Below are 57,671 nucleotides of genomic sequence, written 5' to 3'. Positions count from 1 at the left end.
TCGAGGAATACTTCGGCAGCGCGGAGCAGTTCCTGATTGGCCTTGAGGTCTTTTTCGGCCACAAGGTCCAGCCATTTGCGGGACATTGCCAGCGCGAGGAAGGTGGTGTCCACATCGGGAACGTAATCGTCGAAACCGAGTTCCTTTTTGGCTTTCCAGTCGCGGGGCTTGAGATTGCAGAGCGGATTACCGTTGCCGTCCTTGGGCAGGCAGGTGATGGCCGGGTGCCTGATGCCGGAAGAGGGTGCTTCCAGCCATTCCATGCTGGTCACTATGAGGAAATGAAGGATGGATTCCAGCATTTCGCGCAGCTTTTCCTGCTCGGCATGGGGCAGCTCTTCCAGAATATAGAGGTTGTAAATCTGCTCCCAGAAAATATCGTCATAAAATCCGGTGCGGTGGGTGATCCAAGACACACGCATGGAAAGCGGTTCGGCAATGCCTTTCCACGGGCGGCGGAAAATTTTCAGGGCCAGCGGGTTGGCGTGCAGGAAACAGCGCATCAGTCCGAAAAGCAGGTTGATGTTCTGGAATTCGTAGGAACCCAGCCCGGTCATGATGTTCATGAAATTCTCACCGTCGCAGATGGAATCGCCGGGCATGAGCACCTGTGCGGATACTGGAAAAAACGGGTCCTTGGGCTTCTTGTCCCAGATCCGGATGATGTCGGAAAGCACAGCATCCAGCACTTCGTTTACTTCTTTTTCCCGAATCTGCGGAGGCTTGGTGTCCGCTTTTTCGCGGATACGCCACTGCGGATCCTGAACCCGGTCCAGAAGTCCGGCCAGCGGAGCAAAGGTGGTTTCAATCCATTCCTTATCCTGCCAGTTTTCGTAAGTGGCCTGCATGGCCGCTTCCATCATCTGCTGGTAAGGGCCGATCTGGCTTTGAAAAATTGCCGGGTGCGAGCACCAGCGCAGGATGAAATGTTTGAATAGAGGATTGCCGAAAAGTTTTTTGTAAAGTTTGCGCAGGTTTTCACCCGGAACAGTGGGATTTCTGCATTCTAAAATCGGGGTATCACAAATGTCATAAATTGTAGCGTTTCTCAATTGAACTCCAGTTTAATTCTGCTAGGCGGCGAAGCCGAAATAAAAGGTTTTGGGATTCTTAAACCCTTTTGCAAAAGGGTTTAAGCCGCCGGAGGCGAAATCTTTGTATCAAAAGCGCGTAGCGCATCAAATTCAAGTTAAAATTCCCTATCAAAGTGAGGCGTGCCTTGCAATCCATTCGCCCTGCATGTAGTGTCCCTTTTAAGCCTTGAAAGGGTTGTGATGATTCGATGATGATATGATAAAGTGCAGCTATGCCAGATAGTTGTGGTGATCAGATAGATAAGTTGATCAATAAATGATCAAGACGGGGAAGAACGGTAGACCATGGAAAGATTTATAGCCGACCTGCATATCCACTCCAGATTTTCACGTGCCACCAGCAAAGCCTTGGACCCGCGACTTTTGGCCGCCTGGGCGAGGGTTAAGGGCATTGATGTTATCGGTACGGGGGATTTTACCCATCCCGAATGGCTGGCCGAAATCGAAGATCAATTGGTGGAGGACGGCTCCGGCCTGCTTCACCTGCGCGAGCCGCAGGGGCTGGAGGAATCCATCGACTGGGTGGACGGACCGTTCGCCGGACAGACCCGCTTCATGCTCCAGACCGAAATCAGCTCCATTTATAAGAAATTCGGCAAAACCCGCAAAGTTCACAACCTCGTCTACATGCCCGATATTGAGTCGGTTAAGAAATTTAACGCCAAGCTCGATACCATTGGCAACCTCAATTCAGACGGCCGTCCCATTCTGGGGCTGGACAGCAAAGACCTGCTGGAAATCGTCCTTGAAACCAACGACAAAGCCTTTCTCATTCCCGCACACATCTGGACCCCGTGGTTCTCTCTCTTCGGAGCCAAGTCCGGCTTTGATTCCGTGGAAGAATGTTACGGCGATCTGGCTTCTGAAATTTTCGCCATGGAAACCGGACTTTCGTCCGATCCGGAAATGAATTCCTATATTTCAGCTCTTGATAAATACCGCATGGTCTCCAACTCCGATGCCCATTCCGGTGAAAATCTGGGCCGTGAGGCTAATGTTTTCAGCGGGGCCATGTCCTATGAAGGTATTTACCGTGCCTTGAGGGGCGAAGGACTGGGCCATAAATTCATGGGTACCATTGAGTTCTTCCCGGAAGAGGGCAAGTACCATATGGACGGGCACCGCAAATGCGGCATCATGCTTGATCCCCATGAATCCAAGATGCGCGGTGGAATCTGTCCGGTCTGCGGCAAGCCGTTGACCATGGGCGTTTATTCGCGGGTCATGGAACTGGCGGACCGTGATGAGCCGCAGCAGCCCAAGGGGCAGCCCGGTTTTGATTCACTGGTGCCGCTGAAGGAACTTATTTCAGAGGTGGTGGGCACCGGACCCAAAACCAAGAAGGTGCTCGGCGTCTATGCCCCGCTGATCAAGGAATTCGGTTCGGAATTTACCATTTTGCAGCAGGTCCCGGTTGAGGATTTGAAGCGTCACAACGTTCATCTTGCCGAAGGCATCCGGCGCATGCGTGAGGGGCAGGTTATCCGTAATCCCGGTTTTGACGGGCAGTACGGAACCATTTCCGTTTTCAGTGCGCAGGAACGCGATGAGATCGTCAACGGCGTGAAGCTGATGGTGGTCCGCAAGCCCAAAGGCGACCTTGATGATGCCAGGCCGGAAGCCGAAGTGGTTAAAGCTTCCGCCGAGCCGCAGGAAGAGGAGCCCGCTGTGGTCCGTTTCAACGAGGCCCAGAAAAAGGCCATCGAAGCGGGGCCGGAACCGGTGCTGGTCATTGCCGGACCGGGAACGGGCAAGACCCAGACGCTTATGGGACGCATTAAATTTCTGCTGGAGCGTGGAACCCGCGCCCGGCGTATTCTTTCCCTGACCTTTACCCGCAAGGCCGCCGAGGAAATGAACGAGCGCATGCGCAACATGCTCGGCGAGGATGAAGTGCTGCCCCGTGCGGACACTTTGCACGCTCTGGCCCTTGAGTACTGGGCTTCGGCCTTTGATCACGATCCCATTATTTTGAATGAGGAAACAGCGCGCCGCGTCTTTGCCAGAGCCAATCCGGAACTTACCGGTCCCAAGCTTAAGTTCGCATGGGAATCCATCAACCTCTGCCGCGAGACCATGGAGCCGCTTAGCGAAGGTCCGGCGGAAATTCTGGGTAATTACACCCGTCAGAAAGATCAGTACAACCTTGTGGATTACACCGACCTGCTGGAATTCTGGCTTTCGGAGCTTAAATCCGACAAGTATGTGCGGACTTTTACCCACGTGCTGGTGGATGAGGTGCAGGACTTGTCGCCTCTGCAGCTGGCAATTGTACACCGTCTTGCGGGCGAGGACGGGGAGGGACTTTTCGCCATCGGCGACCCGGACCAGTCCATTTACGGATTTCGTGGTGCTGCCGGGGATGTGGCTAACCGTTTCCGCGCTTTCTGGGAAAATCTGATCCGGATTACCCTTGAAGATAACTACCGTTCGGCGCAGGGTATTCTGGATGCTTCGGCATCAGTGCTTGAAGATCCGCCGCAGCTGAAGGCCCATAGAAATTTTGATGCTGAGATTCAACTTTTTTCCGCTCCTGACAGTACTCGTGAAGCTTCGTGGATCGGTGAGCGCATCAAGCAGCTCATCGGGGCCACCAGTCATTCTCTTGTGGATGCAGGGGAGGTCGGTTCACTCAGTCCCGGAGATATCGCGGTGCTGGTCCGTTTTAAAGCGTTGATCGGCCCCATCGAATCCATGCTCAAGCGGCAGGGCATTCCGTGCAGCGTGCCGGAGACCGAGAGCTTCTGGCATGATCCGCGGGTGGAGGTGCTTCTGGCCGCTGCCCGGCGTATGCTGGGTTTTGCCGAGAAAGCTGATGAGGAAGTGCCGGAAGTACCGGAGAAAATCATTGCCCGTGGTCCGCTGGGGCTTTCCGCTTACCTGACCGACATGCCGCCTTTTGACCAGCTTTTCTGGGAAAGCAAGCCTTTTCGGGATATGGTCAAGGGATATAAGGAGCACGGCGGCTGGTCCGGCCTGCTGAACTGGATTCACATGCAGAATGATCTCGATCAGGTACGCAGCAAGGCTGAGAAAGTGCGTATCATGTCCATGCATGCGGCTAAAGGGCTGGAGTTCGAGGCTGTTTTTCTGGCCGGGCTGGATGACGGCATTGTGCCTTTTGCCGGACCGGATATTCTGACCGGGAAGATTTCCGGGGACGGTCCGCTGGTGCAGGAAGATACCGAGGAAGAACGCAGACTGCTCTATGTAGGCATGACCCGCGCCCGCAGGAGTCTTTACATGTCCCACGCGGGCAAAAGGCCGCTTTACGGGCGGACGCTGATGCTGCCTGTCTCCAGATTTTTGAAGAATCTGCCTGATGTGGTGAAGAAGTCGGCGATGGTTGCACGAAAGGTTCAGAAGGAGAAGAAAATCAGCCTGCTGGATATGTAGCTGTTTCTTTTCGTTCTGTGCGGATTGAGCAAGAGTGGGTTTTGGTTTTAATTACAACAGAAAAACCTTGTAAACCACCTTCTCATAAACCATTGACATTCTTCTTGCAGCCATGGCGCTTATTCCTGCCCCACGGAGTCTGCAGAAGATGTGCAACGGGTTGAAGTGGTGTTGGAAAAAATTCCTGACCCGTTTCATTTTTTTTCTCCCGACTTGATTGAATATGCTTTATTTTTAGCAATACTTATGCCGTGAATAAAAAGAGCTTGCGGTTCGGTATGTTGAGTGAATGAGTGAGGTATAGATTATAGATTTAGTTTATGCAGAGCGGCAAAAATGTCCATTTTTTTGAATAATATTGAATTCCCTTTTCAATTGGCAGCACCTTCATGGGTCATACCCGGAACCGTGGCTGAGAACTGCCGTTTTCTTGCGGGCAAAGTTGACGAGATCGCGTTACTGTTCTTTGAGACCGAGCCCTGTCTTGGATATACCGATGCTGATCTGCCTCATGAGTTGGCGGAGAGCGGACTTTCTTTCCACATCCACCATCCCCTTGATCTGCCGTGGGATGAAGGGGGCGCGCGGGTGGCGGAAATTGTGCTGGGCTTGAGTGAAAAGGCGGCGCATTTGAATCCGCTTGCCCACGTTGTGCATCCGCCGCAGGCCGGACCGCAGGCTGCGCGCAGGATCAGGGAGTTTGCAGCAGGTATTTCCGAAGGCGGCATAAAGCCCGGGAGTGTGCTTTTTGAGAATATCAAAGAGAACTCGCTGATCGGCCTGACCGGGCTGATTGCTGATAACGGCATGAAAATATGCCTTGATCTGGGGCACATACTGGCTTACGCACAGGATGACCTTCTGCGTGAACCGGAAATGTCCGGTCTTGTTTCCATGCTGCATCTCAATGCGCCCGGTAAAAACGGAAAACATCTGGGGCTTGAACATCTTGATAGCAACGGTCTGGAAAGCTTAGGTATTCTGCTTGATTTACTTAGTGCAGGCGGAACGGTGACTGTAGAGGTCTTTGAAGAAGAATCCTTTTTTAACTCACTGCAATTATTGAGTGATTATTGTACTTCAAGAAATGTAAAGTAATACCTTGTGAAATTTTTCTTGTGGTTGCAGTACTTGTTGAAAATAGAGTACGTAAAGATAGTTTTCCCGTTCTTGTGTATTCATGTACTTAGGAGAAACCTTGATTACATTTGTGCTGGGGGGCAATAAGTCGGGAAAATCAGACTACGCCCTCGACCTGTTTGCAGAATATTCCGGCCGGAAATGTTTTATCGCCACCGGGAAGGCCCGTGATATGGCTTTTCGGGAGCAGATCATGACCCACCGGAAAGAACGCGATCCGTCCATTCCGGTTTTAGAAGCCGGTCCGGACTTGCAACAGGTGCTGCTTAAGGCTAGAGAAGGGTACGACCACCTGCTGGTGGACAGTCTGGATTTCTGGTTGTTTTCCTGTTCCGAATCTTCGGACGGAGAGCAGCAGATCGGGGAGGTTGTCCGGCTTTTATCTGAATGGAAAGGGCCGGATGTTGTTTTGGTGTCTTGTGAGGTGGGCTTGGGTCCGCTGGCAATGACACGTGAAGTCCGCAGTTTTGTTCGCAGGCTCGGATCACTCAACCGTACAATGGCCGCAATCGCAGATGAAGTATATCTTGTGGCCGCAGGGTTGCCCCTTACCCTGAAGAAGTAACTATGGCTTATTTTAAACAGCTTGAAGATCAGCTTCAGGATTTGCTTGCCCTTTGCAAAAAGGACGAACGCTGGCTGGTAGTGGTTAATGCCGACCCGGATTCCCTTGCTTCGGCAATGGCTTTTAAACGCATTATCGGCCGCAGGGTTGCCGAGGTGGGCATTGCCCATATCAATGAGGTTAAACGCCTTGATAACCTCGCCATGATGCACTACCTGCGCATTCCGGCCCAGCGGATGATTCCCACTCTTGTGGCTCAGTATGACAGGTTTGCTATCCTCGATTCCCAGCCGCACCATCATCCGGATTTCGAGGGCCTTAAATTTTCCGTGATAATCGACCATCATCCCTTGCCGGCTGAGCCGTACCCCCATGCGGAGTACGTGGATATCCGTCCCAAGTATGCAGCCAACTGCACCATGATGACCGAGTATCTTTACAACCTGAAAATCCGCCCGGCCAAACTGCTGGCCACCGCGCTGCTTTACGGTATTAAAACCGATACCCAGAGTTTTGAGCGTCCCTTTATTGACGATGATGTCAAGGCTTTCAGATACTTGACAAAATATGCGGACATGGACCTCATTAAGCGTATTACCCGTAGCGAAATACATCCCGACTGGCTGCGTTATTTTTCCCGCGCTTTTTACAATCTGCGGCGTATCGGGCCCGGTCTTTTTTCCCATATCGGCAAGGTGGAAAATCCGGATACACTGGTTATCCTCGCCGACTTCCTCATGCGCGTCCATGGTGTTTCATGGGACGTTGTTTCCGGTATTTATGAAGATACCCTTGTGGTTATCTTCCGGGGTGACGGCATGCGCAAGGATATGGGCAAATACGCGTCCAAGCTTTTTAATGACATCGGTTCCGCAGGCGGGCACAAGGCTGCTGCACGGGCTGAGGTCAAGCTGGAAGCACTTGAAGACGCCGATCCTGAATCCTTTGTGCTCAAGAAATTGACCAAGGGTAAAAAGACGGTCAAGCGCATCTGATCCCTTTCCCAATCATACAATTGCAGGGTTTGAACCCGAAGGCATAGCATGGCACTCAGAGATAGATTGAATTTTGACGGCGATCCCCTGTACCTTATTGACGGTTCAGCCTTTTTTTACCGCGGCTTCCACGCCTACCCGGACCTCAAACGTTCTGACGGTACGCCCACCAACGCCCTGTTTTTTGTGCTGCGGACCCTGCTCAAGATCATTAAGGAAGAAAAGCCCAGGTATTTGGTTTTCATGCTTGATGGGAAAGGTAAGAACTTTCGCCACGAGCTTTACGATCAATACAAAGCCCAGCGTCCGCCCATGCCCGAAGACCTGCGTTCCCAGATTGAACCGCTTAAGGAAGGGCTGAACGTTCTCGGCGTGCCGCTAATTGTTTCCAATGGCGACGAGGCTGACGACTGCATTGCCTCGTTGGCTGCCCGCTACAAGTCCGAACGTCCGGTGGTCATCCTCGGTGCGGATAAGGACCTCAAGCAGTGTCTTGATGAGAATGTCTACATGTGGGACCCGGCAGGGAAGAAGGAAAAGCTCACCTCGCTGACTGATTTCCGCGAAGACACCAAGCTGGAGCCGGAGCAGTGGGCCGATTTTCAGGCTCTTGTGGGCGATTCCGCTGATAATATTCCCGGTGTTCCCGGAGTGGGTAAGGTTACCGCCACCAAGATTATGGCCGAGTTTCCCACCCTTGAAGAGATTCGCGACAATTACGACAAGCTCAAGCCTGCCATCCAGAAAAAGATGAAGGATGAGCTGGAAAATATTTTTGTCTACCGCGAACTGACCCGCATGCGCTTGGACAGCTGTCCCGAATGTGACCTTAAGCAGTGCGAGCTTCGTTCTGTTGACGGGGACCGGGCCGTTGAATTCATGACCACCTACGAATTTCGTTCCCTTGAGCGTGACGTAAAAGCTTTGTTTCCTGCTGCGGGCGGAGCATCTTCTTCTGTTCCTGTTCCGGCGGCCAAGACTAAAAAATCCGCTTCCGGCCAGCTCTCCCTTTTCGGCGAGGAAAACCCGGCACCGGCTGCGCCTGAGAATCGTCTTGAGCTTAAAAAAGTATCATCCGCAGCTGAACTTCCTGATTTTACAGGCAGGGAAGTGGGGCTGGTCCGCGAGGGCAATGTTTTTTTCATCGGTTTTGATGGTGATGAGTGGATGTGCAAAGTCAGTGCTGCTGAGCTGGTGGCAGCAATGCAGTCTGCAAAGACTGTGGTTGTTGCGGATGTGAAATCTTTTTTACGGGCAGATCATGTCTGGACTGAGATTCCGCTTTCCCGCTGGTTTGATCTCAGTCTTGCCGCCTATCTGCTCAATCCCGAAGAACGCAATTACGCATGGGATCGTCTGCGGGGGATGCTTTTTACTGCCGATGAACTTCCCGATGCCGTGGATGAAGTCCACCCCGATGCGCAGGGGCTGGCCGCGCTTGCCCTCATGCATGTGCTGGCACCGCGTGTGAAATCCGCAGGGCTTGATGAACTTATCGGCAATCTGGAGACACCGCTTATTCCCGTGCTGGCCGATATGGAAGAGGCCGGGATCAGCATTGATCTGGCCGCTTTTGCCGATTTCCTTGCCGAGGTTAACGAGCGCATTAACGAACTTACCCGGATCATCCACGAGCGGGCCGGGGAGCCTTTTAACATCCGCTCCAGTCAGCAGATGGCCACAGTGCTTTTTGATACCCTCGGTCTCAAGCCCGGCGGCAAGACCCCCAAGGGTGCACTTTCCACAGCCAACTCCGTATTGGAAAAGCTGACCGGGCAGCATGAAATCATCAGTGATATCCTTGAATACCGGAAGATGGAGAAGCTGCGTTCCACCTATCTCGAACCGCTGCCCAAGCTGGTCAATTCCGACGGGCGCATTCATACAAATTTCAACCAGCTTGCCACCGCTACCGGACGCCTTTCCAGTTCCGGTCCCAACCTGCAGAACATCCCCATTCGCGGGGATCAGGGCAAGCGTATGCGGGCCTGTTTCACTGCCGGGGAAGGGTTGCGATTAGCCGCTGCCGACTATTCGCAGGTTGAACTGCGCGTACTTGCCCATTTTTCCGGGGACCCGGCCCTTGTGTCCGCCTTTGAGCAGGACGAGGATATCCACTCCCGTACAGCCGCGCTACTTTTTGACCGTGATCCGGCTGATGTTACCTCTGACGAGCGTCGTAATGCCAAGACCATCAACTTCGGTCTGATCTACGGCATGGGGCCGCAGAAGCTTTCCCGTGAGCTTGGCATCAAGATCAACGAAGCCAAGGAATTTATCGCCAAGTATTTTGAAAAGCTGGATGTGCTCAAGGGGTTTTATGATTCCGTGGTGGAGCAGGGCAAGGAGAAGGGATACGTGACCACTCTTTCCGGGCGTCGCCGTCTGTTGCCGGAACTTCATTCCACCAGCCAGCAGGTGCTTTCGCAGGCCCGCAGGCAGGCCATCAATACTGTCATTCAGGGCAGTGCCGCCGACATCATCAAAATGGCCATGATCAAGGTGGCTGAGAATCCCGAAATCAAGCATCTCGGCGGTAGGCTTATCCTGCAGATTCATGATGAACTTTTAGTGGAAGGTCCTGAAGAAAATATCGAGGAAATCGGTAAGCTGCTGCAGCAGGATATGCAGACCGTGGCAACACTCGCCGTGCCGCTCAAGGTCGATCTGGGCCTGGGCCGCAACTGGGCACAGGCGCATTAAGAAGTCTCCGACGGCCCTTCGGGGACCAAAGAACCTTTTTTTGGGAAAAAAGGTTCTCTGGACTCTCCAAAAAAACTTTTTATTATGCTTCGCCGCTCCGTATGGGAGTCTGTTTGTGGTTTGGGTAGGTGCGTTTGTTGTTTCGTCCGCCTACTCGAACGAATTCTCCGGGGGGGCCTAGGCGGATGTTGAAGATCATGGATGCCCCACGCATTATCAGCGTGGCCATGAATCCTGCCGCCATGGCGACTTCGGGCTGTATTTGTAGTTGCAGCATGCCCACGTTTACAAATGACCCGGCCAGCGCGGCTACGGCGTAAAATTCCCCTGCACATAGAATCATGGGCGGATTCCCGGTCAGCACATCACGGATTACCCCGCCCCCGGTGGCGGTCATTACGCCCATGAATACGGCGATGGTCCACGGTACACCGACCTGCAAAGCCACGGTGCTCCCCGTAACGGCAAAAGCACTCAGCCCGAGGGCATCGAACCATGAGGTGGCCTTGTAGCGGTCCTTGATTTCAAGGCGGCAGAAATAGGTGAGCAAGGTCGCCATGATGCACAGGTAAAGCTCCACAGGCTCACGGGTCCACCAGACCGGGCGGTCCAGCAGCACGTCACGGAGTGATCCGCCCCCAAGCCCGGTGATGGTTCCGATCAGCACATAACCGACAATATCCATCCTGCGTCTACCGGCTGCCAAAGCACCACTGACCGCAAAAACAATATCCCCGAAATACATGAATCCATGGATGGCGGACTGGACCATCTCACCATTTAAAACACTCATAATCCACCTCTGCGAAAGACGAATTCAATTAATTTAAAAAATATTTGCATTTTTAGTAATGCGAAAAACGAGCCTGAAATAAATTCAGAATAGATAGTTGTAAAGTGATATTTTTGGTGTTTCGAATTTTTATCAAAGTTTTTTGGTTTTGCTATCCGTAATATTTTTTCAGGAAACGGTCCTGCGGCTTGCCTGCTGCGGATGGAGTTGTTACAAGAACTCCCTTTTTTGGAACAAATTTTATTTTTTTATCGAGACAAACAATGACATCATCAAGAGAATCCACAGCATATTTGACTGTATCCTGTAAGGACAGACCCGGCATCGTTTCTGCGGTTTCCGGCTTTCTGTTCTCCAAAAACGCCAACATCATCCATTCCGACCAGCATTCCAGTGATCCTGTGGGCGGTCGTTTTTTTCTGAGAATGAAATTCCACATGAAAGGGATTGAGGGTAGTCTGGAAGAATTCAGGCAGGAATTTGCTGAAAAAGTTGCTGCCGAATTTGATATGGACTGGAATATCAATCCGGCATGGATCAGGAAGAAAACAGCCATCCTCGTTTCAAAGTTCGACCATGCCCTCATGGATCTGCTCTGGCGGGCCAAGCGTGATGAACTGCACACCGAGATCACCATGGTCATCAGTAACCACGAGGATCTGCGTAAGGCAGTAGAATCATTCGATGTACCTTTTCATCACGTTCCGGTGGAAAAAGGCAAAAAAGAGGAATCCGAGGATAAAATCCTTGAACTCATGGAAGGCAAGGCCGATCTGGTCATCCTTGCCCGCTACATGCAGATTCTGACCCCCAAGCTTATTGATGCCTATCCCAACCGGATCATCAACATCCACCATTCATTCCTGCCCGCATTTGTGGGTGCCGACCCTTACCGCAGGGCCGGGGAGCGCGGCGTTAAGCTCATCGGGGCCACCGCCCATTACGTGACCGAGGAACTGGATCAGGGGCCGATCATCGAGCAGGACGTCATCCGCGTTTCCCACCGCCATGATTACGAAGAACTCAAGATTCTGGGCCGCGATATCGAACGGCAGGTGCTCAGCCGGGCCGTTAAATGGCACCTCACCGAGAGAGTGCTGGTGGACGGGAATAAGACGGTGGTATTTATTTAAGATTGCTCCGGCGGCTTAAACCCTTTTGGAAAAAGGGTTTAAGAATCCCAAAACTTTTTATTAAGCTTCGCATGTAGCTTATTTAAACAAATCTACTAAAAAAGACCGTAATATCTCGAAAGATATTACGGTCTTTTTTAGTATTTTCATATGCGAAGCGGCGAAGCCCAAATAAAAGGTTTTGGGAGAGTCCAGAGAACCCTTTTGCAAAAGGGTTCTTTGGCCGCCGGAGGCATTCTTACTTAGCTGACAATTTCTTGGCAATCTGCTCATCACTCTGCTCGCCTATTCCGAAACGTATGAACAGGTCGTTGAGCTTGCCGCGAATGTCCTTGGTGGCCTTGGCAACGGCCTGCAGGCTGATGAAGACCAGAAATTCAACCTTGTAATCACCTTTTTCAAAAAGACGCAGGATGGCGGTGGCCAGTTCCTTTTCAAGGGCCAGCAGTTGCATCTCGGCAACCAGCTCTTTGGCTGTGCTCTGCTTGAAGATGAGCCAGTTCTCGTTTGTAGAATCCTTGAGCCAGAGCCGGGCCATGCGGATGCGGGTCATTCCGATTTCATGAAGTGCCTGTACTGCTTTTGTGGAAGCTCTTCTGCGTTTGAGCACCCGTAGCTGCATTTTGCTTTCTTCACCCTGCATTTTGCTTTTCAACAGAGAGGAGAATTTTACCTCGGTAAGATAGATAAACAGCTTATCAAGAGATTCTACTCCGAACCTGCGCAGGTATACAGTCAGTATTTTTTCATCGCGCTGGGTAAATGTCTTCAACCCGAGCAGAAATTCCCGGACCACAATATCAAGGGTGATGCTTACTCCGACAGCACAGGCTCCGATCTGGTCCTGTGCGAACTGGAGATTACGGGCCATTTCCGCTTCCTGCTCTGCGCTGTCGGCGGAATAGGCAGATTCGCGCATGGCTTCCATGGCGTTGTCGTAATCCTGCTTGAATTTGGTCGTGGCCGGGTCGATACAGACTATCCGCGCAATGCGTTCAACCACATCATTACTTACAGGTTCGTCTCCCTGCACCAGCACTTTGCTTTCCTGCAGGGAGTTGTAAGTCATTTTTAAAACTTCAGCAGAGTCTTCATCTGAGGCGACCTGTTCAAAAGCAGTCTGGATGCGTGTTTTGTCGATAGCCGGAACTTCGGCTGCAAAACGTTTGCTGACATCATCAAAGGGGAAACGGAGGATTAAATAGCTTTTATCCCGGGTCAGGGAATAACGCTCATTGGCAACAATATCTGTAAGCGATGATTCAACTTCCTGCGTAATGAACTGGTCGATAAGGGCCTGCCAGAAATCCTTATCCAGTTCATGTTGTTCCAGCAGCCCGTTATATTTTTTGAGGGCAGGCTCACCCAGATGACGCAGGGTGACTTCCTCAAAATTGTCGGAAATGAGACAGGAAGCGTATACAACGCCCTGAACGGTCTTGATCAGCAGGGTTTCCGCATTGATCAGCCGGGAACGGATACTTTCCAGAGCCTCCTTGTCCTTACCGTCTTTGAGCCGGCTGTAACGGCCGATCATCAGTATGAATTCACTTAATGTCTTTTTGATATACTCATGAGCAGGCAGATCTGTAGAGCGATGGCATAACAGGGCGATAATCCCGCTCTGCTGTTTTTCCAGCAGGGGGAATTCATTAATACGGTTGTTGTTATACTTGATAAATTCAAGAAAGACCTCGCGTTCGAGCACCTCGCGCAAGGTACTGCGCTCCTTGAGGCGAGCCAGAACATTCAAGTAAAAATCAATCCGTTTTTCTTTGTCAGGAATCTGTGCGCCGTCCTGGGACACTTCACTCATGAATTCTCCATCCATAATTTCTTAATTATTTGCATGAAAATGTCTCAATTCCGCCACAATAGTCAAGAAGTTATGTAATTATAAATAATAATAAGTCCGGTAAAAATCAGGAAGAGCGGCTGCCGCTTCCCGGAACGGTCTTGCCGGGTAAAAAAGAACCATTTGAAAATAATGGTACTTTTCTTGCTAATATCCGTTAAAACAATAAGATATTGACAGCGGCCGGCTTTAGGTTTTTTAACAGTAACCGATTTGAGCCCGGCACAGATAACAAGGAACCTAGCAGCATATGATAACTTGTACAAAATGTGGTAAAAAGAATGACGATGCGGCAAAAGCCTGCTCCAAGTGCGGATACAAACTGCAATCCGGTCGCAAAAGACTGGAAAGCAATGTAGCCGCACAGGATCGTCGCGATATGTTCCGCTTGAAGCTCGAAAAAGAACAGCGTTTTGCCAAACACGGTGAAGCGTGGATTTATGCCCTGTTTCTGCTTGGAGCCGTAATTTTCTTTACCTACAACAAAGTTTACTGGCCTCTTTACGGTCTTACTCCGGCTGTTGCTCTTCTTGCTTGGTTTCGGAAGATTTAGCCGTCTTGTCCTGCAGTTCCTTTAATGCGTTTTCCTGATCTTCTTTCAGCAGGTCCGGTACGGACCGCTGCCAGAATTCAGCTTCCTTGTCTGCCTTGAGTTCTTTTTCAGATTTCGGAAAACAGCACTTGATAATCGAACGTTTGGTGCAGGAAGCCGGGAAATATTCGATGATTCCGCACTCGTTTTCATCTATGTAGTATTTAACACTGCGTCTGTATCTCTTTTTGCGGGAAAGAATGGTTATCTCGCCATTCTCGATCTTGCAGAAGAAATCCGTGTATTTGGCCCCGTAAAATCCGGTAAAAATATGGACATTGCCATGTTTTGTCCCCACATAACTGAATTCATGGGGGGCTTTGCACTGGGCCCGGGCAAGGGCGTTTCGGGTCAGGCAGAGGGCGCGTTCCTGTTCCATGCTTCGCGCGTGGGCCGGAGCAGGAATCTGACAGAGCACTAACAATATAATGATAAGCAAAAAGTTTCGCATATAACCTCACTGAAAGGTAACATTCTCGGATATAGATTTTTTCGGACGGAAGACAGATCAGCTTTAGCTCATGAGATCATCTGTCGCCCGATGGAATAATATTTATTTTCAGCCAGAAACAGCTTCCCAAAACAGACAGTGCTATGCTAAAAGAACTGACCGTTTTGTGCAACCGCACAACCTTCCTTACTATTTTCCCAAAACTTGTCAAAAACTGACTATAGTGAGTCTAAACATTTTTTTTTCTAAACTTTGTTTAGAAAAAATCCTGTTTTTTCGACCTCTTTTAAGGTTATGAACTTGTGGAAAACTTTTTGTGTTTTTGTGTATTTGTGAATAAATGCTAATAATCGCCAAATACGGCTGTGTTACAACAAATTTTCAATCACCCCCCTGTACAAAACTCATCCCCTGAGTTAGTATCCTTTTCGTACTTGAGCCAGCCCCTTAACCACGGGGCTTGAGACTCAATCTAAGAAAAAAAGCTCTCTATAAAACACATAATTCAGCAGAAAAATATCATGAACGAACTCTCTTCTGGATGGAATCACCTTCGCGGTATTGAACCGCTCAGCCTGTGCGACTGGCCCGGCCGGTCTTGCAGTGTGTTCTTCCTCGGCGGCTGCAACCTGAACTGCCCCACCTGTCACAACTTCGACATGGCGTGGAATATGGAACGGCTGCCCCTGATATCCAGAGAGGATATGAGATCTTTCCTAAGGAACCGGGCAAAATGGCTTGACGGGGTCACAATTACTGGTGGCGAGCCTACAACGGTACCTAACCTCGGAGAAATCCTTTACGAAATCCGGCAGGTATCCAAGCTGCCCATCAAAATGGACAGTAACGGAATGCTTCCCGAAGTTTTGGAAGATATTCTCCAGCAGGGATTGGCGGACATGTTCGCCGTTGACGTTAAAGGACCGTATGAGAAGTATCCTGCCCTGACCGGGCAGGCCGTTACCGCTGAAGCGGCTCAGAAAAATCTGACAAGAATTTTCGAGCTTGCCGAAGCCAACCCCAAAGCCTTTTATTTTCGTCTGACTCAGGTGCCCATCCTGACTGATGAAGATATCGAAACTGCCAAGAGTTATCTTCCGGATGGCTTTAAGCTGACCATCCAGAACTACATTCCTCCAAGGAGAGAGCATGCCCACGCAGATAATGAAGCGAGACGGCCGGTTGGAGACCTGGTCGACTGAGCGAATTGCACAGGCCATTTTCAAAGCACTGAGTGCCAGTGGAATTAAAGACCCGCTCATGGCCAAGCGCATGGCCAGAAAGGTGGAAAATAAGCTTGAAGGATTCGATATTCCTGAACAGGAACATGTTCAGAATATGGTCGAAGAAGCACTTATGGATTCCCGCCTGCATTCCGTAGCCAAAAAATTTATTCTCTACCGCGACAGCCGCCGCAGACTTAGAAACCAGAAAGACGCCTACCTCGATATCAAGGAAACCATTGATGAATACCTTGAGAAAAGTGACTGGCGTGTGGCTGAAAATGCCAACATGACCCACTCGTTTCAGGGGCTCATGCTTCATCTCTCCGGAACAATTCAGGCCCGTTACGCCCTTGAAAAATACCCTGAGGAAATCAGGCAGGCCCACGAACACGGCTATTTTCACATCCATGATCTTTCCTACGGACTGGCCGGTTACTGCGCCGGATGGTCCCTGCGTGACCTGCTGCTGGAAGGCTTCAACCTCGAAGGCCGTTCCTGCGCCGGGCCGGCAAGGCATTTTGACGCCGTCCTCGGTCAGATGGTCAACTTTCTCGGTACGCTGCAGAACGAATGGGCAGGTGCACAGGCTTTCAACAATGTTGATACCTACCTCGCCCCCTTTATCCGCCATGACGGCCTTACTTATGAAGAAGTGCGTCAGGCAATGCAGAAATTCGTGTTCAACCTGAATACCACTTCCAGATGGGGCGGCCAGAGCCCGTTCACCAACCTTTCATTCGACCTTGTTCCGCCCAAGCATATCGCTAAAGAAGCGGTAATCATCGGCGGGGAGCTTCAGGATTCCACCTACGGTGAATATGCCGAAGAAATGGAGATGATCAACCGCTCCTTCCTTGAAGTAATGGTCAACGGGGATCAGCATAACCGCATTTTTTCCTTCCCCATCCCCACCTACAATGTAACTGAAGATTTTCCGTGGGATTCCAAGATCGGGCATACCCTGCTTGACCTTACCGCCAAGTACGGCGTGCCCTATTTCCAGAATTTTATTAATTCCGACTTAAGTCCCGAAGATGTGCGCTCCATGTGCTGCCGTCTGCAGATGGACCTGCGCGAACTGCGCAACAAGGTCGGCGGACTGTTCGGAGCCGGGGACCTGACCGGGTCCATCGGCGTGGTTACCCTCAACCTGCCCAAGCTGGCTTATCTGGCACAGGGTGAAGAGGATTTTCTTGACCTTATCGAGGAATATGCCATTCAGGCCAAGAACTCCCTTGAGTTCAAGCGCAAGCTGATTCAGACCAACCTTGATAACGGCATGTTCCCGTGGTCCCGCCGGTATCTGAAAAACGGTTACAAAGGCCATTTTTCCACCATCGGCCTGCTGGGCGGGCATGAAGCATGTCTGAACCTGCTGGGTAAGGGCATTGAGACCCCCTCCGGTGTGCGGCTCATGACCCGGGTGCTCAACCATCTGCGCGACCTGACCTCCCAGTTTCAGGAGGAAACAGGCAGCCTCTACAATCTTGAAGCCACCCCGGCGGAAGGTACCAGTTACCGTCTGGCAAAAATTGATAAAGCCCTTTATGCGGACATCAAGACCTCCGGTAACGGAATCCCTTATTACACCAACTCCACCACCCTTCCGGTGGGTGTTTCTGAAGATGTGGTTCTGGCCCTTTCACACCAGAACAAGCTGCAGCCCCTGTACACCGGCGGTTCAGTTTTTCATACCTTCCTCGGTGAATCCACAGCCGACCTTGATGCCCTGAAAAGCTTCATCATTAAAGCTTTCCGCAACACCAAAATACCTTATCTTTCCATCACCCCGACCTTTTCCATCTGCAAGGAGCACGGCTACATTCAGGGTGAGCACCACACCTGCCCGGACTGCGGTGCAGAGTCGGAAGTGTATACCCGCATCGTGGGTTACTACCGGCCGGTCAAGCAATGGAATGAAGGGAAAAAAGCTGAATACAAAGATCGTCAGGTATACAATACCTTCTGTTGTTAAGCAGCAGTTTCATTGAAAAAAGAAAGGGAAGTCCTTAACCGGGCTTCCTTTTTTTATTTCAACATTAACGCAATTTTAAACTCATTTTCGTTGCCAATAAAAATACATTGCATTATGGTTAATAGTGAAAATGAAATAAGTCTGAGATTGATTTCATTAGATTTCATGCTCAAACAAAGCACGATGAGATGGAGAGTATATGCGAATTCTGGTTGTAGATGATGAGCAGATGGTCAGGGAAAACCTTGTTGACTACCTTGAAGACGAAGGTCTGGATGTTATTTCGGTAGGAAGCGCGGAAGAGGCCCTGACCCTGATGAAAACCGAAAATGCCGATATCGCCATTGTGGATATGCGTCTTCCGGTCATGCACGGCAACGACCTCATCATTCATCTCAAGGAGCTGCATCCGGACATGGATTTCATCATCCATACCGGGTCTGTGGATTACGCTGTGCCGCCGGATGTTCGTGCTTACGGCATTTCATCGGACAATGTACTGCTCAAGCCTGTCGCGGATATGGATATGTTTATCCAGAAAATCAGGATTCTGTTCGGTACAAAGTACGATATTTAACCGTTTGATTTACTGACAGAAATATAAAACCGCCGGAACCCTGCAGGGATTCGGCGGTTTTTTATTTTGCCCCGCGCATTTTGCGGTAAAGGATGACCGCTCCCATGTGCTCGGTCACAAAGCGGTCTGTGTGCCCGGCCAGTGTTTCCGTGGAGCCGAGCATGAGATAGCCCTTGTCGGGCAGCATGTCATGGATGCGGTGGACAATATCCACCTTTGTGGCATCGTCAAAATAAATTAGAACATTGCGGCACATGACAAAGTCAAACTGCCCCAATGGGCGGAAGGAATCGAGCAGGTTGAATTTTTTAAAGGAGACCATGGATTTAACCGAAGGATCAACTTCCCACCTGCTGCCCTTTTTTTCAAAATACTTGTCGTACCCGGGCAGCAGTCCCCTTGATTTTTCCAGATTGCTGAAAACACCTTCCTTGGCCCGCTCAATAACCGCACCGGAAATATCGGTGGCCAGAATGGAAAAGTCAGCCGGGCTGATCTTGTTTCCCGGAACGGTCTTTGTCCATTCATGAATGAGCATGGAGAGGGAGTATGGCTCCTGTCCCGTAGAGGAAGCCGCGCACCAGATTTTTATTTTGCTGCCGAATTTCCGGTTTTTCAGGATTTCCGGCAGAACCTTGTTCCTGATGGACGTAAAGGGATGGGTGTCCCGAAAAAAACTGGTTTCATGGGTACTGATGGCCGAGACAGCTTCTTCCTTGAATTGCGTATCACCGGAAATGAGAAGTTTGTAAAAATCGTGCCATGAGCGGCAGTTCCGGGAATTGTAGAGGGCTTTGAAGCGATGCTGGATCAGATATTCCTTGCCTTCGGATATGGTTAATCCGCACAATCGATAAATCTGTTTGCGCAGCAGCTCAAAATCATTTTTGTCCAGCTTTGCGGATTCTCTGCTCACAATGTTTCCTTATCCGTTGGCGGGGCTTTCTTTTGCTTTGCTCATCAAGACGATCTCATTAGCCCACTGCATGGCAGCCAGATGGTTCCGGGCTACAGAAAGAGGAGACAGTCCGTTATTCATGATTGAATCGGTCAGTCCGTCCCAGTCTGCCTTTTCCAGAGATTTAACAATATCAAGAAAAATAGCGGCATTGCTGTTTTTGTTGGTAAGGGCTTGTATAAGCTCTTTTTCTACCGGAAGCTCAGCCATGAGTTCTTCCATGGGCCTGTTCAGGAAAACATCAAGCAGAGAAAAAAGGCCAAGCATGAACATTGATTCTGATGAAAGTGGACAAGTCTTCAGTTCACGTGCAACAAGTTCCAGAAATTTTGCCCGTTTGATGGACAGAAAGGCGAGTTCATCCCCGGCCGGACCTGAACTTATATCCGAGAGCAGGATCATGCGCAGCCATCCGGCAAGCTTCCTGTATCCGATCAGGGCAATGGCCTGCTGGATGGAATTGATTTTATTGGGCAAGCCAAAGGTGGGAGAGTTCATAAACTTGAGCAACCGGTAGCTGACAGAGACATCTGAGTTGATGGCCCGAGTCAGGTCTTCAACATCAAAGTTATCTCCGCTGATTGATCCCAGCAGACGCATGCGATTGATATTGCTGGTGGAAATTTTTTTGCCGGGGATAATTTCCGGGCGGCTGAAAAAGAAGCCCTGAAACAGTTCAAAGCCCAGCTCACTGCAAAGCTCGAACATCTCGTTGTCTTCAACTTTTTCCGCCAGCATCTGTACGCCCAGCTGTTTCAGATTGCCGGCAATATTAGCCAGTTCCGATCGCTCAAGATCAAGACAGTCGACTTTTACTATGTCCGCCAGTTCGACAAAAGGCTCGAATCCATCCTGCCCGATGTAATCGTCTAGAGCGATGGTGAAACCCTTTTCTTTAAGACTCTGCAGGGCTTCGATGACATCCTGTTCCGGCTGGACATGTTCAAGTATTTCAACCACACAGATTTCAGGCGGGAGAAAGTCTGCCGCACCTTCCAGAAGCATGTTTCGCGGGAAATTGACCAGCAGACGCTGGTCTTCTTCAATGTCTTCCTGAATCAGCCCGAATCCGTCGGCAATAACCTGCGAGGTCGCCGCGTCTTCATTTCCGACATCGGCAACGTTGCTGCTGCCCGAATTACGGAAAAGCAGTTCATAGCCCCAGATTTTTTTTTCAGTGTCAAAGACTGGTTGTCTGGCTACATAAAAAGAATCCAGAAACAAATCATTACTTTCGCCCATAAATTCCCGCACCCCGAATGAATATTTAAATTTCAGTTACATCAATATAAAGAATACCCCAGCGAGAAGTTAATATCAATCAACAACGTGGGGAGGACTCGTCTAAGGCATCATCGGGGCAAGTGAAAGTCCTCTGGTTTCCTCAAAGCCGAGCATGAGATTGGCATTGGCTACAGCCTGCCCGGAAGCTCCACGGCAGAGGTTGTCGATAGCCGCAAGAACAATCAACCGTCCGGTGCGTTCATCAGGAACAACGGCCACATCACAGAACATGGTTCCGCGCACCCAGCGGGTTTCCGGCAGCTGTCCCTCAGGCAGGAAACGGATCATTTTTTCATCGCCGTAAGCTTTTTCATAGGCGGCGCGCACATTTTCAGCAGTAACACCGGCTTTAAGTTTGGTGTAGATGGTGGAAAGAATGCCGCGGTCAATGGGCAGCAGGTGCGTGTTGAAGGATACAGTCATATCTTCGCCGCAAGCAATAGCAAGCTCCTGCTCAATCTCCGGGGTGTGGCGGTGGGTGGTCAAACCGTATGCGCGGAAGGAGTCAGCAACTTCACAGAAAAGAGTGCCCACACTGGCCTTGCGTCCGGCTCCGCTGGTTCCCGATTTGGCATCAATGACAATATCGGAAGTTTCCACCAGACCTTCCCGCAAGGCCGGAGTCAGCCCCACAATAACAGAAGTGGGGTAGCAGCCGGGGTTGGCAACCAGTTTTGCACCTTTGACCTTATCACGGTAAAATTCGGGTAGGCCGTACACTGCTTCGGGCAGCAGGTCTTCGCGGGTGTGATCAACTTTGTACCATTCTTCGTAGGTTTCGCGGTCACGGATTCTGAAATCGGCACTGAGATCCACCACCTTGATATTTTTATCATAAAGCTGGCCGCCGATATTCATGGCTGTTTTGTGCGGCACGGCCAGAAATACCAGATCACAGTTTTCTGCCAGATCATCCACATCAGGAGCGGTGATTTCCAGTCCGCCCAGTTCCATGCCGTTCAGGAAAGGATAAATATCAGCCAGTTTTTTACCGGCCTCGGCACGGGAGGTCACCCGGACCAGCTTCATGCCGTCATGGTTACTAAGGATACGGGTAAGTTCCATTCCGGTGTATCCGGTTACGCCCACAAGTCCGACAGGTACAGCACTCATAATTATCCATCCTTACAAAATAAATATTGGTAAAAGGGCGCAGCAAACCACGCCCGGAAAAATCTGTGATAAATCCCGACCGGGAAAAGAAAAGCAGAAAAGAGACAGGGCTACTTGGTCTTCTGCACGTATTTCATGCGTAGATTGTAGAGCAGTTCGCAGAGGAGTCGTTCTTCATCTTCAGTCATGCCGTTTTTGATTTTATCTTCGATCACAGCCAGAACGTCAATAGACTGCTTTGCAAGTATCGGGGAAAATTCAATGTTTCCGGTATTAGGATCTGCGACTTCGCCAAGATGGACCATGGCAGACGAGCTCATGGACATGACAAATGTAGAGAAATTTACCTCAGGGATAGGCATATCCTTGGCGTATTCACTGCCGCAACCGCACTTTTTATCGTCAGACATAATTAAACTCCTTAAGTAATCTGCCGGATTCTAAAAATATTATCCGCAAGATTCAAGTGTTTTTATGCCTTCGGCGACCCTGCCGGGGGCCTTAAACCCTTTTGCAAAAGGGTTTAAGAATCCCAAAACCTTTTATTACGGCTTCGCCGGGTTGGGTTATGGGCTGTGCTCGTTAGTATGATGAAAATTGTATCTTTATGTCGGGGGTGTTTTGAAGTATTTGTTTAACCATACATTTCAAGCGGAGAGATTTATCATGTTCAGAGAAATTCAGAATTCCAAGAAGATCTTGCCGGAAGGTTCGGTTGAGGAAATTTTAAACGCCGGAGAAGAGGGCGTGCTGGCGACAGTGGGTGAGGACGGTTATCCTTACGCTACCCCGCTCAATTATGTTTACCACAACGGGGCCATCTATTTTCACTGTGCGCGCACCGGTCACAAGCTGGATAACATTGCGTATAATTCCAAGGTTTCCTTTTGTGTCTATGTTGACACCGAACTGCTGCCGTCCAAGTTCAGTATTAAATTCCGCTCGGTGGTAGCTTTCGGACAAGCCGAAGAGGTCTCCGGTGATGAAAAGAAGGAAGCCCTGTTGGCCCTCGTACACAGGCTTTCCCCGGATCATATTCCGGCGGGTGAGAAGTACATCCATAATGATATGGACAAGACCAGAGTCATCAAAATTAATATCGAACACGCAACTGCAAAGGGGTGCGTGAAGTAGGTTTAGCTTCAAACATGAACATCCAAAACGGCTGCTTTGACGAAAAGTCAAACCAGCCGTTTCTTATAAGCACGTTCAAATAAGCTAAGCGGCGAAGCCCTAATAAAAGTTTTTGAAGAGTCCAGAGAAACTTTTTTCAAAAAGTTTCTTTGGTCCCCCCGAAGGGGCCGCCGGAGGCATCTTTACCCGCCCAGATATGCCTTTTTAACTTCCGGGTCTTCCATAAGCTGTGCGGATGAACCTTGGGCTACTATTTCCCCGGTATCAAGCACGTATCCGCGATGTGCGAACTTGAGTGCCAGATTAGCGTTCTGTTCGATAAGCAGAATGGTTAATCCCTGTTCGTTCAGCTCCTTGAGGGTGCGGAACATATCGTACATGAGCAGCGGGGCGAGGCCCATGGAAGGTTCGTCGAGCATGATGAAATTGCACTTGGACATGAGCGCGCGGCCCACGGCCAGCATCTGCTGTTCACCGCCGGAAAGGGACTCACTGCGCTGCTTGCGGCGTTCGGCAAGGCGCGGGAAGAGTCCGAATACGCGGTCGTAATCCCCGTGAATATCCTTGATGGAATCCTTGCGGGCATAGGTGGCCAGCTTGAGATTTTCTTCCACTGTCAGGTTGCCGAATATATGGCGTCCTTCCGGGACCAGTGCCAGATGCAGGTCGGAAATGATCTTGTGCGGCGGCATGTCGAGGATGGAATTGCCTTCCCATAAGATGTCCCCGGAAATCACCTTGGGTGCTTCCGGCGGGGGCAGTCGGCTGATGGAGAACAGGGTGGTGGTCTTGCCTGCTCCGTTTGCGCCGATGAGGGTGACGATTTCCCCTTCGTTCACGTTGAAGGATATACCGTGCAACGCTTCGATATTGCCGTATTTAACGCGGAGATCTTTGATTTCAAGTAGAGTAGTCATCAGATTGAATCATCTCCCAGATAAGCTTTGATAACAGTCTCGCTGGACTGGATATCTTCAGGTGTTCCTTCGGCGATGGTTGCGCCGAAATCAATACATTTAATCCACTTGCAGAGAGACATGACCACCTTCATCTGATGCTCGATCATGAGGATGGTGATGTCGAATTCATCATGAATCCATTTGATGAGCTTGATCAGTCCTTCAACATCCGAGGAGTTCAGTCCTGCTGCAGGTTCGTCAAGGAGTAGCAGTTTGGGCTGAATGGACATGGCCCGGGCTATTTCAACGCGGCGTTGAAGTCCGTAGGGCAGGTTGGTGGGCAGCTCTTCAGCGTATTGCTTGAGGTCCATGAATTCGAGCAGCTCGGTGGAGATGCGTTCGATTTCCTTTTCCCGCAGGTAGTAGTTTTTGCTGCGCATAATGGCATCGAAAAATCCGTAGCCCATGCGGTAATGCTGGGCGATGCGGATGTTGTCCATGACCGTCATGTCGTGCCAGAGGCGGATGTTCTGGAAGGTACGGGCCACGCCCAGCGCGGTAACCTGATGCGGTTTGAGTCCGCGGGTGGGCTTGTCGCTAAGGGTGATTGTTCCTTCGGTGGGCTGGTAAAAGCCGGATATGAGGTTGAAGATAGTGGTCTTGCCCGCACCGTTTGGGCCGATCAGTCCGGTGAGGGAGCCTTCTTCAAGCTCGATATTGAAATCGGATACGGCTTGAAGTCCTCCGAATCTTTGTGTGAGTCCGTCTATACTTAAGAGTGACATTTTATCTCCTTTTCTCGCGGTACCGGGCTACTTGAATTTGTAGAATTTTTTAAGCCGCGGGAACAGGTCGGGCAGTTCCTTGTTGCCCATGATTCCTTCGGGCCTGAACTGCATGAGCAGGATCAGGGTCAGCGGGATAATAACCCATTTCCAGACCTGACTGAGATGGTAGCTGTCCGGAAGCAGATGCAGGAAATGCAGTCCCGTATCAATGGCCGGGATGATGAAGCGCAGCATCTCAAGCATGAGGGTGAAGAATATGGCTGAGATAATTGATCCCCCCAGCGATCCCATGCCGCCGAGGTAGACCATGACCATGCACTCGGTGGATTTCATGATGTTGAAGGATTGCGGGTTTACGTAACCAAGTACGTGGGCGAAGAGGGCACCCGCGACCCCGGCGAGACCGGAGGAAAGCATGAAAGCGGCCATCTTCATCTTGTTGGTGTTTACACTCATGATTTCGGCAGCAACCTCATCCTGACAGATGGACATGATGCCCTTGCCGTAGGTGGAGGATACAAAGCGGCGGATCATCCAGACACTGCCAAGGGTGCCGAGGATAACCCAGATCATCATCCATGGGATGTCGACCACGTCTTCCATGGCGTTCAGTACGCGTTTCATGCCCATGAAGCCGCGCGGCCCGCCGATGACATCCATGTTCTCAATGGCTGAAATTACCATATAGTTGGCGGCGATGGTGATGATTGCCAGATAGTCGCCCCTTGTTTTGAAAGAGGGGATGGCCACGATCAGCCCGGCTACGGCGGAGACGAGTCCGGCTATAATTACAATGATGGGGAATCCCAGCGGAGCCAGATCCGGAGGCAGGATGGGAGCACCGAATATCTTGTCCTGCGCAAAGAACATCACGCTCAGGACTGAAGATACGTAAGCCCCGATGCACATGAATCCTGCATGTCCGCAGGAAAATTCGCCCATGTAGCCGTTAACAACGTTCAGGCTGGAGGAGAGGATTATGTTGATGCCGATAAACATGATTACCGACTGGATATAGAGATCCAGCGCGCCGAACTGGGAAAGGGCAACCACAATGGCGGCCATGGCCCAGATTCCGATATTGAAACTGTATTTCTGCATTCTGAGTCCGCCTTAGATCTTGGTTGTCTTGGCAACGCCGAATATTCCCGTTGGTTTTATCCAGAGGATGACCAGCAGGATGGAAAAGGCGAACAGGTCCCTGAAGGTGGAGGGGAAGAGGGCGACCACGCCGACTTCGATAAAACCGAGCAGGAATCCGCCGATAAAGGCTCCGCGAATGTCTCCGATACCGCCGACCACTGCCGCGATGAATGCTTTCCAGCCGATGAGCGCACCCATGTACGGCTCAAGGATGGGATAGGACATGGCAAAGAGCAGTCCAGCCAGCCCGGCCATGCCGGAACCGAGCACAAAGGTGAACACAATCACGTTATCAATGGGAATGCCCATGAGCGGGATGGCAAATTTGTCATAGGAAATTCCGCGCATGGCCATACCGATCTTGGTCTTTGTGACGATGAACTGCAAAAGCAGAAAGACGGCAATGGCCGCGAAGATGACAATTATCTTCAGGTTGGTCACTGAGACATTGCCGAAGGTGTAGACCACCTTATCAAGCAGTTCGGGAAATTTTTTACGGCTGGCACCCAGCAGGGCGAGGTTGCCGTTCTCAAGGATCAGACCGCACATAAGAGCGGTGATGACCACGTAAAGCCTGTGCGCCCCTTTTCTGCGCAGGGGGCGGTAGGCGATGCGCTCAATGGTTACCCCGACTCCGGCTGTGAGGATCATGGTCAGCGGCACGGTCAGGGCCAGCACCATCCACGGGGCAAAGTCCATAAAGCCGAGAAAGGCCGTGGCAACGAAAAATGCGATATAGGCCCCGACCATGAAAATATCGCCGTGGGCGAAGTTGATCAGCAGCAGGACCCCGTAAACAAGGGTGTAGCCCAGCGCGATGAGCGCGTAGAAGCTGCCCCACTGCAGGCCGTTTAGTAAATTCTGGATGAGAATATCCACTATTAATCTCTTTTAGTTGATGCGCTTCGCGCTTTTTGACGAATTGATTTCGCCTCCGGCGGCCAAAGGCCTATAGCCGTTAGGCGAGAGCTTCCTGCTCGAGTCTTACGGATATTGAGAGCAGAGCAGCTAAGCCCCTTTGGAATCCCTATTGGTTAAAGTAGGTCAACAGAATATTGTGTTGCCTTTTCAGAGATGGCGGGAGCATGCTCCCGCCATCTGTTTTTGATGGGATTAAGGGCAGACGGATTCGGCGAATACGAAATTGCCGTTTTCGTCGATGCGGACAACAACAGCGCATTTGATGGGGTCGCCCTGGCTGTCAAATTTCATGGAGCCGGTAATGCCTGCGAATTCCTTGATGTTGCTCAGGGCATCGCGGATGGCTTTGCGTTCGGCCTTGAGGTCGGAATTGTAGGAGCCTGCGTCCTGAATGGCCTGCAGCACCAGACGGGTTGCGTCCCAGGTGAGGGCTGCTACGTCATCAGGAGTTTCGCCGTATTTTGCTTCGTAGCGGTCAATGAATTTTTTGGTTGCGCCTTTGGCTCCTGCTGCTGCGTAGTGAGTGGAGAAGAACTGGCCTTTGCAGTCGTCGCCGCAAAGTTTCATCAGCTCAGCGGAACCCCATGCGTCGGAACCCATGAAGGGGCCTTTGTAACCGAGGTCGCGGGCCTGTTTAACAATAAGTGCAACCTGATTGTAGTTGTCGGGAACGAAGATGAAGTCAGGATTAGAGTTGATGATTTTGGTCAGCTGTGCGGAAAAATCCTGATCCTTGGTGCCGTGGGATTCAAAAGCAACGATGGAACTTGCGCCGTTTTTCTTTTCAAATACTTCCTTGAAGATTTCGGCCAGACCCTTGGAGTAGTCGTTGGAAATATCAAAGAGAACCGCCGCGCTCTTGGCTTTGAACTGCTTGGTGGCAAAGTTTACAGCAACAGGACCCTGAAAAGGATCGAGGAAGGCTGCACGGAAAACCCAGGGGCGGTTTTTGGTAGTGTCCGGGTTGGTGGACCACGGGGAAACCATGGGGGTGCGGTTGTCGTTGCAGGTTCCGCCTGCGGGAACTGCCTGTTTGGAGGAGTTGGGACCGATGATGGCTACCACGCCGTCCTGTTCAATGAGTTTCAGGGCTACGTTGACAGCTGATTCTGCCTTGGATTCGTTATCTTCATAAAAGAATTCAAGAGGAATTTTTTTGCCGCCCACTTCAAGTCCGCCCTGCGCGTTAATGTCTGCAAGGAGCATCTCTGCCGCATTCTTGGAGGCTTCACCTACTTTGGGGATGTCTCCTGTGAGCGGGATGTTGAAGCCGATTTTGATTTTTTCTTCTTTTTTGGAGCAACCGCTGACAACGATCAGAGCCAGCCCCAGTACCATGAGGGCCAGAAGCGACCTGATAATCAATTTCTTCATTGTTTACCTCCTGAGATGTTCATTGGGAAATTCTGGAATTGTTATTGGATGCTAAAAATTATCGCAAAAGAGTGGTTTTAAAAAGACATTTTTGCAAAAAAGCGTCACTTTTTAAAAATAGTTATTTATTTTAGATTATTGTACATGAGCTTGAAAGTGTGCTATTGTTGTAGATTTATGTATTAAATAATATAAAATAAGTCTTGTTTTTAGTATATTTAATTAAATTAAAGGTTTAGTGCTTTTGGTTGGTTGAGTTTCGAATTTGGATTGATCTTTTATGTTTAGCTTGTGTAGTTGTTCGGTATAAAATTGTAAAAACATTAAAAATATAATTTGTAATCGTCATTTCAAAAATTTAGTGGGGGTATATTTTGGAAAAAGGAAATTTTGTTCTGTTTCTGAGCTGGAGGTAGAGGAGTCAGCACTGTTTCGAGTGGGTGTGAGTGCTGTGTCTGTGACTGTTTGAGTTTTTTAGTGCTTTATTTCTAGTGGTTTATGTTGGTTTCGCTGGTTTGACTATTTTTGAATGATTGTTCAGGTAATGCTTTGCGCAAAACAAAAAGCTCCCGAAGGCTGAACCTTCGGGAGCTTTATGGCCTTTATATTCCGGTGGTTGTGTCTATAGTTTGAACCTGTCCATCATGTCTTTCAGGGAGCGGGCCTGCTGGTCGAGGTCCTTGACTGCCTCTTCCAACTGGCGTGAGCTTTCGAGGTTTTGTTCCCCGGCCTGTTTGATGGACCCCAGTGCCACAGCCACCTGATCAAGTCCGGCCAGCTGTTCCTGACTGGAGGCCGCAATCTGTGCTGAGGACTGGGCGGACTGGTTGATGACCGTGCTCAGGTTGAGAATGGCCTCCCCGGTCTGGGAGGAGAGCGTTGCCCCTGTTTCAACAGCCTTGCCGCCCTGTTCGGTGATCATTACCGCAGAGCTGGTGGCTTTCTGGATGTCGGCGAGGATGGACTGGATCTGGGCTACGGACTGTTTGGACTGGTCCGAAAGATTTCTGATTTCACGGGCAACCACGGTGAATCCCCGTCCTTCCTCTCCGGCTTTGGATGCCTCAATTGAGGCGTTTACTGCCAGAATATTGGACTGGTCAGCAAGGTCGTTCACTACATATATAATGTCTCCGATGTGCTGGGACTGTTCGGAAAGTTTCACTATGGACTGGGCAATGGTGTCCATCTGGGTGCGGATGTCTTTCATGCCGGAAGACGCATCGTCCGCAGCCTTTCTGCCCTGCTGGGAGGTGGAGACGGCCTTGCGGGCCACATCGGCCACCTGCCGTGATTTTTCATTGGAAAGGTGGGCAGTCTGTTTGACTTCTTCCACTGTGGCATTGGTCTCGGCCACTGCGCTGGCGGTTTCCGCCGCACTGGCAGTCAGCTCTGCAGAAGCCGCGGAAATCTGGCTCAGGGAAGAGGACAGGGTGCGTACTGTTTCGTGGATTTGCTGGTTGTCACCTTTCAGGGTTTCAACCATGGTTGCCAGTGCCTTGCCGATAGTATCGTTTTCCGAGCGGGCTTCCACACTTACAGTCAGGTCGGAATCGGCAACCCGTTTCATTGCTCCGGCCATTTGATTGAGCGACCCGTTCATTTTGTTGAAGGCACGGGCAAGGGAGCCGAGCTCGTCCTTGCGGTCAGTGCCCTTGATTTCCTGAGTCATGTCACCTTCGGCAATGCGGTAGGCAGCTTCCACTACTTTACGCAGGGGCAGGGTGATGTCCCGCCCGACGAAGACAACAGCAATGACGCCGATGGCAAAGGCAAAAAATCCGAAAATATAGGTGTTCTGGATTGCCCGGTCATTACGGGCCTGCAGTGTCGGGCCGAGTTTGTCCTGATCCGCGACTATTGATGATTTGGCCTGAGTGATCAGTCCGCTCATCTGGGGACCTATCACGTCAAGTTCGGTGTTCAGCAGCTTGTCACGGGTTGCTGTCTGGGCAAAGAGTTCTCCTAATCCATTAAGATAATTTTTACGCGCATCAATTATTTCCTGAAGCAGGATCAGGTTTTGTTTATTTAGGAGTGTGTTGAGCTGGACCAGTTCATTGTTCACTGCAGCCATTTCAGCCATGGCTCTTTTCTGGTGTGATTCTAAGCTGTTCTCAATAAATTTAGTTGTATACAGTCTGCCGAGAACCAGATGTCTTACCCCTTTTGCACAGTGATAAAGGGCGGCTGCATTATTCTTGGATTTGCCCAGATTGGTGATTATACGGTTGAAATTCTGCTCCATGATATCCCCGGCCGGGACCAGTACGGAGTATGCCTGATTGTCCCTTTCTCGCTGGGCTTTCGCCACTTCGCTGAAACTTGCATCGTAATCTTTCAGCAGGGAGCTGATTTTTTTGATGAGATTGGCCCGGTTTTCCGAGGCCAGTTCTTTTTCAGCCCGTTCGAGCAGTGGAAAGACTTCTTTGGCATTGTCGAAGTATTTACGGCTGTATTTATTGTCCCCGGTGATTATGTAGTCTTTAACGTGGGTGCGCCCTTGCAGGATGCCGGCCTGAATTTCACCGATCAGATTTGAGTCCTTGGCGAAGTCCCGGTAGTCCGTAAAACCTGAGGATGATTTTTGCAATGCCATCAATGATTCAATGCTGACGACTCCAAAAAGGAGAAATACAACAATAAAGCTGGAGAATATTTTTTGTCCGACAGTAAACCGTTTCAGCATGGCGCAAAAATCCTTTGGTTTGTTCATATTAATCAGAGGCAGTGCCCCGCTTGCCGGAGCACTGCCTGTTTTTAATCAGCTATTACGCCAGAGATTATCAACTTTCAAGGTATGGGTGTTGATCCGTTCTAATCAGCGTAGTTGGAATTGCAGAATTCGTTGCACTTTTCCTCAACATTCTGGATCAGCTGCAGGCAGTCAGCCTGCATCAGGTCACGGTCCATTTTCATGTGTACGGATTCACAGGCCATACGGCATTCTTTGGCGGATTGGTATGGAGCTAGTGTTATTTCAGAATATTTGGCACAAACGGCATCCTGAGTGGCGCAGAGTTCTTCAGTAGGAAGTGAGCGGCAGAACGCGCTGACATCCTGTGTGGTTGTGGGATGGCTTGAGCACCCGGCAATTGAAAGCAGAAGAAAACCGGTGAGAAGTACTTTTTTGAACATCGAATCCTCCAATTTATAGAATGTTTTTCATGGCTGCGAGAAACATGCGGTTCCGGGAGTTGTTTCCGATGGAAACTGTAAGCAGGTCAGAAATACCGTATTCATCCAACTTACGCAGTTTAAAGCCGTGATCCAGCATTTTACTATGCAGTTCTTTTGCCGTTATGGGAGCACTGAACATAATGAAGTTGCTCTGGCTGGGATAGACGGTGCAGCCCAGTTCTTCCAACCCCTTCTGTACACGTTCCCTGCCCCTGATGATCAGGGCGATAGTGGAGTAGTAGAACTCACTGTGGTTAAGGGCTGCCAGTCCTGCTTCCACATTCAGCGGGCTGATGGGCAGGGGAAGCCTTGATTCTTCGAATTCCCGGGCGCGTTTACTGTTCAGCAGAGCATATCCGAGACGCACTCCCCTAAGGCCGAAGGACCATGAGAAGCTGCGCAGGATGACCAGATTAGGTGCTTTATCCAGAAAGTTGACCATGGAGTAGTCGTCTTCAGGCCATGAGAATTCCACTGATCTTTCATCAACAATGAGCAGGGTCCGCTCAGGCAGGAGGTTGGACATGGTGGCCAGTTCTTCTGCGGGGAGACCGTAGCCGGAAGGAATGTCCGGGTTGGTGATGATGACTGCGGCAGTGGTCTCGTTTGCTGTCTTCACCAGCTGGTCCAGCGGAGGTGAGAAATTTCGTCCTCTGGGCAGCCGCAGCAGTTCCACTCCGCAGAGAGCGGCAACGCTGCTGTATTCCGGCATGCCGTGCTCATAGCTCAGCACGTGGTCTACTCCCGGAATCGCGGAAAGACGCAGGGTCAGGTCGAGAATTTCCACTGCACCTCCCGCGGTGAGGACGCATTCTTCCGGTACGTCATGCCGCTTGGCGAGGCCGAACTTCAGGCTGTCGGTGGAGTCGCTTTCGGAAATATTGCAGTTGTTGGCTATGTTGATGATGGCGTTTGACACTGCCTTGGAGACTCCCAGCGGATTAGAGTTGCTGGCAAGGTCTATGTCTTTTTTGATGCTGTATTTTTTACGGAATGCAGCCGGGCTGAGTTTTGTTTCGGCACTGCTTTCTGCGGCCGGAGCTTCAGTCTCCTGAGGTTCTTCGACAAAGGTTTCTGCTGTTTCGGGTTCCGGGGTAGGTTCGGGGTCGGGCTCAGCTGTCGATGCCGGAGCAGGAGCCGGTTCCGGTGAGGGAGCCGGAGTGCTTTTTTCCGGTTCTGCTTTTTTCTCAGCAGGAGCGGCAGTGGGTTTGGAGTACATTTCAAGCGGCAGGGTTATGATGCGGATGTCATAGCCATTGCTCAGGGTGGCGTTACTGACCATCTCGTTGAGCTTGTCAAACGAATCGATAATGATGTTCAGCAGGTCGTTACTGAGTTCAATTTCCTTTTTATATACCTGATCCAGCACCTTGCCGATTTTGTCCGCTACGAGGCTTATGTTGGTAAGCTCAAGCAGTGACGCACTTTCTTTCAGGGAAACGAGAATCCCGTACACCTGCGCAACTGATGCTGCCGAGGGTGAAGTGGTTTTTTCCATCTCTATGAGGACATTTTCAATCTGGTCCAGTTTTTCCAGCGACTGTTCAACAAAGTGTTGCAGAGCTACATCTTCCTGTAAATCAGCGGTCATATTTCTCCCCTTTAATTAATTTATGAATATGCGGTCCGGCTTTTAGAAAACATGATCAGCACGGATACCGCTTGTTGTTTTCAAACCATTTTTGCTATTTTTTTAAGGCCGAAGCTATTATCTGTTTATATTATTGAATTGTAAAAATGGAAAGGTTTTGAAGTAAAAATATAACTTGTTGCGGTTGCGCTTTTGCCAAGTCTGGTTAATATTAAAAATTAATGACCATCTGTTTGCAGAAATTCTACTGATTTGTCCAAGATAAATCTGAGAAAAATTGATTCCCAGAAGACGTTTTTAATTAATGAGGTGTACAAATGGTTACTTTTTTCAGTGCCAATGAAGTGGCTGAACTTGCAATGCGCATTGAGCAGAAAGGACAGGCTTTTTACCTGCTGGCAGCTGATGAGGCAAAAGATCCTGCAGCTAAGGAATTCTTCGAATTTTTTGCTGAGGAAGAATCAAGGCATGAGCTGTTTTTCCGGGACATGCGTGACCGTATCGGTTCCATCGAGGTGCCTCCGGGAAGTGATTACGAAGAATATACCCAGTATGTAATGGCTCTTGTGGATTCTCATGATGTTTTCAATTTTGATTACACCGCGGCATTCAAGGATGAAGCGTTCAATTTTGAACAGGCTGTGCGTGCGGCCATGCGTTTTGAAAAGGATACCATCCTGCTTTTTACCGAGCTGAAGAAAATGGTTCCCGATACTGAGCGTAAATTCGTTGAGGAATGTATTGACGAAGAGCGCAAGCACCTGCGTATGCTGGCTGAAAAACTGAGCTAGTATACAGCACAACGGACACAAAGAAGCCCCCTCCGGTTTAACCGCAGGGGGCTTTATTTTTGGCTGTAAGTCTTAACGTTTACTTCTTGATTCCAAGAGCGGTGTTGATCAGTGAGTCCGTGGTGGTGATGCCTTTGGAGTTGGCCTGAAAACCGCGCTGGGTCAGGATCATATAGGCAAATTCGTCCGCCAGATCCACGTTTGAGGTTTCAAGGGTGTTGCTGACCACCGAACCGAGGCCGTCCTTTCTGGCTACACCCTGAATTGCCGCGCCGGAGTCAGTGGTCGCGCTGAAGTAGTTGGAACCTTCCCTGCGCAGCCCGTATTCATTTTTAAAATTGTACAGGTTTACCTGATAAAGGTCCTGAGACATTCCGTTGGAGAACAGTGCGCTCAGGATGCCGTCGGAATTAAAGGCCACATTCTGGAGGTAGCCTTCCCCATATCCGTCCTGAGACTGGCTGATGGTTGAAGATGAACCGTAGTAGTCAGTAGTGGCAAGAGCATTTAATTTGCCGTCTTCCATGCCCGGCAGGGAAGATGCGTTGCTGCCTATATCAGCTGCGGTTACTCCGCTGGTGTCCCATGAATCTGTGCCCGAAGTGATGCCCATGTCAAAGGCTACGGTCTGAGCTGTTGGGGTTCCTGTTGCCCCGGAAAGAGTTACGCTGAAGGTCGGCTGTCCGTTACTGTTCAGTGCTGCCTGTTCCCAGTTTGCAAGGTCCTTGCCGTCGGTTGCTCCGGCAGCGAGGGTAAACGCGCTCTGGTTGAGCAGGGTTCCGTCGCCGGAAAAGGTGAGGGTTCCGGCCATGACCAGTCCTGCACCGGATGTTCCGGTCAGCGAACCGGCGTCACTTCCCGGAGGCACGGTTACAACGTATTCCCAGTGGCGTTTGTCCGAGCTGTCTCCGTCATTCACGACCTTGTCGAAATAGACGATCAGGTCATGCTTGTTACCGTTGTCATCGTAAATTTGTATTGAGCTGTTGTACTCGTATTCATCGGCAGTAAGCGGTGTGTTGCTGGTGCCGTCCCACTCGGTAAGAAGGGAAAAGAAGGGAGAACCTTCGGTTTCACTGTTATCTACGGCTCCTGAATCAAGGTTGGTACGCATATTTACGTAATCCGTGCCTTTAGGATCGGACTTAACAACCATCTGCTTATTGCCGTAGGTATCGGTTTCTTCCTTCATGGGCAGGGCTATATTTTGCGAGGTTGTCCCTATGTTGCCGTCCTGATCTATTGAATAGCCTTGGAGTATATTGTTGTGGCTGTCTACGAGCAGCCCGTTTTTATCAAAATGGAAGTTTCCTGCGCGGGTATAATAACTGCCGCCGGAGCCCGGATCTGCCACCCGGAAAAAACCCTGACCGCCGATGGCGATATCGGTACTGGAGGAAGAGTTCTGAAAAGCACCTTCCTTGAAATTTATTCTGGTGGCCGCAACTCTGGAGCCAAGCCCGATCTGTCCGGATGTGTGCCCCTGATTGGCGACGATTCCGGAATTGGCCTTGGCTGAAGTTGCGCTGCCGAGTGTTTCCAGAAATGTGTCACCGCTCTTATATGCAAGGGTATTCACGTTGGCGAGGTTTGCGCCAATCTGCTGCAGAAGTACCCCGTGTGACTTCACGCCTGTTGCGGCTGTATACATTGAGCTGAAACCCATGTGTAAACTCCTTGATCGGTGCCGGCTATAATGTTGACTCCGCCTGCACCTGTTAAACCTGTAACCCGGAATAAAAGTCCGGTACCGGTATTTAAGCAAAGGGTGTGCCTAAAGTTTACATTAAGCTATATCAAGGGTTTGTAATGTCTGTTTGGAAGGAAGGCGGAAAAAAAGTCCTTCTTAATGTGTGATTAAGAAGGACTTCAGGAAAATTAATATGAAAAGGGCCGGATAAGCCGATTTATTTTTTGCTCAGATGTTTTTTAAGCTTCAGGGCGGGTTTTGATTCCGGATTGATGGCCAGACATTTTTCTGCATAATCCAGAGCTTCTTTTTTCTTGCCGCCTTCATACATGCAGCGGGCCATGTTGAAATACAGGTTCTCATCATTATCGGTCAGGCCCAGTGCTCTGGAATAAAATTGCACGGCTTCATCAAGCATTTTGTTTTTACGCAGGGATATGCCGAAATCATTGAACAGGTGCTTATGGTCATTTTCAAATGCGGCATCAAGTTCAATGAGAGTGTTGAAGATGTCTGTGGCTTTTTCCGCTTCATTGCGGTCAAGGTAGCAGAGGCCGATACCGAAATTGGCCCGGATGTTTTCTTCGTCGATGTTCAGGGCTTTGCCGTATTCGACTTCGGCGGTGAAGGTGTTGCCCTGTCTGCGCTGGCGGTCGGCTTTGGCAAGAGCTTTGTTGAGTTGCTGCATGGCCGGGTAGACCGTGGAGGTATACAGCTCCACTTCAGGGGTGAACGATTCCAGCAACTCTTCTTTGCTGATTGTCTGTTCTTCTCCGGAAGGTACGCTGTTTTCATTGAGCACGCGCAAGCCTATCTCGCCGTTATCTTTTTCTTCTGCATAGTACAGAAAGGACTGGATAATCTTTCTTTTGGTTGTCCCGGTCCCGACTTCCTGTACTAATTTGGTGGAAAAAGTACCTTTAATTTTAGGCTGGGCTGCTGCGCTTGCTGTCATGTTGTTATCTGCCGGAATATATTATTTAAATTGTGTCGTCTTGAATAAACTGAGCATATAGCACATATCCGCATGGGGCTCAATTTCTAAAAACGGTAAAAAAGCGGAACAGAATTACAACTGTCCCGCTTTATTGTTAATAAAATGCGTATAATATTGTCTGCTACAGAATATAACGTGAAAGATCTCTGTCTTCGGTTACATCCTGCAGTTTTTCCTGCACGTAATCCTTATCAATAACAATGGAATCACCGGAACGGTCCGGGGCTTCAAAGGAGAGGTCGGAGAGGATTTTTTCCATGATGGTGTAAAGTCTTCTTGCTCCGATGTTCTCAGTTTCCTCATTGAATTTCTGGGCGTTGAGGGCCACTTCTTCCAGTGCTTCCTTACTGAAATCAATGGTCAGGTTTTCTGTTTCCAGCAGGGCTTTGTATTGAACGGTCAGGGCGTTCTGCGGCTCGGTGAGGATGCGGTAGAAGTCGTCCTTATCAAGAGAGGTCAGTTCCACGCGTAGGGGGAAACGGCCCTGAAGCTCTGGGATCAGGTCCGAGGGCTTGGCGTAGCTGAACGCTCCCGCAGAGATGAACAGGATGTGGTCGGTCTTGACCATGCCGTATTTGGTGTTGACCACGCAGCCTTCAACCACGGGCAGCAGGTCGCGCTGCACGCCTTCGCGGGAGACATTTGCGGAGCCGCCGCCTTCCTGATTACCGGCGATCTTGTCGATTTCATCGAGGAAGAGAATGCCGCCCTGTTCAACACGTTCACGGGCCAGTTCGGCCACATTGTCCATGTCGATGAGCTTGTCGGATTCCTGCTGGATGAGGATATCGTAAGCTTCGCGAATCTTGACCTTACGCATCTTCTTTTTATTGGGAAACATCTTGCCGATCATGTCATTGACCTGCATGCCCATGTCTTCCATACCGGGCATGGACATGATTTCCACGCCTCCGCCCTGAACGGAAACTTCGATTTCAACTTCACGCTCGTCCAGCTTGCCTTCGCGCCACATTTTGCGGAATTTCTCACGGGTGGAGGACTGGTCCGCTGTGGGCTGTTCCTGCTGCTGTTCTTCCGGTGCTGCGGGGTTGAAGAATCCCATGCCCGGCTGTTTGGGCTTGGAGGAGGGCAGCAGAATGTCGAGCAGGGCATCTTCAGCATGCTTTTCCGCCTTTACTTTGACCTTCTCCATTTCTTCCTTGCGCACAAGGTTGATGCCGATTTCCATAAGGTCGCGGACCATGGATTCCACATCGCGGCCCACATATCCAACTTCAGTAAATTTGGTGGCTTCGACCTTGAAGAACGGGCATCCGGCCAGCTTTGCCAGACGGCGGGCGATTTCTGTTTTACCGACCCCGGTGGGGCCCATCATGATGATGTTTTTGGGTGCGATTTCGTCACGCAGTTCCGGCGGAAGCTGCTGACGACGCCAGCGGTTACGCATGGCAATGGCGACCATCCGTTTTGCATCGGACTGGCCGATGATGAATTTATCCAGTTCAGAAACGATTTCTCTAGGTGTAAGATTGCTCATTTTTTGTAACTCGCGTCTTTATTTTTCGAGGGTTTTGAGAACGAAATTGTCGTTGGTGTAAACGCAGATTTCACTGGCGATTTCCATGGATTTCCGGGCAATGTCCGCTGCGGGCATCTCAGTGTTGCGCATGAGCGCACGGGCAGCGGAAAGGGCATAAGACCCGCCGGAACCGATGGCCGCAACACCGTCATCAGGTTCGATAACATCGCCGTTACCGCTGATGATGAGAATGTGCTCGGCATCGGCAACCATAATCATGGCTTCCAGCTTGCGCAGGAATTTATCAGTGCGCCAGTCGGTAGCCATCTCAACGGCGGAGCGCACAAGGTTGCCGGAGTAGGTTTTGAGTTTCTTTTCAAAGCGTTCAAAAAGGGTGAAGGCATCTGCGGTCGCCCCTGCGAATCCGGCGATAACCTGATCATTGTAAAGGGTACGGACCTTGACTGCGGAATGTTTCATGACCACAGCCTGTCCCATAGTGACCTGACCGTCACCGATCATGGCAGTGCCTTTATCGTCCTTAACGGCCAGAATGGTTGTTCCTCTCATTTCCATATTTAGCTCCTGAATTCTCGTATGTGTTGCGCTGCGCGCTTTTTGTCGAACTGATTTCGCCTCCGGCGGCTTAAACCCTTTTGCAAAAGGGTTTAAGAATCCCAAAACCTTTTAATAAGCTTCGCTGCCAGTATTGGCGGGAGGTTAGGTCTTGATAGAGGGGTGAAATTTTGAGTTACCAGAAGATAATGCCTTTGGGGGGGATGGCAAGGGGGGAGGGGAAATTTGGTCCTCAACCTAAAGAAATATCAATTTATGCCGAAAATAATATTAATACACGATCCGCGGTCTAAAAAAATATACGGAGGCCAGCCATGAGAATCGGTGAATCTTCGGGCTTTAAATTTAATATTTTCAATATGAAACAGGAAGTTGCTGAAGAGGAAAATTCAACTCATCAGCAAGTGGTCGAACGGGAACCGCAGGGCCATTCTTTTTCCCAGCGCAATATGATGGCGGACAGCTTTTTCAAGCATGACCGCGAAGAGTCCCGGTATATTACAGGGATGATGACCGCCTTTGATATAGATAATGATTTCCGCAACCGCATGCAGAATGTGGTTGATGTGTATAAAGCCGAAGCTGACCTGGTGAGAGCTAAATTTCCGGGTAATAATGCTGCGTTAATGCTTGTGGGCATGAAAGCGGAAAGGGCTGCAAAGGATGAAGCCGAAGATTACACCGGCGAAAAGATGGAAGAGAAGATCGAAGAAGATCGCAAGGAGCGGGAAGAGGAACAGGAGAAGAAGACCGAAGAAAAGATCGAAGAAAAACTTACTCCCGAGGGCAGTAAGAAAATCGTTGATACTGACCCTGATCCCGCAAAAATGACTGAAGAGATTGCCGAGAAAGCTGAAGAAGCAACTGAATCCCAAAGTGAGAAGGTGCTTAAAGGCAACGAACCGGAAGAGGGACAGACTGTGACCGGGAATGTTCAGGCTGCGGAGCAGGTTAGTACGTTGGCGGCAGCCGGTGCTGTTGAGCCTGATAGTGAAAAGAAGGTGGAGTTGACCGGGGATTCTACTCAGACAGTAGAAGGGGGGAGTTCTGCTGTAGGTGCAGTGCCTCCTCCGGGGACCTATGTTGATGAAGTTGTTTAAATTTTTTCCGTAGAAAATTCGAAAGCTCCCTCCTGCAATCGCAAGAGGGAGCTTTTTTCTTACCTAATAGGGATTCCAAAGGGGCTTAGTCCCTTTGGCCGCCGGAGGCGAAATCCGTCCAACAAAAGCGCGAAGCGCATCAACTCAGTCTTACTCCGCAGCCTCCCGTAACTCCCGGACAGCCTTTGCATAAGCCCGGAAAACGTTCTCCCTGTTGATGATCCCGATGATTTTGTTGGGATCGTCCTCACTTACAACCGGAATCTGCCCGTAGTCGCTGTCCACGAATTGGAGCAGGGCGGTGTAGAGGTCGTCATCGGCCTTGAGGGTCGCCGGTTTGGTGGCGAGGTCCTTGGCGAGGATGAGGTCGAAGAGATCCGGGTTGAAGAGATGGTTCCTGACGTTCTGAATAGTCAGGATTCCGGTGATCACTCCGTCGTCGTTTTTGACCGGGAAGTAGAGCTCGTTGGTGTTGGCGATGATATCGGTCAACGCCTTGAGCGTGGTTCCTTCTTCAAGGGTGGTTACGCGGCCCGGTTTGTAGTGGGTTTCCACGTGTAAGCCCTCAAGGATGTTGATGGTCTTGTCCTCGATATGGGCCGGGGAATCGAATTTACTTTCCACCTGATGTTCGTAGAGGGAGAAGCTGCGGCCGAGCACGATGCACAGTGCGGAGGCGAGCATGAGCGGAGCCAGCAGACCGTAACCCTGTGTGAGCTCGCAGACCATGATCAGCGGGCCGATGGGGGCTTTTGCCACCCCGGCGAAGAATGCGGCCATGCCGACCAGTACGTATCCGCCGGGCTGGGTGACGATGTCCGGGTAATATTTTCCGGCAATCTGGCCCACGATACCGCCGGACATGCCGCCCACGAAAAGAGCGGGCGCGAACATACCGCCGGACATTCCGGAACCGATGGTCATGGAGGTGGCAACGGTCTTGCCGATGACGATGGCGATCATCATCATGAGCGGGATTTCACCCATGATGGCCATCTCCAGCCAGCCGTAGCCCCCGGTGAGCACCTGCGGAAAGAACATACCCATGAGTCCCATCATCAGACCGCCGAGTCCGGTGGCCCACATGAGGCCGACCCGGTCTTTGATCTGGTAGAAGACGGAATATTTGATGAAACGGAAGGTGCGGATGTACATCCAGCCTGCAAAGGTGCAGGCAAAGGCCAGAGCCACGTAGAAGATAAGTTCCCGCGGGTCGTGGAAAACAAAGCGCGGTATGCCGAAGATGGGTTCTGTGCCGTAGAAAAGTGTGAACAGGGAATAGGAGACTACCGAGGAGATGACCGAAGGCAGGATGGCCTCGGATTCAAAGTCCTCGCGGTAGATGACCTCAATGGCGGTGAGCGCGCCGCCCAGCGGGGCGCGGAAGATTGCACCCAGTCCGCCCGCTGCACCGGCAAGAAGCAGGATACGGCGTTCCTTGGTGGAAAGTTTCAGCTTCTGGGCCAGCCATGAGCCGACCCCGGCTCCCATCTGGGTGATGGGGCCTTCGCGGCCTGCACTACCACCGCAGGAAATGGTGAAAACAGAGCTGATTCCTTTGATTACGGGCACTATGGGCTTCATGAGGCCGCCGCCCTGATGGAAGCATTTGATGGTGGCGTCGGTACCGTCAGTGCCGCCGGAAATTGTTTCGGGGATGTATTTGTTGACCAGCCACCCGGTAATCAGGCCGACAATGGTCAGGCAGATAGGGATGGTCCAGGTGCGCAGCTGTTCCCCGGCGTGACCATGGAAAAGTTCTTCACCTTCCGGAGCAGGCAGGGAAAGTCCGGCCAGCTGGCTCATGAAAAAGTATTTGCCCAGTTCCACCGCGCCGAAGAAAAGCACGGCCACGATGCCGGAAAGGACACCGACCACAATACCGAGCACCAGCCAGCGGAAGTGGCTGACATTACGGTAGGAGCGGGCGAGATCTTTCCATGTACTTACACTGAGGAAAGGACTCATTATTCTGCTCCTGATTCTGACAGGTGCAGTCCGGGACGGACCTGTGATTCAGGGTATGAGAGGATTTCACGGGCCAGACCGATGTCAATTCCGATACGTTCCTTAAGTTCATCCAGTCCGTTGAATTTCTTTTCGGAACGGATGCGCTGAATGAAATGGACCCGGATATCCTTGCCGTAAATATCTTCGGAAAAGTCGAGAATATGCGCTTCCACGGAAAGGGCTTCGTTGCCGAAAGTGGGGTTCTTGCCGATGTTGGCGACACCGGGCAGGACCTTGCCTTCAACTTCCACGCGGATGGCATAGACCCCTTTTTTGGGGAAAAGTTCGTCTTCGAGCTTGATGTTGGCAGTGGGGAAGCCGAGCAGACGTCCGCCTCTGTTCATGCCGTGAACCACTTCGCCGCGAACCTGATAGAAACGTCCCAGCAGGGGGCGTACGTCCCAGACATTGCCTTCGCTGACCATATCGCGGATGCGTGAAGAGCTGACCACGGCATCGTTGATGATCACCGGATCGAGTCTCTCAATATCGTATTTATGTTTGATGCCCAGTTCGACAAGGGTTTCGTAGTTGCCGCTGCGGCCTTTGCCCAGAGCGTAATCATAGCCCACAACCATCTCTTTCATATTCAGCGGATCGATGAGGTACTGCTTGATGAATTCTTCCGGGGAAAGGGCGGCCATTTCTTTGGTGAAATTCAGGGCCAGAACAATATCCGGCTTATGCAGGGCAATGAGTTCCAGCTTCTGGGAAGTCAGGGTGATGAACGGCGGGGTTTTGCTGTTGACCAGCACCCGCAGCGGGTGGGGATCGAAAGTTACCACCACGCTGGCAAGCCCGTTGGCCTTTGCTTTTTTGCAGGTGGAGCTGATCAGCTTCTGGTGCCCTTTATGGACACCGTCAAAGTTTCCGATTGTTACACATGTGCCTTGTTCAGGCTTTACTATTTCATTTATTGATTTTGCGATGATCATGTTCGCTTCACTTTTTATTGGCGAAAGATTGTAGAAACGAAAACCTGTACATTAAAACCATATATCATTCAAGATGTCCGGGGTGGTCCGGTAAAAATGAGTTGCTAAATAAATCCATCTAAAACAAGACCTTGTGGTGTTTGTGTTTTGAGGGTGTAATTACTCCTCCTTTTTTTTCTCGTTTTTCTCTTTCTGTTCTTCCGGCGGCTTGGGATTGATGGTTTCCTGCAGCTTTTTAAGCTCTTCGCGTTGTTTTTTAGTTTTGGCCAGTCCTTCGGCTTTGCGCAGATGGAACTGAGCCTGTTTCATATTGCGTCCGTAAAAAGCAGCATATGCAAGCTGGGCGTGGGCCTGAAAATAGTGGCCGGATTCTCCGAGCATGCGGCCAAGGTGGTAATGGATTTCCTGATCATGGGGAACCATTTCCGCTACCCTGCGCATGGTCAGGATGGCCTGCTTGTAATTTTTGCGCACTCCTTCGATTCGGGCGATAAAAAAAAGAGTCATGGCATCAGTGGGGGCGCGCAGGTAGGCCTGGTGCAGCAGCGGTGAAGCTTTATCCATGTCTCCTATATTAAAATAAAAGCGTCCTTCTTCACGCAAAATGAGGGGGTCTCCGGGACAGAGTTCGTTGGCTTTTTTGAATTCCTGCTCCGCCTTTTTGTTCTTCTTCATGCGCGAGTAGACAATGCCCAGCCCCAGATGGTCGAGGCAGGTCCGTTCTTTTTCCGGAATAGCCAGATAGTAGGCCAGGGCCACGTCTGTTGAAGTCAGTCTGGCGCGGATAAGGGTTTGGACCTTATGGAATTCCGCATCGTCATTTTTTCGCTTGAAATATTCAGGAGGCATGCGCGTGAACCTGTTCTCCAGATAAGCGATACGGGTATCAAGGCCGGGGTGGGTGGACAGGTATGTGGGAATATTGGTGTTGCTCATGTGCCACTGGCGTTGTTTCATGACCTTGAAACCGTCAACCATGCTTTGCGGGTTGTAACCTGAGGCAACAAGGTAGTTCATGCCCAGATGGTCGGCTTCACGCTCGTTCTCCTGAGTGTAGCTCAGGTATGCTCCTTGCGCCCCGCCCAGGGATCCCATTGCAATGGCCTGTCCCAGATTGCCCATACTAGCCCCGCCGCCGGCTATGCCAATCAGCATTCCGGCCAGAGTGCCGAGCATGCTGGCCATATTTACCATTTTCATTTTTTCAATACGCCGGGCGGCATGACGCAGAGTTACGTGTGCGAGTTCGTGCCCGATAACAGCGGCAAGCTCGCTTTCGTGCTTCATATTCAGAATAAGTCCGGTGAAGACATAAACATAGCCCCCCGGAACAGCGAAGGCATTCATGGCATTGTTGCGAATTACCGTGGCTTTGATGGGGAAAGGCTGGGGCGGTATATGCTTGGCTACCCGTGCAACAAGTCTTTTAACATATCCGTCAATCTGGGGGTCGAGGATGATGGGCAGCCTGCTGCGGACCATTTTGTCGAATTCTTTACCGAGTTTGATTTCATCACTGACTGTGAAATCGCCGAAAAGTGAGTTTGCTGTGGCCTGCGGGGTTATACAGAAACTGAAAAAAAAGATCAGGATCAGTGTGGTGCTCTGGAGGAAAATTTTGTTTCTGAAATTCATATTAAAATTTGCCGGATTTAGCGGCGGTGTTGATGATTCAAATTCATATGGAAGAGAGTAAGTTTTGAACCGCAGCTTGTAAAGAAAGTATATAAAAAGAAGCCCCCGTGAGCAGAACTCACGGGGGCGATATTTCTTTGGATAGCGGATTGGCTATTTGCCCATCATATCGAAGAATTCTTCATTGTTTTTGGTGCCCTTCATCTTGTCGAGCAGGAATTCCATGGAATCGATGGAGTTCATGGGGGCAAGCAGTTTGCGCAGGATCCAGACCTTGTTGAGTACTCCGTCATCAAGGAGGAGTTCTTCCTTGCGTGTGCCGGAACGGTTGATGTCGATAGCCGGGAATACACGTTTTTCAGCAAGCTTGCGGTCCAGATAGAGGTCCATGTTGCCGGTACCCTTGAATTCTTCAAAGATGACTTCGTCCATGCGGGAGCCGGTATCAATGAGAGCGGTGGCGATGATGGTCAGGCTGCCGCCTTCTTCAATGTTACGGGCTGCGCCGAAGAATCTTTTGGGACGCTGCATGGCGTTGGCATCCAGACCCCCGGAAAGAACCCTGCCGGAGGAAGGAGTAACGGCGTTGTATGCACGGCCGAGACGGGTGATGGAGTCGAGCAGGATGACTACGTCACGTTTACGCTCAACAAGGCGCTTGGCCTTTTCAAGAACCATCTCGGTAACCTGCACGTGGCGCTGCGGCGGCTCATCAAAGGTGGAGCTGACCACTTCGGCCTTAACGGTGCGGGCCATGTCGGTAACTTCTTCGGGGCGTTCGTCGATGAGCAGGACAATCAGGTCAACGTCAGGATGGTTGGCGTTGATGGAGTTGGCGATGTTCTGCAGCATCATGGTCTTACCGGTACGGGGCGGTGCTACGAGCAGTGCACGCTGTCCGCGTCCGATGGGGGAAAGAATATCAATTACCCGGGAGCTGAAATTCTTGGGACCGTTTTCCATCTTGAAACGGTTGTCCGGGTATACGGGAGTCAGGTTGTCGAAAAGTACCAGATTTCTGGAATGTTCGGGAGATTCGAGACCGATTTCATTGACCCGGAGCAGTGCGAAGTAACGTTCGCCTTCCTTGGGGGGGCGAATCTGGCCGGAGATGATGTCACCCTTGCGCAGGCCGAATCTTCTGATCTGGGAAGGTGAGACGTAGATGTCATCCGGGCCGGGCATGTAGCTGTAGGTCGGGGAGCGCAGGAAGCCGAATCCGTCGGGGAGTACTTCCAGAACCCCTTCACCGTAAATCTGTCCGTTCTGCGCAGCGCAACCCTGAAGCAGTGCGAAGATCAGTTCCTGCTTGCGCATTCCGCTGGGGTTTTCAACTTTGAATTTGGCTGCCAGATCCATAAGATCGGACATCTTCTTCTGTTTTAATTCAGTCAGGTTCAGGTTTTCTATTTTTTTGTCTTGGCCCATACTGTATAACCGGATTTAAAAGTTTAAAAATATTATTAAGCTAATGAAAAGCAACAGTAGTGCGCACTTTAGATGGTCATGCACTTGCCTGAATGCTTTATCCTTAACTGGATGATGAAAAATATATTGGATTTTCCTGAGCGAGGGGCTGTTCTTCTGTTCGAATACAACGCTTCTAAGTCGTTTTTGATTCTTGCTCCACCCTAGTTGCAGTATTTCTTTATGGAGATGCTACACAGGTTTTCCCGGAAGGGGAATAAAGCACCTCCAAAACGTGCAACTCATAGGGCATTAACTGAAAGAAACGTTTATGACAAGTCGTTTGATCAGGATTTTCAGGATTCTTCTTCCTGTTTTTCCAGAACGTCACTGAAAAGTGCATTTATCTCTTCTTTGATTTCTTCCTGATCAAGGTCGAGAGCAAAGGAAAGTTCCATTGAAACCAGTCCCATAGCCTGTTCAAGGAGCCTGCGTTCGCCAAAGGAGAGTTCTTTGTCGCGCCCAATAAGGAAAAGCTCTTTGAGGACGTATGCAACATCCTGCAGATCGCCGCTTTTGAGCTTTTCAGAGTATTCGCGGTAGCGTCTGTTCCAGTTTTGCCCGGTGTATCCGGTAAAATCAGATCTGTCCTTGAGGCATTCGAAAATGTTTAAACCCGCTGCCTTGTCGCAGACAGCGCGCAGGCCGACGTTATGTGCGTTCATGACCGGAACCATGAGCGTAACATTGTTGCTTAAAATACGCACAATATAAAATTCAGCGGTAGCACCGCCGATTTCCTGACTTTCAATACGTTCTACTTTGCCTACTCCCTGTGAAGGGTAGACAACCAGCTGTTCTAGCTCAAACACTCATGGCTCCTTGGACTTACAAAAGAAATGCTTTGGGAAGTTCGGTGCTGTTCTGCGGGGTAAACCCGGCTTGTGGCGGCGCTATTTCGTGGAATTCAGGACTAGCTGAAAAACAGGTTTGCGGACCCCTTCCCATTTCTTTGTTCCCTCTGGTTCTGATCTCATTTACAGCAGAGGGAATTGCTGCGAAAAAATACTATAACCGAATTGTTAAAATTAGTCTACGGCTTAAGTTTCAGGAACATCGGGTACAAAGCTGTTCATGAATTGAGTCGCTGTGCCCTGTCCCCGTCTGAAGTGCAGGTTCAGACCCTTGATTGCCGCAACGGACATTTGTGCGGCTGTTTCAAGGTCCCCGGTGCTGAATTCTTCAAGCACATAGTCTTTTACCTGCGAGGAAAATTCCGGGCGGCCGATGCCGACCCTGATGCGGAAGAAATTTGGTGATCCCATTTTTCCCTGAATGGATTCCAGTCCGCGGTGCCCGTTGTTTCCGCCGCCTTTTTTGAACTTCATCCTTCCGCAGGGAAGGTCCAGTTCATCGTGGATGACGTATACGTCCGATACCGGGATGGAATATTTGCCGCATATGGCCGCAACGGCCTTGCCGCTCAGGTTCATGTAGGTCAGCGGTTTGGTCACCAGTACGTTGTTTCCGGCTATATTGATGCTGAAAAGTTCAAAATCGCCGGAAATACCCATTTCTTTAAAACGCATGCTTTTGCGGGAAGCGGCCATCTCGGCCAAAGCATCAACAACCATGAACCCGATATTGTGCCGGGTATTGGCATACTGCGGTCCGGGGTTGCCCAGTCCGACGATAAGTGCTTTGTATTCCATGATGATTTTCCTGCTTAACAAACGGCAAAGGCCCCGGATAAACCGGGGCCCGAAAATGAGTATACTACTAAAGACCTATTCTTCAGTTGCTTCTTCGCCTTCTTCGCCTTCTGCATCGTCTTTAGCAGAGCCGCGGCCAGCTGCACAGCGAACGAGAGCAAAGTTGCTGTCGAACTGTACGGAAGCACCTTCACCGAGGTCGATTTCGTTTACGAATACAGTGTCGCCGACTTCCATGCTGTCGATGTTAACAACGATTTCAGCGGGAATAGTTGCTGCGGTGCAGGCAACTGTCAGCTTTTCGCGGTAGATAGCCATGCGGCCACCGAGCTTGACACCGGGAGCGTTACCTTCAGTCACAACGGGAACGTCGATCTTGAGGGGACGGTCAGCGGAAACTCCGAGGAAGTCGATATGGTTGGGGCGGGGACGGACGGGGTCCATCTGCACTTTCCAGATCAGGGTGTCGTAGGTCTTGCCGTCAACTTCAAGGCTGAAGATGCGGGTTGTTCCGACCTTGCGGTACATTTTAACGAATTCAATTTCGTTAACGGAAAGGATCAGGTTTTCGCCGTCCTGAGAATAGAAAACGACGGGAACCATACCCTGATTGCGGAGCTGGCGGTTTGCGGATTTACCGGTTTTGGTGCGCAGCTCAGCTTTGAAGGTTACTTTTTCAGACATTATTTTCTCCTTATGGTTAACCTGCTGCCGCTCAATTAAGACCGGCAGAGGGTGGGAATAGGCGTAATTAAACGAAGAGTACGCTTACGGAAGACTCGGAATGCACGTTGTGGATGCATTTGGCGAGGATTCCGGCAACGGATTTTACTTTGATCTTGCCGTTGCTGTTGGCGATCTTTTCTTCGGGGACAGGCAGGGTGTCGGTTACAATCACCTCGGAAAAAGGTGCTGCAGCCAGCCTGTCGATAGCCGGTCCGGAAAGAACCGGGTGGGTTGCGCAGGCAATTACATCTTTTGCGCCGTGGTCCATGAGAACCTTGGCTGCCTGACACATGGTGCCTGCGGTATCGATCATGTCATCCATGACCACGCAGACTTTGTCTTTTACTTCACCGATGACGTGCATGGCTTTAGCCTGGTTGGGGGCGTCGCGGCGTTTATCCACGATGGCCAGTCCGGCGTTGAGGCGTTTGGCGTATGCTCTGGCGCGTTCGGTTCCGCCTGCGTCAGGTGAAACCATGACCATGTCTTCGTCACGGGTGCGCAGTTCGTCCAGCAGGACGGGAGCTGCGTAAATATTGTCTACCGGGAGGTCGAAGAAACCCTGAATCTGGCCTGCGTGCAGGTCGATGGTGACCAGACGCTGCATACCGGCAACGGTCAGGCAGTCGGCGCAGAGTTTGGCACTGATGGGTGCGCGGGGGGAAACCTTGCGGTCCTGTCTTGCGTATCCGTAGTAAGGAACAACTGCGGTTACTCGGCGGGCACTTGCTCTTTTAAGTGCGTCCAGCATGAGGCACAGTTCCATGAAGTGAAAGTTCACCGGATCACAGGTGGACTGGACTATGAAAACATCACAGCCGCGGACGTTGTCCTGAATCTCGATGCGGATTTCACCGTCACTGAATTTTTCACGCAGACAGGGAGTAAGTTTGCTGCCGAGATGGTCACAGATTGCTTCTGAAAGCGCCAGATTTGACGAGCCGCTGATAATCTTAAGTTCACCGTTCATGTCGGTCTCCAACTTGACCTCTCGGATGAGAAATGAATTTGGCAGGGATGGAAGGACTTGAACCCTCGAATGCGTGGACCAAAACCACGTGCCTTACCAACTTGGCGACATCCCTGCACAGATTATGTGAAATATGTACTATATTAAAATTATGAAAACGTGTGAAGAACAGAGTCGACATTCATATCTTTCAAGCCTGATGCAGTTTTTTCAGCAACTTCCCTTGCATTGAAAAAAGAGATCACACTTGCCCCGCTTCCGCTCATGACAGCTCCGCAGGCTCCGCTTTTCAACAGGTATTCCTTTGTCTCCCTGATTTTGGGAAACTCGGGAAGGACAACTTCTTCAAAGTCATTGAACAAAGTCACCCTCGTTTGGGAGGCCGTTCTATTATTACCGCTGGCAGATGTTGTCAAGTCAAAGGCTCCACTTTTTTTCAAATTAGTGGATTGGTCACGGGTGGACCATGCCTTGTATGCCCAGACGGTATTCACGTGCACATCCGGGCAGGCTAATAGCGCAGTCAGGCCGGAAAGGTCAACCTCACAGACCGTTAAAATTTCACCAATCCCTTTGGCCCACGCAGGTCCGTCCAGCAGAAAGAAGGGAACATCCGCGCCAAGGCCCGCCGCAAGCGTATTCAGCTTTGTGTGCTCCAGCCCCGGACTGTCCGGGTGTTCATTCAGAAAGCGGAGCATGGACGCCGCATCGGAGCTGCCGCCGCCAAGCCCGGCCCCGGTGGGGGTACGCTTGGTCAGCTCCACATGCAGACCGGGGCGGAACCCTGTAGCCTGCGCATATTTGTCCCATGCTTTATATATAAGATTGTCTTCCGCCGGAAGGTCGAACTGTTCACAATGAATTGTGCAACCTTCCCCGGTCTCGGTGATCTCAAGAGTATCTGCCAGAGCCGGGAAGGGATGGAAAAGTGTATCCAGCTCGTGATAGCCGTCTTCCCTTTTACCAACTATTTTCAGGTAAAGATTGACCTTTGCCGGGGCAGTGAGAATTGTTTTGTTCATGAGCCGTCTACTATCCTAAACTCGCCTGATCTTCAAATAAAACAGCGAAGCTAAATAAAAGGTTTTGGGATTCTTAAACCCTTTTGCAAAAGGGTTTAAGGCCCCGGCAGGGTCGCCGAAGGCCAAAAGGGCCGTCCTGAACTGGTTCAGGACGGCCCTTGCATTTGAGAGTCAACAATAACCGTCAGACTATTTGTCTTTCAGTTCAATAGTGCGGAAGATGTTGTGTCCCTGACGTTTCAGGAGCAGCATGACCAGTCCGCGTTTTTTGCCTTCAGTGTTGATGATCTTCTGCAGATCCTTGATGGTATTGACCTTGTGCTGGTTGGCTTCAAGGATAACATCGCCCACTGCAATGGCAGCCTCTTCAGAGGGAGTGCCCTGCATCACTTCGATGACCAGCAGACCTTCGGGTCTGTCCAGTCCGAGTGATTCAGCTTCAGCCTTGCGGTTGACCCTGCGGACCACCAGTCCGAGGTCGTCAAGGTTTTCTTCCGCTGCTTTGGGGGACATCTTCTCAGCTTCAGCCACAACACCTTTGCCGTTGCGTTCTCCGAGCACGATACGCAGGTTCTTTTCGCGTCCTTTGCGCCAGACCTTGACGTTTACGGATTTGCCCGGAGGCAGTGCCGCAATGGTGCGCAGCAGGTCGTTGGTGTCATCAACTTTTTCGCCGTCGATTTTAATAATGACGTCGCCGACTTTCATGCCGCCTTTGTCTGCAGGATCGCCGGGATTGACGGAATTAACCAGTGCGCCGGTCTTTGTTTTGAGACCGAGGGCTCTGGCGGTGTTTTCATCAGTGTCCTGAATGGTCACGCCCAGCCAGCCGCGGCTGACCTTGTGGTCGGTCTTGAGCTGGGAAATGACATTTTCAGCCATGTTGCTGGGGATGGCAAAGCCGATGCCCTGACCGCTGGCGATGATGGCGGTGTTGATACCGATGACCCGGCCTTTGAGATCGATGAGCGGACCGCCGGAGTTACCGGGGTTGATGCTGGCATCGGTCTGGATGAAGTTGTCAAACGGACCTGCGCCGATGATGCGGCCTTTGGCACTGATGATTCCTTTGGTCACGGTATGTCCGAGGCCGAAGGGGTTGCCGATGGCCAGTACCCATTCGCCCACTTCCGCTTTTTCGGAGTCGGCAAATTCAAGGTAGGGCAGGTCTTTTTTCACTTCGATTTTCAGGAGCGCAAGGTCGGTTTCCTTGTCGCGTCCGATAATTTTTGCCGGGTATTCGTGACCGTCATTCTGGAGCTTGACAGTGATTTCATCCGCAGAGGCGACCACGTGGTTGTTAGTGACCACGTAACCGTCTTTGGAGATGATGAATCCAGACCCCAAAGAGCCGGTTTTGCGTTTCTGTTTGGGCTGGTTTCCGTTGCCCCCCCGGTTGTTGAACTGCTTGAAGAACTGTTCAAAGGGGTTGTTTCCACCTTTGCCGTGGAATTTAAAAAAGTCTTCCATGGGGTTGCCCACTTCGACCATTTTCACGGTATTGATGTTAACCACTGCCGGCCCGCATTTTTTTGCCAGATCGACAAAAGAAGGCAGTCCTTGTGCCTGCGCGTAGACAGGCAGGATGAGTACAGTAATGAGAGCAAGTAAACCAATGTAGCGTTTAAGATTCATGTAACCTCCTCGTTATGCCGCCCGGAAAACGGGATAGGCGGCATTCCTTGAGTATAGTATCCTTTTTTCAAAAGTAAATAGTGTCCGTTAGATTATAAAAGGTGACATTTCTTCGAGGCTGACATGCAGCCTGTTTGTGAATATCCGCTCTGGACATCAGGGCGAAAATTCGGATAAACTGATAATGTTGAGTATTGCCGTTAGCTGTTTTTTTATTCTTGATTTACCCGGTGAGTGTGTCTGTTATGCTTATTTTTTCAGAAGATTCACAATCTGCTGCTTCGTCAAAGCGTTATGTGAAAATAGCGGCCCTGTTCGTGTTGATAACGCTGACAGTGGGGTTGCTCCTTTTTGCAACTGTGCGTCATTACGTGGTCAGTAAGGCCGAGGATAAGATCAAGGAAATTCTGCTGGTCCATAAGGGTATGCATCATTATGTGCAGGAGATAATGCACCCGGCATTATATAAATATAAGGATGAGAATCATATTACAAAAGATTTTTATGCCCCGGAACTCTTCTCTTCTTCTTTCATAATAAGGAACCTGCACGGATTTTACAATCAGGAGAAAAAAGCTGCCGCAGATGATGAAGTTTATTACAAGATGGCGGCCAATAACCCCAGAAATGCCGTAAACATGGCAGATCCCCTTGAACGTGATTTGATCCGCATGTTTAATGAAAACAGGGATGTGAAAAAGTACCGCGAAATTGTTACCATTGACGGGAAACAGTATCTCTACGTGGCTTTGCCTTTTCTTGAAAACAAAGAGAGGTGCCTTGTCTGCCACGGAAAGCGCGAGGATGCCCCGGCTATGCTGCGTGAGAGATACAAGGGGGCCGGAGGATACGATGAAGAGATTGGAATCATCCGGGCCATTACTTCCATCCGGGCTCCTCTGGAAAAGGAATTTTCTGATATTTATATAATCGGCGGGTCCTTGTTTTCCGGTGTGGCGATTATAGTCGGCCTGTTGTTTTTGAGTACCAGGTTAAAAGGAGTGGTCAACAGGCGGACGCGAAAACTGGAAAAAGAGGTGGAAGTGCGCACTGAGGCTGAAAATGAGGTCAGAAAGTTGCGCAATTACCTGTCTAATATGATTGATTCCATGCCGTCCGAAATAATCGGCGTAACTCCGGACGGGACTATTACCCAGTGGAATATCAAGGCCGGGGACGATTTCGGGATTTCCAAGGAAGAAGCGATCGGTAAGAAGATTGAACTGGTGGTTCCCCGGTTGGCCCGCGAGATGGAACGGGTCCGTGAGGCAGTGGAATCGCGCACGGTACAGAGTGAAGCCAAGCACGAGCGCAGGGAGAACGGCGAAATCCATTACGAGGACATAACCGTATATCCGCTGGTAGCAAACGGCGTGGAGGGGGCGGTTATCCGCATTGATGATATTACGGGCCGGGTCAATCTGGAGCAGGTGCTGGTCCAGTCTGAAAAAATGATGTCCGTGGGCGGTCTTGCAGCGGGCATGGCCCATGAAGTCAACAATCCCTTGGCCGGAATTCTCGGCAGTGCATATAACATAAAGAAGCGTGTGTTCAGTGATATGGAATCCAATCGCAAGATTGCTGAAGAATGCGGGGTTTCTCTTGAAGGGGTTCAGGCTTATCTTGAAAAGAGAAAGGTGGACCACATGCTTGATTCTATTCAGGAAAGCGGCAAGCGGGCGGCGTCCATTGTAGATAATATGCTCAGCTTCAGCCGGAAAAGTGATCAGCATATGGATGATTATGATCTTATCGCACTGATGGATAAGACCCTTGATCTGGCTGCAAATGATTACAACCTGAAGAAGTTTTATGACTTCCGGCAGATTCAAATAGTTCGCGAGTTTGACCCGGATATGCCCCGCGTTAAATGTGAAGGCAATGAAATTCAGCAGGTGCTTTTGAATCTTTTCAAAAACGGTGCGGAAGCAATGACCGAGAAGGAGTACGGTGATGAAAAACCATGTTTCCATTGCAGGATTTATCGGCAGGGAGACATGGCAGTTCTGGAGGTTGAAGATAACGGTCCCGGCATGGATGAAGCCATCCGCACCAGAGTTTTTGAGCCGTTTTACACTACTAAAGGTGTGGGCAAGGGGACCGGACTGGGCTTGTCTGTTTCATATTTTATCATCACCGATCAGCATGAAGGCAGTATGGCTGTGGAATCTGAACCCGGTGAAGGCACCAGATTCATAATTAAAATTCCCATTAAGTAAAAAAGGGCGGCTCTACGGCCGCCCATTTTTATATTTTGCGTACTATGCAGGCTTTGTAGGTCCTTTTAATCCGACCTATGGAAGATGATGTGAAACTGAGGGTGTTCAACTCTTCAAAACCATGCTTTTTGTATAATTCTTCCAGTGATTTCTGCGAGTGTCGGTGGAATTTTACCCTGCTTTTTTTATCTTTCTGGCAGGTCAGGGCCTCTCCGTCCGGTTCGTCCATGTCTCCGTCCGCCACTACAAATCCGAATATCCCGGCATTTTTCAGCACCCGGTTGATTTCAGAAAAAATTATTCCCATGTCTTCAAATATATGGGTTACCCCGGTGCAGACAGCATGGTTGATTGAGTTGTCTTCAAGGGGGTAGGGGGCTTTGCTCAGGTCCTGCTTGGCAAGGCTGGCCGCAAAGCTTTTTCCTGCGCACACTTCCAGCATTTCACTTGAGAAATCCAGCCCGTGGACTTCCAGTCCCGCCCGGTGGAAAAGAATGGAGGAAAGTCCGGTTCCGATACCGAGATCAAGGATGCTTTGACCCGGATCAACATAGCGGTAGGCCAGTCCGAAGATAATGTCCGGGTCCAGCCAGTTGGCCTGCTGTGATTTTCGGTCATATTGGAGCACGTGGTCTCCGGTGAAGGCTTTTCTTACTTTGTCTTTGCTGTCCATATTGTTTCTCCTGAGTGCGCCGGGTTTGAAAATGGAGGTGAATATAGCCGGACAGCGAGAGATTTTCTGCCCCGTAACGGGAAAATTGTGCTCCAAAAGAAATCCTCCGGCCACTATGACCGGAGGATTTGTCTGTCGTTTAAATGATGTGATGATTATTTGAACTTACGGGCTTCACGTACGGGATTGTAAAAAGCGTCGTCACGTACTGAGAAGCCGATGGGGGCTTCTTCGAAAACCTTGTCCCAATCTTCTTTCTCCACTTTGTATGAGGCAAGGGCTTTTTTCAGTTTCGCGGTCAATTCGGGCTTCAGGCCCGGAGCGGCGGCAAAACAGCCGTAGGGAATCTCCGGGGTTTCTGCAACGACAGTGAAAATGTCGCCGAATTCCTTCTGTTTGAGCCAGAGCAGTTCATCGTAGGTTGCACCCAGATCGATGGATTTTTTTCGCAGGGCATCAATGACTTTATCATGCTTTTTCAGGAAAAAAACTTTGGAAAAATAGCTGTCGGGGTTGATTCCTTTTTCTTCCAGCAGCATTTTGGGATACACATATCCGGAAGACGATCCGGGGTCGGTGAAGGCGAATTTTTTGCCTTTGGCATCGGCTAGATTCTTAATGCCTGAATCTTTGCGCGAGAGGATAACTCCCTGATAAAAATCGCGTACTCCGCCCTGACCGTCACGGTTAACGGCTGTTGCAAGATAGGTAAGGTCTTTCATCTTGTCTTTGGTCTGCACATAAAGGCTGGAGGAGAAACGGCCGACATCCACCATGCCCATGTTCATGCGGTTGACCAGATCGTCATAGTCTTTGGTGATAACGATGGATACTTCCATGCCGAGCTCTTTACCCAGATAGGAGGCGATATCTTTGTAGGAATTGTACATCACCTTGGGTTTGCTCCACGGAATCAGGCCGATAGTTATTTTCCCATTGGCCTGTGCGGGGAGTGCAAGGCTGAAAGACAGCAGCAGTGCCGTCAGCATGCAGAGTACCTTTTTCATTTTTATGCTCCTTTGTTAGTCAATGGTTTCCAGCGGAAGGTTGAATATGAATTTTGTCCCCTTCCACAATTCGGATTCTACCCGGACTGTTCCACCCAGTGCTTCCACTTCAGTGCTGACAGCTCCCAGACCCACTCCACGTCCGGACAGGGAGGTGACTTTTTCTCTGGTGGAGAACATGGTTTTAAATATCAGTCCCTGTATCTCTTCATCCGTCATGGCGACGGCCTCTTCTTCGTTCATCATTCCTTTTGCTACGGCTGCCTCTCTTATCAGATCAGCATCGATTCCCCTGCCGTTGTCAGCAATAATTATTTCAATATTGCCCCCGGCGGTGTGGACGGAACAGCTGATGCGGGCAGGGCCTTCCTTCTCCAGTTCAAGCCTTTCGTCCGGGGTTTCAATTCCGTGGTCTATGGCGTTGCGGAAGACATGGACAAGTGATTGCAGGAAGGGACCGAATTTTTCCGCGTCAAGGTAGATGTCGTCGCCTTCCACTGTGAATGCATCAACTTCTTTTTCCAGGGCAGGAGCAAGGCGGTCCACGACCCTGCCGCCGTTTTCAAGGGCTTCAATTATGGAAAGGTGGTCAATTCTGGTCAGTTCAAGAAGAGCCTTGCGCGTTTCATCGGAATGGTTAGGAGCTTGAGCTTCGGCCAGCATATCTGCAGCCATGTTTTTCAATTCTTCTGCAGTTTCACGGGAAAGGCTGACGGCCGGTCCCGCTTTGAGGAATTTTTCTCCCAGGCTTTCACGGATGATTTCCATGTCTTTGTCAAATGCCTGCTTGCATGCGGAAAAAAGCTGCTGCATTGATGCGTTGCCGGAAGATGGCTCCTGTGCAGCATTGCCCAGCAGTGTCTCAAGCTCATGAAGCATGGGCGGAGTGTGGATGAAGTCCTGCTGCAGCATCAGTCCTTTGAAGGTATGCACTCCGCGATAGAGTTCTTCCAGCTGTTCGGGACTTTCCGGGCCTGATTTCAAGGCCGGACCGAAAGTTTCTGCGCAGAAATCATTGAAAGATTCGGTTATATCGAAAAAGTCTTTGCTGGAACGTACGGTACTGACAATAAAGCGCAGCCTTTTTTGTTCCTGCTTGGCAGTTTCTTCCAATTTACGCTCTGCTGTGATGTCGGTGAGGATCATCATCAGCTGGCCTTCAATATATTTATAGTCACATTTGACAATCTTACGGATCAGGTTGAATTCCTGCGGCATGAGGGAGATGAAAAGGTCGCGCTTGAATTCCTGCTCTTCTTTCAGGATGCGTTGCAGGTTGAAGGCGAACTGCTTGCGTATTTTATCGTCATCCGGGTCGGGATAGAGCAGCTTGCTTATTTCGCAGCCCGCGCACATATCCGGCAGAATGTTGGCACATTCCCGGCTGAACTCTCCGTCGACCAGCAGTTCGGGGCCGAATGAGAGGAATCCCTGTCCGGAGTTGTCGAGGAATACGCTCTTGGCCTTGCTGGCAGCTTCGGCGATGGACCGTTTGCGCTCGGTCTTCTCCTGTTGCATTTTGCGGGTTTCATCGCGGACTGCTCCTTCGATGGCAAAAGGCTTGCCTTCTTCGTCATAAAGCAGCTGGCCGGATTCAATGATAAGTTTTTCCTGCCCGGCAGAGTTTATCAGTGAAAATGATTGCGATTTGTTTTCTCCTTTTTCCACTATTTCGCGCAGGAATAATTCGTGGGATTCAGGGGAACTGTACTTGAATGCATGGCTGCCCGGTCTGGTTCCGGTCAGTTCGTCTGTGTTTTCTGCTCCGTAAATTCGGGCAATGGCCGGGTTGGCAACTATGATCTTGCCGTCAAGGTCGGTCTGATAAATGCCCTGCAGTGCTTTTTCAAAGATGGTGCGGTATTTTTTCTCCGCATCAACCAGTGATTTTTTGTTCTCTTCCAGATCACAGATCATTTCACGGAAGGCGTTTACAAGCTCATATATTTCCTTTGTGGAGCGGGGAATATTAAAAGATGTAACCCCTTTGCTCGTATAGTCGTGCATGGCTACCACGAGGGTTTTGATGGGGTCGACCAGCCTGTTGGTGAAAAAGAAAATCAGCGAGATGAGTACTGCGGCCAGAATGGAGCCGTAAATTCCAAGGTTGTTTTGAAGCTGGCTGAGGTTGTGGAGCCGTTCGCTGGCATCAAACATGACTTTGACAGTATACGGGTCCGGGCTTCCTGCCGGATAGGGAAAAGTC

47 protein-coding genes and 1 tRNA gene (2 of these 48 running past the window's edge) are annotated in these 57,671 nt (G+C 50.4%); 14 read left to right on the top strand and 34 right to left on the bottom strand.

Translation table 11 applies throughout. From position 1 onward, the window contains the following. Window positions 1-1,052, bottom strand: partial view of a hypothetical protein gene (locus FMR86_RS03265; RefSeq protein WP_163349646.1) — the 5' portion only. 760 nt of this gene lie to the left of the window's left edge; 1,052 of the gene's 1,812 nt are visible here — the first part of the coding sequence; its start codon is at window positions 1,050-1,052; the stop codon falls past the left edge of the window. A 327-nt stretch (window positions 1,053-1,379) separates the two neighbouring features. Between FMR86_RS03265 and FMR86_RS03260 the strand changes: the two genes are divergently transcribed. The 5 genes from FMR86_RS03260 (at window position 1,380) to polA (ending at window position 9,893) form a co-directional block, all read left to right on the top strand. Further along, on the top strand, window positions 1,380-4,490 hold the full coding sequence (locus tag FMR86_RS03260) for a UvrD-helicase domain-containing protein (protein WP_163349645.1): 3,111 nt from the start codon (window positions 1,380-1,382) through the stop codon (window positions 4,488-4,490). Window positions 4,491-4,826: 336 nt separating this feature from the next. Then, window positions 4,827-5,588 (top strand): cobamide remodeling phosphodiesterase CbiR, encoded by a 762-nt coding sequence (gene cbiR, locus FMR86_RS03255; protein ID WP_163349644.1) that lies wholly within the window; start codon window positions 4,827-4,829, stop codon window positions 5,586-5,588. A gap of 100 nt (window positions 5,589-5,688) precedes the next feature. Continuing rightward, window positions 5,689-6,195 carry a bifunctional adenosylcobinamide kinase/adenosylcobinamide-phosphate guanylyltransferase gene (locus FMR86_RS03250; protein ID WP_163349643.1) on the top strand — a complete coding sequence of 169 codons (507 nt, stop codon included), beginning with the start codon at window positions 5,689-5,691 and terminating at the stop codon, window positions 6,193-6,195. Between the two features lie 2 nt (window positions 6,196-6,197). Then, window positions 6,198-7,190, top strand: coding sequence for a bifunctional oligoribonuclease/PAP phosphatase NrnA (locus FMR86_RS03245; protein ID WP_163349642.1), 993 nt, complete (start codon window positions 6,198-6,200; stop codon window positions 7,188-7,190). A gap of 48 nt (window positions 7,191-7,238) precedes the next feature. Then, entirely contained in the window at window positions 7,239-9,893 is a 2,655-nt protein-coding gene (gene polA / locus FMR86_RS03240; RefSeq protein ID WP_163349641.1) for a DNA polymerase I, read from the top strand. Between the two features lie 82 nt (window positions 9,894-9,975). On the opposite strand, the gene FMR86_RS03235 is transcribed toward polA, so the two are convergent. Beyond that, on the bottom strand, window positions 9,976-10,686 hold the full coding sequence (locus FMR86_RS03235; RefSeq protein ID WP_163349640.1) for a trimeric intracellular cation channel family protein: 711 nt from the start codon (window positions 10,684-10,686) through the stop codon (window positions 9,976-9,978). A 263-nt stretch (window positions 10,687-10,949) separates the two neighbouring features. On the opposite strand from FMR86_RS03235, the gene purU reads away from it, so the two are divergent. Next, window positions 10,950-11,819 (top strand): formyltetrahydrofolate deformylase, encoded by an 870-nt coding sequence (purU, locus tag FMR86_RS03230; protein ID WP_163349639.1) that lies wholly within the window; start codon window positions 10,950-10,952, stop codon window positions 11,817-11,819. Window positions 11,820-12,057: 238 nt separating this feature from the next. Here purU and FMR86_RS03225 read toward each other — a convergent pair whose 3' ends face one another. Continuing rightward, window positions 12,058-13,635, bottom strand: a complete 1,578-nt coding sequence (locus FMR86_RS03225) for a hypothetical protein (protein WP_163349638.1) — start codon at window positions 13,633-13,635, stop codon at window positions 12,058-12,060. A gap of 289 nt (window positions 13,636-13,924) precedes the next feature. On the opposite strand from FMR86_RS03225, the gene FMR86_RS03220 reads away from it, so the two are divergent. Beyond that, the gene (locus FMR86_RS03220) at window positions 13,925-14,227 is read left to right on the top strand and encodes a zinc-ribbon domain-containing protein (RefSeq protein WP_163349637.1); all 303 of its coding nucleotides are present in this window, start codon (window positions 13,925-13,927) and stop codon (window positions 14,225-14,227) included. Here FMR86_RS03220 and FMR86_RS03215 read toward each other — a convergent pair. Beyond that, window positions 14,184-14,645 carry a hypothetical protein gene (locus FMR86_RS03215; RefSeq protein WP_163349636.1) on the bottom strand — a complete coding sequence of 154 codons (462 nt, stop codon included), beginning with the start codon at window positions 14,643-14,645 and terminating at the stop codon, window positions 14,184-14,186. The genes FMR86_RS03220 and FMR86_RS03215 overlap by 44 nt on opposite strands. A 593-nt stretch (window positions 14,646-15,238) precedes the next feature. Between FMR86_RS03215 and FMR86_RS03210 the strand changes: the two genes are divergently transcribed. From FMR86_RS03210 to FMR86_RS03200, 3 genes are all read left to right on the top strand, one after another. Beyond that, the gene (locus FMR86_RS03210; RefSeq protein WP_163349635.1) at window positions 15,239-15,919 is read left to right on the top strand and encodes an anaerobic ribonucleoside-triphosphate reductase activating protein; all 681 of its coding nucleotides are present in this window, start codon (window positions 15,239-15,241) and stop codon (window positions 15,917-15,919) included. Then, entirely contained in the window at window positions 15,867-17,918 is a 2,052-nt protein-coding gene (locus FMR86_RS03205) for a ribonucleoside triphosphate reductase (RefSeq protein ID WP_163349634.1), read from the top strand. Before FMR86_RS03210 ends, FMR86_RS03205 begins: the two co-directional genes overlap by 53 nt. A 199-nt stretch (window positions 17,919-18,117) precedes the next feature. Then, a complete protein-coding gene (locus tag FMR86_RS03200; protein WP_163349633.1) occupies window positions 18,118-18,495 on the top strand; it encodes a response regulator in 378 nt (125 codons plus the stop codon). Between the two features lie 61 nt (window positions 18,496-18,556). Here FMR86_RS03200 and FMR86_RS03195 read toward each other — a convergent pair whose 3' ends face one another. From FMR86_RS03195 to FMR86_RS03180, 4 genes are all read right to left on the bottom strand, one after another. After that, the gene (locus FMR86_RS03195) at window positions 18,557-19,411 is read right to left on the bottom strand and encodes a protein-glutamate O-methyltransferase CheR (RefSeq protein WP_373682446.1); all 855 of its coding nucleotides are present in this window, start codon (window positions 19,409-19,411) and stop codon (window positions 18,557-18,559) included. Window positions 19,412-19,420: 9 nt separating this feature from the next. Beyond that, on the bottom strand, window positions 19,421-20,695 hold the full coding sequence (locus FMR86_RS03190; protein ID WP_163349632.1) for an EAL and HDOD domain-containing protein: 1,275 nt from the start codon (window positions 20,693-20,695) through the stop codon (window positions 19,421-19,423). 102 nt (window positions 20,696-20,797) lie between these two features. Continuing rightward, on the bottom strand, window positions 20,798-21,850 hold the full coding sequence (argC, locus tag FMR86_RS03185) for an N-acetyl-gamma-glutamyl-phosphate reductase (RefSeq protein ID WP_163349631.1): 1,053 nt from the start codon (window positions 21,848-21,850) through the stop codon (window positions 20,798-20,800). 110 nt (window positions 21,851-21,960) lie between these two features. Next, a complete protein-coding gene (locus tag FMR86_RS03180; protein ID WP_163349630.1) occupies window positions 21,961-22,260 on the bottom strand; it encodes a DUF1844 domain-containing protein in 300 nt (99 codons plus the stop codon). A gap of 256 nt (window positions 22,261-22,516) precedes the next feature. Between FMR86_RS03180 and FMR86_RS03175 the strand changes: the two genes are divergently transcribed. Further along, on the top strand, window positions 22,517-22,984 hold the full coding sequence (locus tag FMR86_RS03175) for a pyridoxamine 5'-phosphate oxidase family protein (RefSeq protein WP_163349629.1): 468 nt from the start codon (window positions 22,517-22,519) through the stop codon (window positions 22,982-22,984). A 182-nt stretch (window positions 22,985-23,166) separates the two neighbouring features. Here FMR86_RS03175 and FMR86_RS03170 read toward each other — a convergent pair whose 3' ends face one another. From FMR86_RS03170 to FMR86_RS03135, 8 genes are all read right to left on the bottom strand, one after another. Then, on the bottom strand, window positions 23,167-23,901 hold the full coding sequence (locus tag FMR86_RS03170; RefSeq protein WP_163349628.1) for an ABC transporter ATP-binding protein: 735 nt from the start codon (window positions 23,899-23,901) through the stop codon (window positions 23,167-23,169). Continuing rightward, a complete protein-coding gene (locus FMR86_RS03165) occupies window positions 23,901-24,668 on the bottom strand; it encodes an ABC transporter ATP-binding protein (RefSeq protein ID WP_163349627.1) in 768 nt (255 codons plus the stop codon). Before FMR86_RS03165 ends, FMR86_RS03170 begins: the two co-directional genes overlap by 1 nt. Before the next feature lie 27 nt (window positions 24,669-24,695). Continuing rightward, window positions 24,696-25,772 carry a branched-chain amino acid ABC transporter permease gene (locus tag FMR86_RS03160; protein ID WP_163349626.1) on the bottom strand — a complete coding sequence of 359 codons (1,077 nt, stop codon included), beginning with the start codon at window positions 25,770-25,772 and terminating at the stop codon, window positions 24,696-24,698. A 12-nt stretch (window positions 25,773-25,784) separates the two neighbouring features. Then, complete coding sequence (locus tag FMR86_RS03155; protein WP_163349625.1) at window positions 25,785-26,693, bottom strand: branched-chain amino acid ABC transporter permease; 909 nt, start codon at window positions 26,691-26,693, stop codon at window positions 25,785-25,787. A gap of 234 nt (window positions 26,694-26,927) precedes the next feature. Continuing rightward, window positions 26,928-28,109, bottom strand: coding sequence for an ABC transporter substrate-binding protein (locus FMR86_RS03150; RefSeq protein ID WP_163349624.1), 1,182 nt, complete (start codon window positions 28,107-28,109; stop codon window positions 26,928-26,930). Window positions 28,110-28,731: 622 nt separating this feature from the next. Beyond that, window positions 28,732-30,798, bottom strand: a complete 2,067-nt coding sequence (locus tag FMR86_RS03145) for a methyl-accepting chemotaxis protein (protein ID WP_163349623.1) — start codon at window positions 30,796-30,798, stop codon at window positions 28,732-28,734. A 128-nt stretch (window positions 30,799-30,926) separates the two neighbouring features. Next, window positions 30,927-31,247, bottom strand: a complete 321-nt coding sequence (locus FMR86_RS03140) for a hypothetical protein (RefSeq protein WP_163349622.1) — start codon at window positions 31,245-31,247, stop codon at window positions 30,927-30,929. A gap of 13 nt (window positions 31,248-31,260) precedes the next feature. Then, window positions 31,261-32,880, bottom strand: a complete 1,620-nt coding sequence (locus FMR86_RS03135; RefSeq protein WP_163349621.1) for a histidinol-phosphate transaminase — start codon at window positions 32,878-32,880, stop codon at window positions 31,261-31,263. Window positions 32,881-33,197: 317 nt separating this feature from the next. Here FMR86_RS03135 and FMR86_RS03130 point away from each other — a divergent pair, with 317 nt between their 5' ends. After that, window positions 33,198-33,671 (top strand): ferritin family protein, encoded by a 474-nt coding sequence (locus tag FMR86_RS03130; RefSeq protein ID WP_163349620.1) that lies wholly within the window; start codon window positions 33,198-33,200, stop codon window positions 33,669-33,671. 79 nt (window positions 33,672-33,750) lie between these two features. Here FMR86_RS03130 and FMR86_RS03125 read toward each other — a convergent pair whose 3' ends face one another. The 4 genes from FMR86_RS03125 to hslV all read right to left on the bottom strand — a co-directional run bounded on the left by FMR86_RS03125 (window position 33,751) and on the right by hslV (window position 38,414). Continuing rightward, entirely contained in the window at window positions 33,751-35,337 is a 1,587-nt protein-coding gene (locus FMR86_RS03125) for a flagellar hook protein FlgE (protein WP_163349619.1), read from the bottom strand. Between the two features lie 241 nt (window positions 35,338-35,578). Continuing rightward, entirely contained in the window at window positions 35,579-36,316 is a 738-nt protein-coding gene (locus tag FMR86_RS03120; RefSeq protein WP_163349618.1) for a tetratricopeptide repeat protein, read from the bottom strand. Window positions 36,317-36,479: 163 nt separating this feature from the next. Continuing rightward, entirely contained in the window at window positions 36,480-37,856 is a 1,377-nt protein-coding gene (gene hslU, locus FMR86_RS03115; RefSeq protein ID WP_163349617.1) for an ATP-dependent protease ATPase subunit HslU, read from the bottom strand. Between the two features lie 18 nt (window positions 37,857-37,874). Beyond that, window positions 37,875-38,414: an ATP-dependent protease subunit HslV gene (gene hslV, locus FMR86_RS03110; protein ID WP_163349616.1), complete on the bottom strand. Its 540-nt coding sequence runs from the start codon at window positions 38,412-38,414 to the stop codon at window positions 37,875-37,877. A gap of 314 nt (window positions 38,415-38,728) precedes the next feature. On the opposite strand from hslV, the gene FMR86_RS03105 reads away from it, so the two are divergent. Beyond that, entirely contained in the window at window positions 38,729-39,514 is a 786-nt protein-coding gene (locus FMR86_RS03105; RefSeq protein ID WP_163349615.1) for a hypothetical protein, read from the top strand. Window positions 39,515-39,664: 150 nt separating this feature from the next. On the opposite strand, the gene FMR86_RS03100 is transcribed toward FMR86_RS03105, so the two are convergent. From FMR86_RS03100 to FMR86_RS03050, 11 genes are all read right to left on the bottom strand, one after another. Then, on the bottom strand, window positions 39,665-41,482 hold the full coding sequence (locus FMR86_RS03100; protein ID WP_163349614.1) for a chloride channel protein: 1,818 nt from the start codon (window positions 41,480-41,482) through the stop codon (window positions 39,665-39,667). Beyond that, window positions 41,482-42,459: a bifunctional riboflavin kinase/FAD synthetase gene (locus tag FMR86_RS03095; protein WP_163349613.1), complete on the bottom strand. Its 978-nt coding sequence runs from the start codon at window positions 42,457-42,459 to the stop codon at window positions 41,482-41,484. The genes FMR86_RS03100 and FMR86_RS03095 overlap by 1 nt, the downstream gene beginning before the upstream one ends. A 159-nt stretch (window positions 42,460-42,618) precedes the next feature. Continuing rightward, window positions 42,619-44,094, bottom strand: a complete 1,476-nt coding sequence (locus FMR86_RS03090; protein WP_203544762.1) for a M48 family metallopeptidase — start codon at window positions 44,092-44,094, stop codon at window positions 42,619-42,621. A gap of 153 nt (window positions 44,095-44,247) precedes the next feature. Further along, window positions 44,248-45,522 (bottom strand): transcription termination factor Rho, encoded by a 1,275-nt coding sequence (gene rho / locus FMR86_RS03085; RefSeq protein WP_163349612.1) that lies wholly within the window; start codon window positions 45,520-45,522, stop codon window positions 44,248-44,250. Window positions 45,523-45,857: 335 nt separating this feature from the next. After that, the gene (locus FMR86_RS03080) at window positions 45,858-46,373 is read right to left on the bottom strand and encodes a CarD family transcriptional regulator (RefSeq protein ID WP_163349611.1); all 516 of its coding nucleotides are present in this window, start codon (window positions 46,371-46,373) and stop codon (window positions 45,858-45,860) included. A gap of 228 nt (window positions 46,374-46,601) precedes the next feature. After that, the gene (gene pth / locus FMR86_RS03075) at window positions 46,602-47,213 is read right to left on the bottom strand and encodes an aminoacyl-tRNA hydrolase (protein WP_163349610.1); all 612 of its coding nucleotides are present in this window, start codon (window positions 47,211-47,213) and stop codon (window positions 46,602-46,604) included. A 75-nt stretch (window positions 47,214-47,288) separates the two neighbouring features. Further along, the gene (locus FMR86_RS03070; protein ID WP_163349609.1) at window positions 47,289-47,897 is read right to left on the bottom strand and encodes a 50S ribosomal protein L25; all 609 of its coding nucleotides are present in this window, start codon (window positions 47,895-47,897) and stop codon (window positions 47,289-47,291) included. A 67-nt stretch (window positions 47,898-47,964) separates the two neighbouring features. Further along, on the bottom strand, window positions 47,965-48,909 hold the full coding sequence (locus tag FMR86_RS03065; protein ID WP_163349608.1) for a ribose-phosphate pyrophosphokinase: 945 nt from the start codon (window positions 48,907-48,909) through the stop codon (window positions 47,965-47,967). 39 nt (window positions 48,910-48,948) lie between these two features. After that, a tRNA-Gln gene (locus tag FMR86_RS03060) sits at window positions 48,949-49,024 on the bottom strand. A 34-nt stretch (window positions 49,025-49,058) separates the two neighbouring features. Next, window positions 49,059-49,931, bottom strand: coding sequence for a 4-(cytidine 5'-diphospho)-2-C-methyl-D-erythritol kinase (ispE, locus tag FMR86_RS03055; protein ID WP_163349607.1), 873 nt, complete (start codon window positions 49,929-49,931; stop codon window positions 49,059-49,061). A gap of 189 nt (window positions 49,932-50,120) precedes the next feature. Continuing rightward, window positions 50,121-51,566: a DegQ family serine endoprotease gene (locus FMR86_RS03050; protein ID WP_163349606.1), complete on the bottom strand. Its 1,446-nt coding sequence runs from the start codon at window positions 51,564-51,566 to the stop codon at window positions 50,121-50,123. A 245-nt stretch (window positions 51,567-51,811) separates the two neighbouring features. Between FMR86_RS03050 and FMR86_RS03045 the strand changes: the two genes are divergently transcribed. After that, on the top strand, window positions 51,812-53,785 hold the full coding sequence (locus tag FMR86_RS03045; RefSeq protein ID WP_163349605.1) for a DUF3365 domain-containing protein: 1,974 nt from the start codon (window positions 51,812-51,814) through the stop codon (window positions 53,783-53,785). A 28-nt stretch (window positions 53,786-53,813) separates the two neighbouring features. Here the strand turns inward: FMR86_RS03045 and FMR86_RS03040 are convergent, their stop codons facing one another. The 3 genes from FMR86_RS03040 to FMR86_RS03030 all read right to left on the bottom strand — a co-directional run. Further along, complete coding sequence (locus FMR86_RS03040; protein ID WP_163349604.1) at window positions 53,814-54,458, bottom strand: class I SAM-dependent methyltransferase; 645 nt, start codon at window positions 54,456-54,458, stop codon at window positions 53,814-53,816. A 155-nt stretch (window positions 54,459-54,613) separates the two neighbouring features. Next, window positions 54,614-55,465, bottom strand: a complete 852-nt coding sequence (locus FMR86_RS03035) for a phosphate/phosphite/phosphonate ABC transporter substrate-binding protein (RefSeq protein ID WP_163349603.1) — start codon at window positions 55,463-55,465, stop codon at window positions 54,614-54,616. A 15-nt stretch (window positions 55,466-55,480) separates the two neighbouring features. Next, window positions 55,481-57,671: the 3' portion of an ATP-binding protein gene (locus FMR86_RS03030; protein ID WP_163349602.1), read on the bottom strand. Its footprint extends 635 nt past the window's final position; only the last 2,191 of its 2,826 coding nucleotides appear in the window; its start codon lies off the right edge, out of view; its stop codon occupies window positions 55,481-55,483.

The organism is Desulfovibrio sp. JC010, assembly GCF_010470675.1.
In the GTDB taxonomy this organism is placed as follows: domain Bacteria; phylum Desulfobacterota; class Desulfovibrionia; order Desulfovibrionales; family Desulfovibrionaceae; genus Maridesulfovibrio.
This window is presented reverse-complemented; position numbering and strand designations above follow the sequence as displayed.

What these genes read in the sequence shown, in the direction of transcription:
- FMR86_RS03065 (WP_163349608.1), bottom strand. Translation starts at nt 48,909, where the DNA reads ATGAACGGTGAACTTAAGATTATCAGCGGCTCGTCAAATCTGGCGCTT.
- FMR86_RS03205 (WP_163349634.1), top strand. Translation starts at nt 15,867, where the DNA reads ATGCCCACGCAGATAATGAAGCGAGACGGCCGGTTGGAGACCTGGTCG.
- FMR86_RS03245 (WP_163349642.1), top strand. Translation starts at nt 6,198, where the DNA reads ATGGCTTATTTTAAACAGCTTGAAGATCAGCTTCAGGATTTGCTTGCC.
- FMR86_RS03165 (WP_163349627.1), bottom strand. Translation starts at nt 24,668, where the DNA reads ATGTCACTCTTAAGTATAGACGGACTCACACAAAGATTCGGAGGACTT.
- FMR86_RS03180 (WP_163349630.1), bottom strand. Translation starts at nt 22,260, where the DNA reads ATGTCTGACGATAAAAAGTGCGGTTGCGGCAGTGAATACGCCAAGGAT.
- polA (WP_163349641.1), top strand. Translation starts at nt 7,239, where the DNA reads ATGGCACTCAGAGATAGATTGAATTTTGACGGCGATCCCCTGTACCTT.
- rho (WP_163349612.1), bottom strand. Translation starts at nt 45,522, where the DNA reads ATGGGCCAAGACAAAAAAATAGAAAACCTGAACCTGACTGAATTAAAA.
- FMR86_RS03105 (WP_163349615.1), top strand. Translation starts at nt 38,729, where the DNA reads ATGAGAATCGGTGAATCTTCGGGCTTTAAATTTAATATTTTCAATATG.
- FMR86_RS03100 (WP_163349614.1), bottom strand. Translation starts at nt 41,482, where the DNA reads ATGAGTCCTTTCCTCAGTGTAAGTACATGGAAAGATCTCGCCCGCTCC.
- hslV (WP_163349616.1), bottom strand. Translation starts at nt 38,414, where the DNA reads ATGGAAATGAGAGGAACAACCATTCTGGCCGTTAAGGACGATAAAGGC.
- FMR86_RS03235 (WP_163349640.1), bottom strand. Translation starts at nt 10,686, where the DNA reads ATGAGTGTTTTAAATGGTGAGATGGTCCAGTCCGCCATCCATGGATTC.
- FMR86_RS03040 (WP_163349604.1), bottom strand. Translation starts at nt 54,458, where the DNA reads ATGGACAGCAAAGACAAAGTAAGAAAAGCCTTCACCGGAGACCACGTG.
- FMR86_RS03050 (WP_163349606.1), bottom strand. Translation starts at nt 51,566, where the DNA reads ATGAATCTTAAACGCTACATTGGTTTACTTGCTCTCATTACTGTACTC.
- FMR86_RS03140 (WP_163349622.1), bottom strand. Translation starts at nt 31,247, where the DNA reads ATGTTCAAAAAAGTACTTCTCACCGGTTTTCTTCTGCTTTCAATTGCC.
- FMR86_RS03190 (WP_163349632.1), bottom strand. Translation starts at nt 20,695, where the DNA reads ATGGGCGAAAGTAATGATTTGTTTCTGGATTCTTTTTATGTAGCCAGA.
- FMR86_RS03130 (WP_163349620.1), top strand. Translation starts at nt 33,198, where the DNA reads ATGGTTACTTTTTTCAGTGCCAATGAAGTGGCTGAACTTGCAATGCGC.
- FMR86_RS03090 (WP_203544762.1), bottom strand. Translation starts at nt 44,094, where the DNA reads ATGAATTTCAGAAACAAAATTTTCCTCCAGAGCACCACACTGATCCTG.
- FMR86_RS03150 (WP_163349624.1), bottom strand. Translation starts at nt 28,109, where the DNA reads ATGAAGAAATTGATTATCAGGTCGCTTCTGGCCCTCATGGTACTGGGG.
- FMR86_RS03175 (WP_163349629.1), top strand. Translation starts at nt 22,517, where the DNA reads ATGTTCAGAGAAATTCAGAATTCCAAGAAGATCTTGCCGGAAGGTTCG.
- FMR86_RS03070 (WP_163349609.1), bottom strand. Translation starts at nt 47,897, where the DNA reads ATGTCTGAAAAAGTAACCTTCAAAGCTGAGCTGCGCACCAAAACCGGT.
- cbiR (WP_163349644.1), top strand. Translation starts at nt 4,827, where the DNA reads ATGTCCATTTTTTTGAATAATATTGAATTCCCTTTTCAATTGGCAGCA.
- hslU (WP_163349617.1), bottom strand. Translation starts at nt 37,856, where the DNA reads ATGAGCAATCTTACACCTAGAGAAATCGTTTCTGAACTGGATAAATTC.
- FMR86_RS03160 (WP_163349626.1), bottom strand. Translation starts at nt 25,772, where the DNA reads ATGCAGAAATACAGTTTCAATATCGGAATCTGGGCCATGGCCGCCATT.
- FMR86_RS03045 (WP_163349605.1), top strand. Translation starts at nt 51,812, where the DNA reads ATGCTTATTTTTTCAGAAGATTCACAATCTGCTGCTTCGTCAAAGCGT.
- FMR86_RS03120 (WP_163349618.1), bottom strand. Translation starts at nt 36,316, where the DNA reads ATGACAGCAAGCGCAGCAGCCCAGCCTAAAATTAAAGGTACTTTTTCC.
- FMR86_RS03225 (WP_163349638.1), bottom strand. Translation starts at nt 13,635, where the DNA reads ATGAGTGAAGTGTCCCAGGACGGCGCACAGATTCCTGACAAAGAAAAA.
- pth (WP_163349610.1), bottom strand. Translation starts at nt 47,213, where the DNA reads ATGGAATACAAAGCACTTATCGTCGGACTGGGCAACCCCGGACCGCAG.
- argC (WP_163349631.1), bottom strand. Translation starts at nt 21,850, where the DNA reads ATGAGTGCTGTACCTGTCGGACTTGTGGGCGTAACCGGATACACCGGA.
- purU (WP_163349639.1), top strand. Translation starts at nt 10,950, where the DNA reads ATGACATCATCAAGAGAATCCACAGCATATTTGACTGTATCCTGTAAG.
- FMR86_RS03260 (WP_163349645.1), top strand. Translation starts at nt 1,380, where the DNA reads ATGGAAAGATTTATAGCCGACCTGCATATCCACTCCAGATTTTCACGT.
- FMR86_RS03170 (WP_163349628.1), bottom strand. Translation starts at nt 23,901, where the DNA reads ATGACTACTCTACTTGAAATCAAAGATCTCCGCGTTAAATACGGCAAT.
- FMR86_RS03095 (WP_163349613.1), bottom strand. Translation starts at nt 42,459, where the DNA reads ATGATCATCGCAAAATCAATAAATGAAATAGTAAAGCCTGAACAAGGC.
- ispE (WP_163349607.1), bottom strand. Translation starts at nt 49,931, where the DNA reads ATGAACAAAACAATTCTCACTGCCCCGGCAAAGGTCAATCTTTACCTG.
- FMR86_RS03145 (WP_163349623.1), bottom strand. Translation starts at nt 30,798, where the DNA reads ATGCTGAAACGGTTTACTGTCGGACAAAAAATATTCTCCAGCTTTATT.
- FMR86_RS03125 (WP_163349619.1), bottom strand. Translation starts at nt 35,337, where the DNA reads ATGGGTTTCAGCTCAATGTATACAGCCGCAACAGGCGTGAAGTCACAC.
- FMR86_RS03215 (WP_163349636.1), bottom strand. Translation starts at nt 14,645, where the DNA reads ATGGAACAGGAACGCGCCCTCTGCCTGACCCGAAACGCCCTTGCCCGG.
- FMR86_RS03220 (WP_163349637.1), top strand. Translation starts at nt 13,925, where the DNA reads ATGATAACTTGTACAAAATGTGGTAAAAAGAATGACGATGCGGCAAAA.
- FMR86_RS03135 (WP_163349621.1), bottom strand. Translation starts at nt 32,880, where the DNA reads ATGACCGCTGATTTACAGGAAGATGTAGCTCTGCAACACTTTGTTGAA.
- FMR86_RS03035 (WP_163349603.1), bottom strand. Translation starts at nt 55,465, where the DNA reads ATGAAAAAGGTACTCTGCATGCTGACGGCACTGCTGCTGTCTTTCAGC.
- FMR86_RS03210 (WP_163349635.1), top strand. Translation starts at nt 15,239, where the DNA reads ATGAACGAACTCTCTTCTGGATGGAATCACCTTCGCGGTATTGAACCG.
- FMR86_RS03200 (WP_163349633.1), top strand. Translation starts at nt 18,118, where the DNA reads ATGCGAATTCTGGTTGTAGATGATGAGCAGATGGTCAGGGAAAACCTT.